The sequence below is a fragment of the Streptomyces sp. NPDC050211 genome (genome assembly GCF_040656035.1).
Taxonomy (GTDB): domain Bacteria; phylum Actinomycetota; class Actinomycetes; order Streptomycetales; family Streptomycetaceae; genus Streptomyces.
On record NZ_JBFALC010000014.1, the window covers coordinates 114,340 to 155,313 of the forward strand.

Sequence of the window (40,974 nt, forward strand, 5' to 3'; positions counted from 1 at the left end):
TGGCCCCGCAGGTCGCCGCCGCGACCAAGGACGCCGACTGCGTCAGCGTCATCCTGGGCACCCACTCGGACCTGTTCGTGACGTCGTACGTGCAGTCCGGCGCCGACACCCAGCTGGGCAGCGTCGTCGGCAATCTCACCCCGGAGCTGGCCGAGAGCACCGGCGGCGCGAGCAGCCCGCTGGAGGGCTCCGCCATCACCGGCTACTACCCGCCCGTCTCGGACGCCTCCTGGAAGGACTTCGTCGAAGCGGCCGAAGGCAGCAAGGACATCGACACCACCAACGGCGCCAACGAGACCGCCTGGGTGGCGTTCAAGGTCTTCACCGAGGCCGCGAAGACGCTCCCCAGCATCACGTCCAAGGCCCTGGTCGACGAGCTGAACACGACCGACGGCATTGACACCGGCGGCCTCACCCCGAAGCTGACCTGGCAGGAGTCGACGGCTCTGCCCATGGAAGGCATGGGGAGGATCCACAACACCACCGCCACCGAACTGACCATCCGCGACGGCAAGATCGAGTGGGCCGAGTCCGGCTCCACGTTCGTCGACGTCCGCAAGCTCCTGACCGCGAAGGCGTCGGGGTGATGCACGCACCGAAGGCACCACTGATCGAGGCCCGTGCCGTCTGTGCCGGATACGGCACGCGGCCCGTCGTACGCGACCTCGACCTGGAGGTCCGCCCCGGAGAGGTCGTCGCCCTGCTCGGGCCCAACGGCGCGGGCAAGTCCACGACTCTCCGGGCGCTGGCAGGCGACCTCGCCGTGATGAGCGGCGAGGTGCGGTGGCTGGGCGACGCACGCCGGGCGCCGCTGCACCGCCGGGCCCGCGAGGGCCTGGCGTACGTGGGGGAGCGGGCGGTCTTCACCGGCCTCGACACCGCCGAGAACCTGCGCGTCGGCCGGGTCACCACCGACCGGGCCGTCGCGCTCTTCCCCGAGCTCGGCACCCGCCTGACCACCGGAGCGGGCATGCTCTCCGGCGGCGAGCAGCAGATGCTGTCCCTGGCGCGGGCGCTGTGCCGCTCGCCCCGGCTGCTGCTCGCCGACGAACTCTCCCTGGGCCTCGCCCCACTCGTGGTCGACCGCCTCCTGCGCGCCGTGCGCGAGGCGGCCGACCAGGGCCTCGGCGCAGTCCTCGTCGAACAGCACGTACGCAAGGTGCTGGACATCGCCGACCGCGTGTACGTCCTGCGCCGCGGCCGGATCGTCATGACCGGCACCCCGCAGGAACTGCGCGAGAACCTCAACGCGATCGAGTCGTCGTACCTGGCCGAGGAGCGTTCCCCGCAGAAGACGGATCACTGAACCTCACTACCTGACAAGGGTGAGTTGCTGTGGCAAGCGCACGCGAACACATCCGGAACCTCGTCGCCTCCGGCGACACCTTCGACCAGCCCGCAAAGGAGCTGCGGGAGCTGCAACTCGACGCCGCTCGGGAGGCCTTCGCCGCCCATCGCGAACGCATCCCGCTGCTGCGTACCCGGGCCGAGGAGACCGGCGTCCACGAGATCACCGCTCCCGCGGACCTCGTCCCGCTCCTCTTCTCGCACACCAGCTACAAGTCGTACCCCGTCTCCCTGATCACCGCCGGCCGCTGGGACCGGCTGCTGCGCTGGTACACCACCGTGTCCGTGGTCGAACCCGGCGACGTCGACTTGGCCGGCGTAGCGGACATCGACGACTGGACCGACCGCATCACGGCCGCCGGACACCGCCCGTACATCACCAGCGGTACGTCGGGAAAGGTCTCCTTCCTCAACTGCGACGGCACCGACCTGCGGTTCCTGCACGACATCCTGGAGAACCTCACCTGCTGGCCCGACCCGCTGCCACCGAAACCCACCCGCCGCGGCTATCTGCTCGCACCCGCGAGCGGCCCGATGCGCTCCATCGACGGCTTCCGTTGGCACGCCGACGTCTTCGCCCGTCCCGAGGAGACCCACCTGCTGACCGACGAACCGCTGCGGGTGTCGGAGCTGATGAGCAGCGCCCTGCTGCGTCGGCGGATGGCGGAAGGCACGGCGACCCCGCAGGAGATCGGCTCCTTCGAGGCCGCGTCCGAGACCCGCGAGCGACAGCTGGGCGCCGCGATGACCCGGATCGTCGACGACATCGCCGCCCACCGCGACGAGCCGCTGCTCATCGCCGGGATGAACAACCAGCAGTTCGCCCTGATCCAGGCCCTGCGCGAGCGCGGCGTACCCGACGGCAGCCTGCACCCGGACACGCTGGTGCTCAGCGGCGGCGGCAACAAGGGCCGGGCGCTGCCCGACGACTACCAGCAGCAGCTCGCCGCCTTCTACCACGGCGTACGACGGGTGCGCAGCTACGGCATGACCGAGCTCCAGGGCTCCTGCCTCGCCTGCGAGTCGGGCCGCTACCACGTGCCGCCCTGGGTGATCCCGCTGATCCTCGACGAGCCGGGCGAGAGGCTGCTGAACCCCGAACACGGCGTCGTGGAGGGCCGGTTCGCCTTCCTGGACGTCTCCCTGTCGGGCCGCTGGGGCGGACTGATCAGCGGAGACCGGGTGTCCGTCGACTTCTCGCCGTGCGACTGCGGCCGACCGGGACCGGCGGTGCTGCCGGACATCCGGCGCTACGGCGACCTCGGCGGCGACGACAAGATCACCTGCGCCGCGACACTCGACTCCTATGTGCGGGGGATGATCCACGGATGACCACGACGACAAGGGCGAGCGGCACGACCGTGATCCATGTCATCCGCGGCGAAGCAGCCGAAGGCGGCCCGTACATCGACCACGGACGCGGTGATACGGCCTTCAGCGCGCCGGCCCTCGACCTGAACCGCCTGGTATGGCCCCGCACCGAACCCGGCCCGGCCTTCGGCGTGCCCAGCGCCGAGATCGTCGACCTGCTCGTGGAGACCGGCGAGGCCCTGAAGACGGACCGGCAGGGCCTGCTCGCCGAAGCCCTGGAGGCGATGGTCCGGGTCAGCCCGCTCCCCGCGGAGGTGCTGGAGCGCGCCTACGCCGTCCTGTGGCGCAGCTTCCAACGGCCTTCCCTGCGCGCCCAGATCGACCACGAACTCGGCGGCCCGGACGTGCTCGACGGCTGGCGGGAGGTGCGCCTGCCCGAGGGACGGCTCGCGTCCGTCCGAGCCTTCCCGCCGCGCCTGGTGCACGTCATCGCGGGCAACGCACCCGGAGTGGCCGCCATGTCCGTCGTACGCGGCGCCCTCACCAAGGGCGTCAACCTGCTGAAGCTGCCCTCGAACGACTTGTTCACCGCGACCGCGATCCTGCGCACGATGGCGAAGGTGGCACCCGGCCACCCGGTCGTGCGCTCGTTCTCCGCCGTGTACTGGCGGGGCGGCGACGCGACCGTGGAGAGCGTCCTGTTCCGCCCGCAGTTCTTCGACAAACTCGTCGCCTGGGGCGGAGAGGCCACGATCCGGGGAGCCCTGCAGTACGTCGGCCCGGGCTTCGAGCTGGTCTCCTTCGATCCCAAGACGTCCATCTCGGTGATCGGCCGCGAGGCCTTCGCGACCGAGGAAGCACTCACGGAGGCCGCGGACGCCGCCGCGGCGGACGCCACGTTCTTCAACCAGCAAGCCTGCGTGGCCAGCCGCTTCCAGTTCGTGGAGGGCTCCGACGAGGACGCCGACCGCTATGCCGCCCTCCTGCGTGAACGGCTCGGCGTCGCCCGGGAGTTCAGCTCGGCCGACGGACCACGCGTCCCGGCCGAACTCCGCGAGGAGATCGACGTACTGCGGTCGATGGAGCCCGACTACCGCGTGTGGGGCGGCTACGACGGCCGGGGCCTGGTGATCCGCTCGCCCGAGCCGGTCGACTTCCACCCTGACGGCAAGATCGTGAACGTGATCCCGGTCGCCGCACTGTCGGATGCCGTCACGCACGCCGGGGTCGCCACACAGACAGTCGGCGTATATCCGGACGCGCGGAAGGCGGAACTGCGTGACGCCCTCGCGTGCGCCGGAGTGCAGCGCGTGGTGTCACTGGGCCGGGCGGGCGGTATGCCGCCGGGGCTGTCGCATGACGGGTTCTATCCGTTGCAGCGGCTGATGCGGTGGGTGAACGACGAGTAGATCAGGCCGGTTTGAGGGCTGCTCATGGGGCGTCGATCTCATGGCGCAGGCGTCGCGTCCACGGATGTTCTTCGCCGAACACGCGGAGGAAGACTGGCAGCAGGCGGGTGAGCTCTTCGCCACCAACGGAGGGTCGCTCCAGCCGTGCGACGTGGTAGCGGTTCAGCAGGGTGTGCGGATGATCCGGCCCCAGGGCGGCCGTGCGGTCGTGCAGGAGTTCCGTGAAGAGCCGGAGCGCTTCGCCGGGGTGGCCGGTGGCCTCGGTCCAGTGCGCGATGTTGTGGCGCGCGGCGAGCGTGTGTACGTGATCGGGGCCGTGGACCCGGAGCTGATCGGCGAGCAGCGCGCGGAACTGTTCGAGGGCGCGGTGCCGGGCGCCCTCGACGCCCGTCCAGTACGCGGCGTTGTGCCGCGCGAGCAGGGTCTCCCAGTGGTCCGGGCCGAACTCGCGCTCGTGGTCGGCGCGCAGATCCGCGTACTGCCGGACGGCTTCCCCGGGATGACCGGACTCGCCGGTCCAGCGGGCGAGGTCGTCGCGCAGTCGGCGCGTGGCGGACTTGGTGTCGACGCCGGGGAGTAAGTCCCGGTAGGTGGGCATCAGCTGCAGAGAGAGCTGCCTCGCATGCGGAGCCCGGCCGCAGACTCCGGTCCAGTAGGCGGCGTTGTGCCGGGCGGCGAGCGTGACCGGATGCACGGCCCCGAGCCGCTGACGGCATTCCTGTTCCAGGCTCTCGAACAAGTGCCGTGCGGCGGAGGCGTTGCCCGCGTCGCCGATGCCGGACGCGATCCGATTCCGCTCCCTGAGGACAGCCACCGCGTCGTCGGGAGCCAGGTCCAGAGCGGCGGCCTGGGGTGAGAGGAGCGGTTCGCCGGGACGCCAGGGATCGGTGACCGTCGGTCTGACCAGAGTCAGCGTTGTGCCCCCGCCGCCATCCGGCTCGGTCCCGGTGGTGCCGGCGGCGCGGAGGTGACGACCGGCGCGTGCCGTGCCCGCGGCCAGGACCGCGACGGGGTGGTCCGGGCCCAGGGCCGCCCGCGAGCGCCCGGCTGCCTGATCGAGGTGGCGTACCGCCTCCGTGAGCTGCCGCGCGGAACGCCGGGCGCGCGCGGTCTCCAGCAGGGCGTTGGCGTGGTTCGTGAGCGCCGAGACAGCCAGCGGATGGCCCGCGCCCAGTGCCAGTGCCGCCCGGGTGGCCACGGTTTCCAGGCGCTCCGCGCAGATCGCCATCCGCCGGAGGTCGCCCGTGTGCCGCGCCCACTCGAACTCCGCGCACGCCAGGTCGATCCGCGCGATCACGGTCTGCGGATGGCGGCCACCGAGTACGGCCGCCGCCCGGTAGGCGATGACATGGAGGGCGTCGGTGACCTCGCGCAGCCGCGCGCCGTCCGCGGACTCTCTGGCCTCCTCGAAGGCCAGCACCGCCCGGGCGGTGAGGGCGGCGATCGAGCTCGCGGAGTCGTCGTCGGCCAACTCCACCGTGCGGACGGTCGCCATGGCGGCGGGCGCCGAAGCCACCCCGCCTCCCGCCCGCGCCAGCGCGAGGTCGACCCAGCTCAGCAGCGTGACGATGTCGCGCGCGCTGTCGGTGTGCTGCCCGGCGAGGAACGAACGCGCCAGACCGGCCGCTTCCCAGGCCGGGGTGAGGCGGGCGGCCCGTACCTCGACGGCTGCCAAGTTCGCATACGTGCGCGCACACAGGAGGGGTTCCGACGCGCGGCATTCGGCTGCGGCACGGGTCAGCAGGTTCCTCGCCCAGGTCCAGTCACCGAGAGAAGTGACGGCCACGGCAAGGCGGTTGAGGGCGGTGGCCTTGATATGCGGGGCGAGGTCGGGGGAGTCCTCGTACGAGGCCGCGGTGATCCGCAGCACGCTCAGCGCGTCGTCGCGCCGGTTCAGCCGGGTGAGCAGCGCCGCGAGATAGCACAGCCGCACCACGGTGCCGGGGTCGTCGGCCGCCGTACGGGCCACCAAGGTGAGATGCGTCCCGGACAGCGACGGCAGAGGGGTGTCATCGGACGCTTCGGCCAGGACGTGCTGCTCGGCCAGGGCGACGGCCTCGTCAACGATCTTTGTCATGTCACGTCTCCCCGCAGGGCCAGCTCGATCACGCTCTTCGCCACATGGACCTGGAGATCGCAGACCTGCGAGGGGTCGATCAGATCCTGGGCGGACCACTCCTTGATCGCGGCGAGTAGGGTCTGGCCGGTGGCGAGGGCGGTGTCTACGGGGTTCTGCGCCCGGTCGGTGAGCGTGGCCGACGGGGCGGGAGCGGACCCTGGGGACGGGACAGGGGCGGCCGACGCCGACATGACCGCGATCGAGTGGCCGGCCTTCGTAACGACCGGGTCCTGGCCGTCGACGGTGTCCTCCCGCGCCTCCAGCACGCGCAGCAGATGGGCCGTACGGAAGTGGGCGAAGCGCGTGAGCGCCTCCCGGATCGTGGCCGCGAACAGGACGTTGGCGTTCCGGCCCGGGTGCGCCCGGTCGGGGTACTGCTCGACGAGGATGCCGAGGACCGCGAGTTCCTCCTCCGGCGTGGCGCGTTCGACGGGGCCGCCGGAGTATCCCGCGTAGTTTCCCAGCACCTGTTCCGCGAGCAACTGGATCGCCTCGATCCGGCCGCCGCCCTCGCAGTCGTACGGCACCGACGCTTGATCCACCCGGCCGTTGAGGTACGGGTCGGTGTGTGACGGCCGGTGCGGCCCGTGCCACTGGTCACCGGGCCTGGGCAGATCGGGGAACGGCACCGTCGGCGGGACCCGGTCGGGTTCGAGGACCTCGACGAGGGCCAGGTCGGCCTCGGCGACCCGCTGACACACCCGCCCGTCGACCGTCCGGCCGTCACCGAAGCTGACGGACAGGCGGTCGTCGCCCGGTGCCATGTCGGTCAGGCAGTGGTGTGCTGTGAGCACGTAGCAGGGCGCGAGCAGGAATCCGGCGCCGAGGGGTGTCGCACCCTGGCTGAGGTCGACGGCGTAGTCCGTGCCGGGCATGCCCGCTCCTCAGGCCCGGTCCACGGTGAGCGTCACCTCGAAGGAGGCTTCCGCGGACGCCTTGGAGAGAATGACGCCGGCTTCCGCGGCGAGCGTCACGCCGAAGGTGACCTCCAGACTGCTCACGCGCCAGCCGTCGCGGGGCTCGACCTGTGCCAGTGAGTCCTGGGCCATCGCCGACGCGGAGACGATCGCCTCGCACAACTCCGCGCGCCGCTCCTCCAGGGGCACGGTCCTGCGGGACCTGCTGCCGATCTGGCGTGACCCCTTCGCATCCAGCTCGACCGCTTCGACCCGCACCACCGCGTCCGTCATGGAGCCCACCCCCGGTTCAGCCCATCGCGCGAACGAGCCAGCACCTTCCCAGGGTAGCCAGCGCCCCTCACACCGCGAAGCTGAACGACCGCAACGGCACTGGTCAGTTGATCCTTCGCCGGCTTACTCCGCCCAGTCGAGCTGATGCTCCGGAGTCCCCACCGACCGCCCGTACGCGATCACTTCGGCACGGCCCGCCTCGTCACCGCGTCGGTACCGGAAGACCTTGCCCGCGAAGACGACGACACGCTCGTCACCCGCGGTGAAGTCCGCGTACCAGCCGGTCGACGGTTCGAGCGTGGAAGCGAGGGCGTCGGCGACCTCCGCGACGTTCTCGGCGTCCGCCTCCCACTCGACGAACGTCCACAGGCTCGGCTGTGTGTCGGTCGCACTCGCCGAGACATCCATCCGGCGGATCCCGCGAAGGCGCAGACCTCGCGGCTGGAACACCGCGTCCGAACGGAGGCTTTCGCCGATGACGTATCCGGTGATCACGTGTGAACTCATGGACCGAAGCTATCCGTTGCCACTGACAGTGGCGTGGTGGCGGGACGTCACCCTCCCCCGAAGGTGGCGTCCCGCCACCGCTCCCCCGGTGCCGGACAGTGGTCCGACCGTCCGTGAGGGGCGGTCATGTGCTGTCACCAGCACATGACCGCCGTATCCCCCGATCCCCACGTCGAGTGGAGGCGCACACGGACGAAGTAGCGGCGGCCCTTGACGAGCCGGACCTTGATGGCGGCGTTGTGCGGTGTGCCGCCGTCGTCCTGGCCGGAGAGGAAGCGGGGTTCGCCGTCCCGCTCCTCGAAGACCACGACGACGGTGTCGCTGTCGCCGAAGGTGCCCACGCTGTACTCGCGGGTCTCCGGCGGCTCGATGGTGAAGTCGGCCTGCTCGCCCGGGGCGAGGCGGAGCGGCGCCGAGCGGAAGGGCTGCAGCTCGGGTGGCTGGAGAGCTTCCGTCGGCGGGTACCAGCGCAGGACGAACTCCTTGTCGGCGGGGGAGAGGGTGCCGGGCGGGTTCAGACCCGCGCGGTACTGCTCCGGCTCCAGGATCAGCCCGTCCGAGAAGGGGTACTCCATGATCGACTGCGGGTCCCAGACGGAGCCGTTGACCTCGTCCGGGTCGAGCTTGCGCAGGATGTTGAAGAACGTCCTGTCGCGGCTCCAGAAGTTCGGCGGGCCCGCCAGATCGGCGTACACGGCCTCGTCGTCCCAGTGGATGCCGGCGAACGGGTTCTGGTGCTCGTGCAGCATGCCGAGCGCGTGCCCGATCTCGTGCAGGGCCGTCCCGCGCTCCCCGGGCGCGGTCAGGTCCCAGCCGAAGTTCATGGTCCGCTCACCACGGCCGACCCGCAGCGCGTCCTTGCCGACGGTCGACCAGGACCCGTCACCGAGCTGGAACCCGATCCGCAGCTCGGCCTCCGAGCGGTCCCCGACCTCCACGAAGTGGAGACCGATGCCCAGGTCCCGCCACTCCTGGAAGCACTCCCGCACGACGTCCTGCTGCTCCTTGGGGCCGACCCACGACACCCGGCGGCTCTCCCCGGTCCCCGGTACGGCAATGACGGAGTCGTCACCGTCTCCGTCGAAGAAGTAGTAGTGCAGCACTGTGCCGTTGACCCACATCTGGCGACCGCTGATGAGCGCACTGAGCCGCTCGGCGGTCAGCCCCGGTGCGAAGACGGGAGCCGACTGCTGCGCGAGGGAGCAGTAGCGTGCGGTCATGCGATCAGGTTGCCGTCGACCGCCCCCGGGCGCCTGAGTCGAGGGCTACTCAAGTCCCCCTGTATCAGGCGTGAGTAACCGTGCTCCTGTTCACGTGACGACTTACGAACGGGACGCGAAGACCCTTGAGCTGCCCTGGCCGTTCACCGGCCGGGAGAACGAACTGGAACTGATCCGCCGGTCCTTGGGCGCGAGCCGGCACGGCATCGTGGTGACGGGACGTGCGGGCTGTGGCAAGACCCGGCTCGTCACGGAGGCGGTCCGCGGCACCGACTGCGCCAAGGCGGCCGGCACGCCCGAGGCCCGGCACATCCCCTTCGCCGCGTTCGCGCACCTGCTGCCCGAGACGGTCACCCTGCACAAGGCGGTCCAACTGCTCTCCGCCGTACGGACCTTGCTGGTCGACGACGCACACCTCCTCGACGACGCCTCGGCCGCCCTGGTCCACCAGCTGGCGGTGCAGGGCCGCACCCGGCTGCTGGTCGTGGCCACGGACGACGTACCCGTGCCCGGCGCGGTGTCCCGGCTGTGGACCGGTGAGCTGCTGCCCCGCCTCACCCTGGAGCCGCTGCCGCGCGAGGAGACGGACCGGCTGGTCGCCGCGGGCGCCGGCGGCCGACTGGAGCCGCTCACCGTGAACCGGCTGCACCGACTGTGCGACGGCGACCTCCGGCTGCTGCGCGACCTGTCCGGCGCGCTGCGCGAACAAGGCTTGCTCACCGGGATCCCGGGCTCGGACGAACGGGCGTGGCGCGGCCCGGTCCCCCTGACCACGACCGTGCGCGAACGCACCGCTCACGTCATCCACCGCGTCGACCCCGACGAGCGCGAGACCCTCGAACTCCTCGCCTTCGCCGACCCCCTGCCGCCGACCGCCGACGACTTCGACCTGCGCGCCCTCGAACGCCTGGAGACCGACGGCCTGATCGACATCGACGACCACGGCACCGTACGACTCGCCCACCCCCTGCACGGCCCGGTCCTGCGAGCCACGGCCGGCCGGCTGCGGGCCCGGCGACTGGCCCGCACCCCGGACCAGTGCGGCCCGGCCCTCAAGGACGAGGGGGTCGAGCTGGCACGGCAGATCGACGAGGCCGACGTACGGACGCTGTGGGCACCCGTGGGGGAGTGGCTCATCGAGGAGGGCGAGCCGGTCCCCGCCGAGTACGCGGCCGTACGCGCGCGTGCCGTGCGGCTGCGCGGCGAACTGCGCCAGGCCGCGGCCTGGGCCCGCGAGGGCCTGCGAGAGTCCCCCGACGACCCCTCCTGCCTCCTCGAACTCGCCCTCGCCGCCGCCCAGTCGGGCGAGATCACGTCGGCGCACGAGGCTCTTACCGCACCTCCGACATCGGGTGAGGCGGCGACCTGGCTGGCGGCGGCACGCGGCGACATCGACTCCGCGGTCCGGTCGATCACCGGGGACGACGCGCTGGCCCTGTATGACGCCGTACGCCTCGGCGCTCCCGAAAAGGCCACCTCCCGGCTCCCCATGGACAGCGCCTTCGCCGCCCACGCGGACGCCCTCACCCGCGGCGACGGACCCGCCCTGGACCATGCCGCCGAACGCCTCCAGAAGCGCGGCCTCCTGCTCTTCGCGGCCGAGGCGCACGCCCAGGCCGCACGCTCCCATCGCGACCCACGCGCCGCCCGCACCTCCCGCACCCGCGCCGTCGCCCTGGCCCGCCGCTGCCAGGGCGCCCGCACCCCGGCCCTGTCCGGCCTCGTCCTCGGCGAACTCACCGCCCGCCAACGCCAGATCGTCACCCTCGCCGCAGCAGGCCTCACCAACCGCCAGATCGCCGACCACCTCACCCTCTCCATCCGCACGGTCGGCAACCACCTCTACAGCGCCTACGCAAGACTGGGCGCAAGCGACAGGGAGTCGTTGCCAAGCCTGGTGGACGCTCAACCAGCGTGAGTGCAGCGCGCCCCAAAGGGGCGCGGGGAACTGCGCGACAAGCCCCCACAGACCCGCAGCCAACGAACAACCCACCCAGCGGAGCTAAGCCGCCCCAAACGCCGAAAACGCCCACCCCGTAGCCTGATGCACCGCATCCCCCGGCAGCCCCCCGCGAGCATCCCGCAACGCCTCGGCCAACGACAGACCCACGCTCAGCCCCTTATGCAGCGCAACCATCAATGGCACAACCGCCGCATCATTGACAGGCGCACTGCTCGCCACCACACCCGCCGTCCCCAGCGGCAACAGCGCCGTGACAAGACCCAGAAGCTCGTCCGCACCCACGGCGGCCAGCCGCGCGGTGTCGCAGCTGGACAGGATGATCCGATACGGACTGCGGTCCAGCCGCTCGAAGTCGTGCACGATCAGCGGCCCGTCGGCCATCCGCAGCGAAGAGAACAGCGGACTGTCCGCACGGAACGTGCCGTGTGCGGCGATATGGGCCAGCGCCGCCCCGTCCAGTTCCTCCAGCACCCGCGGCACGCGCGCGTCGTCGTGCTCCAGGACCGTCGACTTGCCGTACCGGTCGGCCAGTTCCGGCACTTCCGCACCGCCGGTCGCGAGCCCCGGCCCACGCACCAGGACATGACGGCCACCCGCCGGCGGCTCGGTCTCCCTCGCCCGCAGCCAGCTGCTCGCCGACGGCGACACGCTGAGCACCCGCTCCCGCAGCGACGGCAGCAGCGCCCACGGCACCCGGTGCAGCCAGCCCGGCGGCACCACCACGACCGGTCCGGAGCCCAGATGCGCGGCTGCCGGGCCGAGCAGCAGCTCCTCCAGCCGCCGCCCCGCCGCCTCCACCACCGGCAGCCGGCCCTCCGCCCCCGGATGCGCCAGCCGCCGCAGCCCTGCCTGTACGTGCTCGGCCTCGACGACCGCGTCCGCGAGCCGCCCGGCCTCGTACCGCCTGACCCGCCCCTGTCCGCACAGCAGCACATGTACGCGCCCGTCGAGCACCACGAGTTCGACCAGCCGCACCTCACCGAGCCGTTCCAGCAGCCGGGCCGGGTCGAAGAAGGACCCCTCGCCGGGCGCGTCGCCGCGGATGTGCAGGGTGCGGGAGCGGATCTCCCGTTCCAGCCGCCGCTGTTCACGCTCCAGAGCCGGGACCGGCCGGGCCTCCATACGGGTGGCCTCCGCGCGTGCGGCGATCTCCCGGTAGGCGGTGAGCGCGCGTTGCAGCGTCGGGTCGGCGGGCGGCCGGGTGGGTGGCGCCGACAGCACGGTGGACCGCCAGCGTTCGCTCCACACCAGCAGCTGCCGCGGCCCGCCGGAGAGCAGACTCGCCTGCTGGGCGAGCGCGGCCAGCTCGGCGCCCTGCGCGGTGGCGCGGGCCCGCAACTCCGAGGCGCCCAGCGTCATCCGGTGGTCGTCGAGTACGTCGAGACCGCGCCGGCACGCCTCCAGCACCCGTCGGCCGGAACCGGCGGCCTGCGCGCGCAGCGCCTGCGCCGCCCAGCCCGTGAGCCGCGCCAGCGGCGGCCCGCTGTGCCGGCTGCGGGCGGCGACGGTCAAGTGCCGTTCCGCGTCGGTCCGCCAGCCCAGCTCGAGAGCGATCCGGCCCGCGAGCAGGGATGCCTCGGGCGCGGCCGGCGCTCCGAACGCGGCCAGGCGGTCCGCCACCGCGGCGGCGTCCGCGACGAGACGGCCCGAGCCCCGCCCGGCGGCCACCCGGGCCTCGATCAGCACCAGCCGGGCGTGCGTCTCCCACCAGGTGCGGCGCTGCGCCGCGAACAGCCGTACGGCCAGATCCGCGCGGGCGATCGCGGTCTGCGGATCGCCCGCGAGCCGTGCCGCGCGGGCGGCCGCCAGCAGCAGCTCCGCCTTGCGCGTGGACTGCCCGCCGATCCCGTCGAGCACCCCTATGGCCGTATCGGCCTCGGCGAGCGCCTCGGGGGCGAGACCGGCCGCCATCAGAACCTCGCAGCGGCGGATGTTGAGCATGAACGTCGGCGTGCCGAGCTTGGCGTACCGCTCCTCGGCCTCGTCCAGGAGCCGCAGCGCGGCCGGCACGTCCCCCGACCGGAACGCGGCCAGCCCCCGGCTCTCCACCGCGTCCGCCTTGTCGTGCTCCTGGCCGGTGGTGTCCCACAGCGCCTCGGCGGCGGTGAAGTCGGCCTCGGCCCGCTCCACCGCGCCCAGCGCCAGATGCACGGTCGCCCGCAGCGTCAGCGCCCGCGCCGTCCAGATGACGTCGTCGGCCTGCCGCAGCACGGGAATGGCCCGGCGTACGTCCTCCAGCGCCTCCCGGTGATGGCCCAGCACCCACCAGACATACGCCCGGCGGAACAGCACCCGCGCCCGGGTGAGTCCCGCACCGCGCGCGACACCCCGCTCGAACGCCTCCAGGCCCTGCCGGGTGCTGCCCGCGTGGACCAGCGCCACGCCGAGGGTGCCCAGGACGTCGGCCTCCCGGTCGGCCGATCCCGCGCGTGCCGCCAGATCGCGGGCGCGCCGCAGATGCCGCAGGGCGATCCGCAGGTCGCCGAAGTCCCGCTGCCACATGCCGATCACCTGGTGGGCGACGCTGGCGTGCAGCGGTGAGGGATCGTCGGCGAGGACCTGTTCCGCCCGCGCCAGAGCCTCTTTCGGTGAGGCGAACACCATCGGCAGCAGTTCGAGAACCGAGTCGCTTCCCGCGGTCACCCAAAGGATGGTAGTGGCCGCGGACATACGCCACACGGGTTTGGCGCTGTATCAAGCGACGGCTCAGTGACTCTGACTGACGACCGACGCCTCTGTGGGAGGGGACACGCGATGGCACCTCAGCGATTCCATGAGCAGTTCGACCAGATCCAGCGCTCCATGCCCGACGTGCCGCTGGCGATGGGGCCGGACGACTCCGCCGAGTTCTTCTACGAGAAGGGCGTGGTCCTCGCCCGCGACGGGGAGGAGGCCCGGGTCGTCGAGGAGACGGTGCGCACGCACTTCACCGAGGCCACCGGCCTCACCTCGGAGCGGGTACGCCGGGCGGGCCCGGAGACCAACCGGTCCGGCATCACCCGCATCCAGGTCGGGGACCCCGGCCACGGTGACCGCCGCGGTGACCGTGCCGTCGCGGGCGCCCTGCGTGCCCTGCGGGGGGCGGAAGAGCGCACCGGGCGCAAGCTGGTCAGCCGTAACCACGTGGTGTCCACGACGGTCAACGCCTGCAACCCGGCGGAACCCGTGCCCGCCCTGCTCAGCCAGACGCCCAACCCGTCCGCCGCCGAGGCGTCGTACGACCCGGACACGGCCGTCGGCGTGCTGGTCATCGACACCGGCCTGGTGCATGACTACCGCTCGTACCCGCTCATGGCGCATGTGCAGGGGGACGCCCAGATCAAGGAGTGCGACGAGAACGGAATCCTCCAGCAGTACGTCGGCCACGGCACGTTCATCGCCGGACTCGTCGCGGCCCTGTCGCCCAACACGGACATCGACGTCAGCAACACGCTCAACGACGCGGGCGCCATCCTGGAGTCCGAGTTCGGCGAGAAGCTCTTCGACGCCGTCGACCGGCACGGCTGGCCGGACATCATCAGCCTCTCCGCGGGCACACCGAACGGCACCGCGACCGGGCTGCTCGGCGTGGAGAACTTCATGCAGGCGCTGCGGGACCAGCCCCGCACCCTCCTCGTCGCCGCCGCCGGCAACAACGCCAGCGCCACACCCTTCTGGCCCGCCGCCTACGCCGACCTGCCCGCGTACCAGGACGTCGTGCTGTCGGTCGGCGCGCTGCGCAGCGACGGCGAGTTCGGCGCCTGCTTCACCAATCACGGCTCCTGGGTCAAGATCTACGCCCCGGGCGAGCAGCTGACGAGCCCCCTCATCGGCTTCGACGCCCCTGTGCCGTACGTGTACCAGCACACCACGTACGACGCCTGCCGGTTCGGCTTCTCCTACCTGTGCACCTGCGTGCACCCCCGCCACAGCGGCGAACTGACCTCCGGTTCGGCCAAGCCCGACCAGGTGATGTTCGAGGGGTTCGCGCACTGGAGCGGGACCTCGTTCGCCACTCCCGTGGCCGCCGGCCTGGTCGCCGCCCATATGACCGCGCACAAGGAGGCCGACGCCCGCGCCGCCCGACGGCAGTTGCTCGCCGCGAACACCGAGTTCGCCGAAGTGCGCGGGGCGCACGTACCGGCGCTGCGGCCGTCGACCTGGCGGCCGGTTCCGGTCGTCCAGCACCCGGCAGGCGCATGACTGCCGGAACCGCCCCTTCCACGGCGTACGATGACGTGCCGTACACGAGGGGTGGAGCCGTGGACCGTGCAGATGTCGGCGCGCTCGTCCAGTCAGCCGTCGACGGCGACGCGGCGGCCTGGAAGGCGCTGGTGGAAGGGCTGAGCCCACTGGTGTGGTCCGTCGTGCGCGCGCACCGGCTCTCCGACGCCGACGCGCACGAGGTGTACCAGACCGTGTGGTTCCGCTTAGCCCAGCATCTCGGACGCATCCGAGAGCCCCAGAAGGCAGGGGCGTGGCTGGCCAGCACCGCAAGGCACGAGTCGCTGAAGGTGCTCAAGAGCTTGAGACGGCTGACTCCCACGGACGACGCCCAGCTGCTGGACCGGGCCAGCGAGGACCGTACGCCCGAGCAGTCGGTCATCGACTCGGAGGACGCCGCGGCCCAGACCGAGCGCATCCGGCGGCTGTGGCAGGAGTTCGAGGAACTGGGCGAGCGCTGCAGGCAGTTGCTGCGGATGCTGATGGCCACACCGCCGCCCAGCTACCAGGAGGTGTCCGCCGCACTGGGTATCGCCGTGGGCAGCATCGGGCCGTTGCGCCAGCGCTGTCTGCGACGCCTGAGGGCCCGACTCGAGGGAGCGTTGTGAACGAGAGTGACGACGAGCGCTTCGGCGACGAAGAAGGGCTCGAAGAAGGGCTGGAAGAAGGGCTGGACAAGGACTTGGCCGACGGCCTGCTGGACGAACTCCGCCAGGCCGCCGCCATCCTCGACCCCGTCCCGGCGGAACTGCGGCGCAGCGCCGTCGAGGCGTACGCGCTGCGCGACCTCGACGCCCGGCTGGCCGAGCTGACCTTCGACTCGCTGATCGACGCGATCCCGGTCAGAGGGGTCACGGACGCGCCGCGGATGCTGACCTTCCGCTCGGGGGACGTGACCGTCGACGTGGAGGTGACCGGGCAGGGGCTGCTGGGTCAGGTGCTGCCGCCGCAGCCGGCGAGCATCGAGGTGCTCAGCGGCCCGCCGGCGGCCCCGCCCACCACACTCACCTCCGACGACATGGGCCGCTTCACCAGCGACGCACCCCCGGCCGGCCCGTTCGCCCTGAGGCTGCGAACCGGCGGGGAGGTCGTCGTCACGGAGTGGCTGCGGGCCTGAGGGGGAGGTCGTCGTCCCGGAGTGGCTGCGGGCCGGAGGGGGTGGGCGGGCGCGCCTCGGGAGGTTCCGGAAGCCGCCCGGCTGACCAGGCGCGGGCAGGGTTGGTCGGGGCACGATGCCCCGGCTCGCTCGGAGACGCCCACCTCACCACGCGCACGGCAGGGTCTGCGGTCCGCGGATCATCGTCTTGCGGCGCCAGACGACCTGGTCGGCGGGGACGGCGAGCCGCAGGCCCGGCAGCCGGTCCAGCAGGGTGTCGATGAGCAGTTCGGTCTGTAGGCGGGCGAGCACGGCGCCGGTGCAGTAGTGCGAGCCGTTGCCGAAGGCCAGGTGCGGGTTGGGGGCGCGGTCGAGGTCGATCCGGTCCGGCTCGGGGAAGACCTCCGGGTCGCGGTTGGCGGCCAGATAGGAGACGTAGACGGCGTCGCCCGCGGCAATGCGCTGCCCGCGCAACTCGACGTCCTCCAGGGCGATACGGGCCAAGCCGACGGAGCTGCGGTGCGGGATGTACCGCAGCAACTCGTCCAGGGCGGCGTCCCGCACCTCGGGCCTGTTGCGCACCCCCTCCATGAGCTCGGGCCGGGTGAGCAGCAGGTACAGCATCTGGCCGCAGTTGTGGGTGACGGCCTCGCCGCCGATCTGCAGCGGACCGGCGAGACCCACCGCCTCCGTCTCGCTGATCTCGCCGCGCCCGACAGCCGCGCCCAGCATCGAGTACACGTCGTCGCCCCCGCTGCCCCCACTGCGGATCGTCTCCGTGATCCAGGCGTACATGCCGTTCTTCGCACGGTCGGCGGCCTCCGCGCCACCGGACGTGGAGATGATCTGCCGCGTCCAGGCGTGCACCCGCTCCCGGTCGGCGGCGGGCACGCCCATGACCTCGCTCACCAGATTGATCGGGAAGGGTTCCAGCACCCGTTCGATGAGATCCGCGGGAGGCCCGTCCTGCACGACGCCGTCCACCAGGCCGTCGAGCATCTCCTGCGCCCGGGGCCGCAGCCGCTTCATCGCGCCCACGGTGAACGCACCGGCGACCGCCTTGCGCAGCCGGTTGTGGTCGGGCTGGTCGGCGAAGGCGAGCGAACCCGGCCGCGGCTTGAAGTGCGGGGCCATCCGCGTCACCTGACGCTTCGTCACCTCCGCACGGCCGAACCGCGGATCGTTGGTGATCATCTTCACGTCGTCGTAGCGCGTGGCCAGCCACGCCCACCCCTCGCCGTGCGGCAGCCGGATCCGGGTCAGCGGGCCCTCGCGCATGAGATCCGCGAGGAACGGGTCGAAATCCGTCCCCTCCAGGTCGAGCGCGGGCCAGTCCCGTACCGGCGGCGGGGCCTGATCGGTGAGCGTGGTGGTCATCTCGTCGGTCATGCCCCCACCCTCACCGCCCCCGCCCTGTCTGTCGCGCGGGAGTGCTCCAGGCGGAGGGCTGGAGGGTCAGCGCGGCACGGCGTCGACCAGCCGCGCCAGCGCCGAGGCGAGCCGGGACAGCCCGCTCCCGGCAGGCCCGCCCGGCTCCGTCATATACGTGTCCCGCCGGATCTCCACCATCAGCGCACTCACCCGCGGCTCGGCCCGGTAGAACTCCAGCGGCACATACGTACCGCTGAACGGGCTGTCCAGCCCCACCTCCCCGAAGGCCTCCCGCGCGGCGGCCACTAGTTCAGGCGGCGTGTGGAAGGAGTCGGTACCGAGACAGACGGGCGGCCGAGGCCCCGATCCGTGCAGCTCGTACGGCAGCGGGGCGCTGGGATAGGAGTGCACGTCGATGATCACGGCCCGCCCTGTGGCCGCCAGCCGATCCGCCACGGAGTCCGTCATGGCTTGTGCGTACGGCCGGAAGTACGCGTCGATCAAGGGCTCGGGGTCGCTGCCGTCCGCCCGCAGCACCCCCCGCTGAGTGGTCCGCGTATACACGGCACCCATCCCCACGGCCAGCATCTCCTCCCGCTCATCCGGAAACCGCTCGGGGTCGACGACCAGCCGAGAGAGCCGATTGACGAACCGCCAGGGGGTGAGGACGGCCAACTCGGCGGCCATCTGAGCGAGTTCGGCCGTGTGAGCGTCGGTGATGCGGTCCAGCTCCCGCTCCAGGGCATCGTCGTCCAGCACGATGCCGGAGCGGACATCGGCCGGGATGCCCCGCGCTCCGTGCGGCACATGGAGGATCACCGGGGAGTCGGCGGCACCGGGCAAGAGGTCGAAGGACGGCGCGGCAGGGGACACGGCTGCTCCGAGAGGCGTTGTCAGTGGTGTGCGGCAGCATTCAAGGTGTCACATCGTCGAGCGAAGGCCGGGGGCAAGGTGTCGATCAGCAATGAGCAGGTGGCTGGGCACGCGTTTCTGCAGGGGTTGTACGAGGACGACTACTACCCCGACCATGTGCTGGACCGGGGGAAGGCTGTCCTGCTGCGGCTCTGTGAGCGGATCGAGGCGGACCGGCCGGCCGGCCTGGCGGGGCTGTACGTGCTGACCCAGGCCGCCACACAGGAGTTCAACGACCTGGAGGCCGAGTTCGATGCGGCGGGCAGCGAGATCGAGACCGTGGCCCGCGAGGAAATAGGCGGGGACTTCTGGTTTGTCGCCCACGCGTACGGCTTCGAGGACGCGGACGCGGAGGAGCTGATCGCCACCCGGGAGTGGTGATCGTGGGACGACTCCGCCCCGGCCGGGCAACGCCGGCCGGGGCGGAATAGAACACAAGCGGGCCGTAAACCCCGCCCCCGCGTCAGCTCAGCGACGCGAGCGTCTCGTTCCACGTCGTGGACGGCCGCATGACAGCCGCGGCCTTCGCCGGGTCGGGCTGGTAGTAGCCGCCGATGTCGGTCGGGCTGCCCTGGACGGCGTTCAGCTCTCCGACGATCTTCTGCTCGTTCGCGGCGAGCGTCTCGGCGAGCGGCGCGAAGGCCTTCGCCAGGGCCGCGTCGTCGGTCTGCTGGGCCAGCTCCTGCGCCCAGTACAGGGACAGATAGAAGTGGCTGCCGCGGTTGTCGATGCCGCCGACGCGACGGGTCGGGGACTTGTCCTCGTTGAGGAAGGTCGCCGTGGCGCGGTCGAGGGTGTCGGCGAGGACCTTCGCACGGGAGTTGCCGGTGAAGTCGGCGTACTGCTCCAGGGACGGCACCAGCGCGAAGAACTCGCCGAGCGAGTCCCAGCGCAGGTAGTTCTCCTTGACCAGCTGCTGGACGTGCTTCGGCGCGGAGCCACCGGCGCCCGTCTCGAACAGACCGCCGCCCGCCATCAGCGGCACGACCGACAGCATCTTGGCGCTGGTACCCAGCTCCAGGATCGGGAACAGGTCGGTGAGGTAGTCACGCAGGACGTTGCCCGTCACCGAGATCGTGTTCTCGCCGCGGCGGATGCGCTCCACCGACAGCTTCGTGGCCTCGACCGGGTTCAGGATCCGGATGTCCAGGCCCTCGGTGTCGTGCTCCGGCAGGTACGCCTTGACCTTGGCGATCAGGTTGGCGTCGTGCGCGCGGGTCTCGTCCAGCCAGAACACCGCCGGGGCGCCCGTGGCACGGGCGCGGGTGACGGCCAGCTTCACCCAGTCCTTGATCGGGGCGTCCTTGGTCTGGCAGGCGCGGAAGATGTCACCGGCGGAGACGGTCTGCTCGATGACGGCGTCGCCGTTCTGGTCGACCAGGCGGACCGTGCCGGTGACCGGGATCTCGAAGGTCTTGTCGTGGGAGCCGTACTCCTCGGCCTTCTGCGCCATGAGACCGACGTTCGGGACCGAGCCCATGGTCGACGGGTCGTAGGCGCCGTGGGCGCGGCAGTCGTCGAGCACGGCCTGGTAGACACCGGCGTACGAGGAGTCCGGCAGCACCGCGAGGGTGTCCGCCTCCTGGCCGTCCGGGCCCCACATGTGGCCGGAGGTGCGGATCATGGCCGGCATGGAGGCGTCGACGATGACGTCGGACGGCACGTGCAGGTTGGTGATGCCCTTGTCGGAGTCGACCATCGCCAGCTCCGGGCCCTCGGCGAGCTCGGCGTCGAAGGAGGCCTTGATCTCGGCACCCTCGGGCAGGGACTCCAGGCCCTTGTAGATACCGCCCAGACCGTCGTTCGGGGTCAGACCGGCGGCGGCGAGCTTGTCGCCGTACTGCGCGAATGTCTTTGGGAAGAAGGCGCGGACCACATGGCCGAAGACGATCGGGTCGGAGACCTTCATCATCGTGGCCTTGAGGTGGACGGAGAACAGCACGCCTTCCGCCTTGGCCCGGGCGACCTGCGCGGTCAGGAACTCGCGCAGCGCGGCGACGCGCATCACGGAGGCGTCGACGACCTCGCCCGCGAGGACGGGTACGGACTCACGCAGCACGGTGGTGGAGCCGTCGTCGCCCTTGAGCTCGATACGCAGCGAACCGGCCTCGGAGATCACGACGGACTTCTCGGTGGACCGGAAGTCGTCGACGCCCATCGTCGCCACGTTCGTCTTGGAGTCGGAGTTCCAGGCGCCCATGCGGTGCGGGTGGTTCTTGGCGTAGTTCTTGACCGAGGCGGGGGCGCGGCGGTCGGAGTTGCCCTCACGCAGGACCGGGTTGACCGCGGAGCCCTTGATCTTGTCGTAGCGGGCCTGGATGTCCCGCTCCTCGTCGGTCTTCGGGTCGTCCGGGTAGGCCGGCAGCGCGTAGCCGTGCGCCTGCAGCTCGGCGATCGCGGCCTTGAGCTGCGGGATGGACGCCGAGACGTTCGGCAGCTTGATGATGTTGGCCTCGGGCGTCTTGGCCAGCTCGCCCAGCTCGTGCAGGGCGTCCGGGATGCGCTGGTCCTCGGTGAGGTACTCCGGGAACACCGCGAGGATGCGGCCGGCCAGCGAGATGTCCCGCGTCTGGACGGCGACACCCGCCTGCGAGGCGTACGCCTGGACCACCGGCAGGAAGGAATACGTTGCCAGGGCCGGGGCCTCGTCAGTGTGCGTATAGATGATGGTCGAGTCAGTCACCGGGTGCTCCGCTCCACGTCTGCAACATTGCTCGACATCAAGATATCTCGTGATCGACCTCGGCTCGACAGGGGTCCTCGCACGGTTTCGCGGATTCTGTGCATCTTCTGAGCGATCCCAAGCGTCTGATCTTGTGATCGTGCATCTTGATCGCACTTCGATCGCACTTCATCCGACGGCCGGACCTGACCACCCGGCCGCCCGAGCGAAAGCGGACCATGAGATATCGCAGCAGAGTGACCGCCCCGGCCGCCCTGATCGGCACCGCCACGGCCCTGTCCGTCGGCGCCCAGGCGCACGCGGCTCCGGCAGCCACGGGCACGCCCGGCCCGGAGACGTTGGGGGACCCCGTCTACCCGAGCCTCGGCAACGACGGCTACCGCGTGTCGGCCTACCACCTCGACCTCGCCTACGACGCCACGACGCAGCTCGTCGACGCCACGGCCACGCTGAAGATCACCACCACCCAGGAGCTGACCCTCCCCCAGCCTTCGGCCGGGGGGACCCCCACTCCCTGGACGCCCTCGGCCTGGACATACGCACCGTCACCGTGGCCGGCCGCACGGCCGCCTTCGAGCAGGCCGACGAGAAGCTGCGGATCACGCCCGCCCGGTGCCTGCCCGCGGGCAAGAAGGTCGCCGTCGCCGTGACGTACACGGCGGACCCGCGCCGCACCCTCGCGCACACGGCGTGGGTCCCGACCCCGGACGGCTTCGCCCTCTGCCCCCAGCCGGACTCGGCGCACACCGTCTTCCCGTGCAACGACCACCCCTCCGACAAGGCCGACTTCACCTTCCGCATCACCGTCCCCGACGGGCTGCGCGGCGTCGCCAGCGGGCGGCTCGTCCGCACCGAGCAACTCGCCGGCGGCCGGACCGCGTACACGTACCGCTCCCGCTCGCCCATCGCCACCGAGGTCGTGCAGATCACCGTCGGTGACTATGTGATCAAGGAACGCCAGGGGCCGCACGGGCTGCCGCTGCGGGACGTCGTCCCCGTCTCGCGGGCCGCCGCGCTGGAACCGGCGCTCGCGCTCACGCCCAACCTGGTCGGCTGGCTCGAGGCCCGGCTCGGCGCCTACCCCTTCGAGACGTACGGTCTGCTGCCGGTCAACGCCGACATCTCCGAACTCCCCGGTGGGTTCACCGGCCTGGAGACGCAGACCCTCACGGTTTACCGGCCGGGTTACCTCCTCCAGGAGGAGCCCCGGATCGGCTCGCACATGATGCACGAGCTGGTCCACTCCTACTTCGGCAACCTGGTCTCCCCGGCCACCTGGGCCGACCTGTGGATCAACGAGGGCCACGCCGACTTCTACGGGCTGCTCCACCGCTACGAGCGCGGCTGGCCGGACTCCATCGGCGTGACCACGATGGAGGCCCGGATGAAGCACACCTACGCACAGGGCGACCAGTGGCGCCGCGACTCGGGCCCGGTCGCCGCCCCGAACGCGGCCAACCTCTTCGACAGCCAGCGCTACCTCGGCGGCGTCCTCGTGCTGTACGCCCTGCGCAACGAGATCGGCGAGACGGCGTTCAACGCCGTGGAGCGCGCCTTCCTGGACCGCTTCCGCAACTCCTCGGCGTCCACGGACGACTACATCGCCCTCGCCTCGGAGGTCTCCGGCCGCGACCTGTCCGGCTTCCTGCGGGACTGGCTCTACGGCACGAAGACCCCGCGGATGCCCGGCCACCCCGACTGGACGGTGACCCCGCCGAGCACGTCACTGCGGCGGCCGGAGAACCGGACGGACGGGCACCACGACAACTCGGCCACCCTGTAAGGGATCAGTCGGGGTAAGGGCTCGGTCGGGATAAGGGCTCAGTCGAGCCGGGCGGAGGGGATCTCGCCCGGCTCGACCACGATCTCCGCGCCGCGCTGCTGCGGAATCGACACCGCGCCCTGCTGCAGGGCCACCGTGCGGGTCGGGGAGGGGATGCGGATGCCCTCCTCGTGGTAGCGCTTGTGCAGGCGCTTGATGAACTCGTGCTTGATCCGGAACTGGTCGCTGAACTCGCCGACGCCCAGGATGATCGTGAACCCGATGCGCGAGTCGCCGAAGGTGTGGAAGCGCACCGCCGGCTCATGGTCTGGCATGGCGCCGGTGATCTCGGTCATCACCTCGGCGATCACCTCCATGGTGACCCGCTCCACGTGCTCCAGGTCGCTGTCGTAGGCGACCCCCGCCTGGAGCAGGATGGTCAGGTCCTGCTCGGGGCGGTTGTAGTTGGTCATGTTCGTCCCCGCCAACTGGCCGTTGGGGATGATGACCAGGTTGTTGGAGAGGTTGCGGACGGTGGTCTGCCGCCAGTTGATGTCGGTGACATAGCCTTCCTCGCCGCTGCTCAGCCGGATGTAGTCACCGGGCTGGACGGTCTTCGAGGCGAGGATGTGGATGCCCGCGAAGAGGTTGGCGAGCGTGTCCTGAAGCGCCAGGGCGACCGCGAGACCACCGACACCGAGGGCGGTGAGCAGCGGGGCTATGGAGATGCCCAGTGTCTGCAGCACCACCAGGCAGCCGATCGCCAGGACCACGACCCGGGTGATGTTGACGAAGATCGTGGCCGACCCGGCGACCCCGGAGCGGGCCTGGGTGACCGTGCGGATCAGTCCGGCGATCATCCGGGCCGCCGAGATCGTCACGACGAGGATCAGGAGGACGGTCAGGCCCTGGTTGACGTTGCGATGAACCGTCCTGGTGAGCGGCAGCGCCGCCGCCGCGGCCGCCGCGCCGGCCACCACCGCGGCCCACGGGATCACGGTCCGCAGCGCGGCGACGATGACCTCGTCGCCGGTCCAGCGGGTGCGGTCCGCGTGCTTGCCCAGCCAGCGCAGCAGCATCCGCAGCAGGAACGCCGCCAGCAGGCCCGCGGCCACCGCGATACCGGCGATGACCAGGTCGTGCATGGTGAGTTCGCGGTTCACCGGTCACCTCCGGTGAGAAGATCCGCGGGGACATTCCTCGCCGACAGCCGGATGTGAAGTCTCGTCACCTGGTCACCTGCTCGCTTCCGTGATGTGCGCCTCGCGCCGGACAGGTCCTTCGATGTCCGGCGCGAGGGCTCATCCTGCCGTATCGGGCACAGGAGTTCGTACCTGGACCGATGCCCGGATCGCGCAGCTCAGACGATTCCCTCGGCCAGTTCGGCCTGTTCCCGGTCGTCGCCGTACGCCGCTGTGGTGGGCGTTCCGTACGAACGCCGGGCGACGAACCACCACACCGTGGCGAGGACGAGTACGACAACGAGGGCGACAGAGGCGTAGTTCATTGTGTCGACCGTCACCGGAGACGACTGGGGCAGGCAGAACAGCACCGTCACACAGGCCACCCACGCCACCGCGGTCCAGCCGATCGGCCTGCTCCACCGGCCCAGGTTCCAGGGCCCCGGCTGGAAGCGGTCGCCCGCCCGCAGCCGCAGGAACACGGGGATGACGTATGCGGGCGTGATGCCGATGACGTTGATGGCGGTGACCGCGCCGTACGCCGTCGCCGAGTACAGGGACGGCAGGGCGAGGACGCAGGCGACCGCCACCGACAGCCAGACGGCGGCGACCGGGGTCTGGGTGCGGCTGCTGACCTTGCGCCACAGCTGGGAGCCCGGCAGCGCACGGTCCCGGCTGAACGCGAACACCATGCGGCTGGCCGCGGCCACTTCGGCGTTGCCGCAGAACAGCTGGGCGACGATCACCACGAGCAGCAGGGCGCATGCGCCGTCCGTACCGAGGCCGTCGAGCAGGATCTGCGCGGGCGGCACCCCGGTCTCGCTGGCGCGTGTGGCGTCGTAGTCCTGGATGGCGAAGGTGAGGCCGGCGAGCAGCACGAAGCCCGCGATCCAGGAGACCCAGATGGCGCGCACGATGCCGCGGGCCGCCGACACCGAGGCGTTGGAGGTCTCCTCGGAGAGGTGGGCGGAGGCGTCGTAGCCGGAGAAGGTGTACTGCGCCAGCAGCAGGCCGATCGCGGCGACGTAGACAGGGTTGGACCAGCCGGTGTCGTTGACGAACTCGGTGAAGACGAAGGACGGCGACTGGTGGTGGTCGGGAACGATGGCCAGAGCCCCGACGATGACCGCGACACCGGCGAGGTGCCACCACACGCTGATGGAGTTGAGGACGCTGACCAGCCGGACGCCGAACAGGTTCAGCGTGGCGTGCAGCAGCAGGATCACCATGAAGATCAGGAACGTCTTCTCCGGCGTCGGCTCGAAGCCCCACTGGAGGTTCATGAAGGCGCCGGTGAACAGCGCGGCCCCGTAGTCGATACCGGCGATCGCGCCCAGCAGACCGAGCAGATTCAGCCAGCCCGTGTACCAGCCCCAGCGTCGGCCGCCGAGCCGGTCGGCCATGTAGTACAGGGCGCCCGAGGTCGGATACGCGCTGGTGACTTCCGCCAGCGCGAGTCCGACGCACAGCACGAACAGACCGACACCGGCCCAGCCCCACAGCATCACGGCGGGCCCGCCGGCGCCCATGCCGAAGCCGTACAGGGTCATGCAGCCGGACAGGATCGAGATCACGGAGAAGCTGATGGCGAAGTTGCCGAAGCCGCCCATGCGGCGGGCGAGCACCGGGCGGTAGCCGAGTTCACGCAGGCGCTGTTCCTCGTCGTGGGGCGGGACGCCGGACGGAGCGGGGGCGCGGGACATGCAGAACCTACCTCCGGGAGAGGACGGGGTCAGGGGTGTGGGCGTAAGTCGTCCGCGGCCGACCGGGTGCGGGCGCGCGCCTGGAGGAAGACGTCCACCGCCTGGCCGCGGTCGCCCGCATCGGAGGTGCGGTAGGCCCAGGGGACGGGCGTCCAGTACGGGCCCAGCGCGTCGAACACCCGGGCGGCCTCCGGGAACCGGAGCGCGCCCCACAGGGCGTGGGCGACGTGGTTGAGGTCCAGCGGCGAGCGCTCGGCGGGACGGCTGAGTTCGAACCAGGACCGGAACGCCTGTCGTGCCTCACGGGTGGCGTCCTCCGCCACCCAGTGCAGATCGAGCGCGGCGTCCCGCCCGCCCGAGCGGCGGTAGCGCTCCACCCGCACATACAGCGGCAGGACATGCAGCGCGGAGCCCGGGGGCGCCGAGTCCGCGGCCCAGTGCGCATACCCGGACGCCTCCGCCAGCCGCCCGCTGGAGCCGCGCCCGTAGAGGAACTGCAGCATCCGATGGTGGGCCTCACGGTTGTACGGGTCACGCTTGTCGGCCTCCGCGAGCAGCCCCCACGGCCCCGGCGGCAGCATCGGCTCGGGCGGTCCGCAGCGGTGCTCGGACCAGCGCCGGTCCCGGTCCAGCTGGGCCAGTGCCAGCAGGCACACCCAGGGGACCGGGTCGTGCGATGCGGTGCGCGTCGCCGTGTCACACGCCTGCCAGGCCTCCTGCCACAGCTCGTGCGTACGGCGGTGCTCCTCCCGGTGTGCCCGCAGGGCGCGTTCCACGGTGACCCGGGCGTGCATCACCACGGCCGGGACGCTGTGCGGCTCCTCGGACAGCCAGGCCCGCACCACGTCGGTGCCGGCCGCGGCGGTCGCGAGGATCTGGGTGCGTTGTGTCCACTGCCACCACTGCCTGGTCTCCAGCAGAAGACCGCGCATCGCCATCCAGCGGCCGGTGCGCAGCTCCTGGAGAGTGGCGCGCAGCGCGGAGTCATGGCCGGCGGGATCGTAGGCGGGGCGTGCTCCTTCTCTGGCCATCAGTCGCCCGTCCCCGGAAGAGGGCAGGTCGGGACGGCAGACGGGAGTAACAACAGCCTTCCTCCGGGCGGCAGTTGAGGAGTCGCGCGGTCGGCGGTCACTATAGAGGCGGAGCTTCCGCATCGCTGTGGGTTTGCTGATCCTCTCGAACTCCTTTGCGGGGCCTGCCGGTTGACCGTGCGTCTCCCTTGCTTGCTTGACGGGCTTGCTTGATGGGCTTGCTTGACGGGCTTGCGGAGCGGCGGCAGGCTGGCGCACGGTGATCGCCCAGGGGCTTCGACGGGACTCGACTGGCCTTCGATGGGCTTCGACGGGAGAGGTGCGATGACAGGTCCGGTGCTCGCCGTCGACCAGGGCACCTCCGGCACCAAGGCCCTGGTGATCTGCCCCGAACGCGGCGTCATCGGCACCGGCTTCGCCGCCGTACGGCCCCGCCATCTGCCCGGCGGGCTGGTCGAGGTCGACCCCGGCGAGCTGTACGCCTCCGTCGTCGAGGCCGCGGACCGCGCCCTGGCCGAGGCACGGGAGCCGGTCACCGCGGTAGGCCTCGCCAACCAGGGCGAGACCGTCCTGGCCTGGGACCCGGACACCGGCCGCGCGCTGACCGACGCGCTGGTCTGGCAGGACCGCCGCGCCGAGAGCGTATGCGCCGAACTCGCCGACCACGACGAGGAGTTACGGGAGCTGACCGGGCTGCCGCTCGACCCGTATTTCGCCGCGCCCAAGATGGCGTGGATACGACGGCACCTGACCGCCGAGGGAGTCGTCACCACCTCCGACGCCTGGCTGGTGCACCGGCTCACCGGCGCGTACGTCACGGACGCGGCCACCGCGGGCCGCACCCAACTGCTCGACCTCGACCGCACATCCTGGTCACCGCGCGCCCTCGACCTCTACTGGTTGTCGGACGAACGGCTCCCCGAAGTCGTCGACGTCGCCGGACCGGTGGGCACGACCACCGCCTTCGGCCACGCCATCCCGCTCACCGGCCTCGTCGTCGACCAGCAGGCCGCCCTGCTCGCCCAGCGCATCACCGAACCCGGCGGCGCCAAGTGCACCTACGGAACAGGGGCGTTCCTGCTCGCCCACACCGGCGACACACCGCGCCGGGGCACCTCCGGGCTGGTCAGCTGTGTCGCCTGGCGCCTCGGCGGACACACCAGCTACTGCCTCGACGGCCAGGTGTACACGGCCGCGTCCGCCGTACGCTGGCTCGCCGACCTGGGCGTCATCAAGGGCGCCGCGGACCTTGATCCTGTGGGCGGTTCGGCGCCCGACAGCGGCGGCGTCACCTTCGTCCCGGCGCTGGCCGGACTCGCCGCCCCCTGGTGGCGCGGCGACCTGCGCGGCTCGCTCACCGGACTCGGCCTCGACACCACCGCCGGGCACCTGGTGCGCGCCCTGTGCGAGGGCATCGCCGCGCAGGTCACGGAACTCGCCGAAGCCGCCGCGCTCGATCTGGGCGAGGCCCTCTCGGTACTCCGCGTCGACGGCGGCCTGACCCGCTCCACCCTCCTCATGCAGACCCAGGCCGACCTGCTGCAACGCCCCGTCGAGGTGTCCGCGCTGCCGGACGCGACCGCGCTCGGTGTGGGCGCGCTGGCCCGGCTGGGCGCCGAGCCGGGCCTGACAGTCGCCGAGGCACTGCCCGACTGGAAACCGTCGGCGGTGTACGAGCCACGCATCAGCGCGGACGAGGCCGCCGCCCGCCTCTCCGAGTTCCGCCGGGAAGTGGCGGCACTGCTCGACAGGGCGCCGACGTGAGCGAGCGAAGCGCTCCGCGGGGGGTGGGGCGATTGGCCGTCGAGCGTCTGCGGGCGCGTTGTGGCCGGTCGCGCCCACGCGGCGGAGCCGCATATGTCACAGCCCCGCGCCCCTTCGGGCGCTGCCTGACGCCGGCGTCAGGCAGCAGAGCGCCCACATGAACGGGCCGCTGCCCTCGCTGACCTACGACGTCGCGATCATCGGCGCCGGTGTCGTCGGCTGCGCCATCGCCCGCGCACTCGCCCGCCACCCTCGCCTCCGCGTCGCCCTCGTAGAAGCCCGGGACGACGTCGGCGACGCCACCTCGAAGGCCAACACCGCGATCCTGCACACCGGGTTCGACGCGGTGCCCGGCTCGCTCGAGGCCCGGCTCGTACGCGAGGGCTCCCGTCAACTCGCCGCGTACGCGGCCGAGTCCGGCATCCCCGTCGAAACGACCGGCGCCCTCCTCGTCGCCTGGGACCAGGAACAGCTCGCCGCGCTGCCCCGACTCGTCGAGAAGGCCGAGCGCAACGACTACCACGACACCCGTATCCTCGGCCCGACGGACCTCTACGACCGCGAACCGCACCTCGGCCCCGGAGCACTCGGCGCGCTGCACGTACCCGGCGAGACCATCATCTGCCCCTGGACGACGACACTCGCCTACGCCACCCAGGCCGTCCGGCACGGAGTCGACCTGCACCTCAACTGCCGTGTGGAGGAGGTGAATCGGCAGGACGACTTGCACGTCCTCGGCACCGACCGGGGCACACTGCGCGCCCGTTGGCTGGTCAACGCGGCCGGACTGCACGCCGACACACTCGACCGGCGGCTCGGCCACGACGACTTCACCGTCACCCCGCGCCGCGGCCAGCTCATCGTCTTCGACAAGTTCGCCCGCGGCCTGGTCGACCACATCCTGCTGCCCGTGCCCACAGCGCTCGGCAAGGGCGTGCTGGTTGCCCCCACCGTCTACGGCAACGTGCTCCTCGGCCCCACCGCCGAGAACCTGGACGACAAGCGGGCCACGCACTCCACCGCGGACGGGCTTCAGCTGCTGCGCGACAAGGGCCGCCGCATCCTGCCCGAACTGCTCGACGAAGAGGTCACCGCCGTCTACGCCGGGCTGCGCGCCGCCACCGAGCACGACGACTACCGCATCCGCGCCCACCCGGGGCAGTCCTACGTCACGGTCGGCGGCATCCGCTCCACCGGCCTCACCGCCTCGCTCGCCATCGCCGCCCACGTCACCGAGTTGCTCACCGAGATTGGCCTCGACCCGGGCCCGGCACGGGAGTTGGAGCCGGTGCGCATGCCGAACCTCGGTGAGGCCTTCCCCCGCCCGCACCAGCGCCCCGAACTCATCGCCGCCGACCCCGAGTACGGCACCCTCGTCTGCCACTGCGAGCGCGTCTCCCGCGGCGAGATCCGCGACGCCCTCGCCAGTACGATCCCGCCCCGCAGCCTGGACGGACTGCGCCGCCGGACCCGGGCCAGGGCGGGCCGCTGCCAGGGCTTCTACTGCGGTGCGGCCGTACGGGCGCTGTTCGAGGGAGCCGGCGCATGACGTCCGAGCGCCGGATCGATGTCCTGGTCGTCGGCGCGGGCCCCGCCGGACTCACGGCGGCCGCCCGTCTCGCCACCGCCGGCGCGGGCCATGTCGAGGTGCTGGAGCGCGAGCAGCAGGCGGGAGGCGTACCCCGGCACTGCGCGCACGGCGGCTTCGGCACGATGCTGCGTCCGCGGACCGGACCGGCGTACGCCCATCTGCTCACCGACGCGGTGACCAGAGCCGGAGCCGTCGTACGGACCGGCGTGACCGTCCTCGACTGGACCGGCCCGCTCACGCTCACCGCGGTCGGCCCGAACGGACCGGAGACGATCACCGCACGGGCGGTCGTGCTCGCCACCGGCGCCCGCGAACGCCCACGCAGCGCACGTCTGGTGCCCGGCACCCGGCCCGCCGGCGTGTACACCACCGGCGAACTCCAGCAGGCCGTCCACCTGTACCGGCAGCGGATCGGCACCCGAGCGGTCGTGGTCGGCGCGGAGGACGTCTCGTACGCCGCCGCCGACACCGTACGGGCCGCGGGAGCCGACGTCGTAGCCATGGTCACGGAACTCCCGCGCGCCCGGACGACACCCGCCCGCGCCCAGAACGCCCGCCTCCGCCACGGCATCCCGCTCCTCACCGGCACCACGGTCACCGAACTCCTCGGCCATGGACGCCTGTCCGGCGTCCGGATCCGCCACCGCGACGGCCGTACGACAGTGCTGCCCTGCGACACGATCATCTTCACCGGCGACTTCGTACCCGACCACGAACTCGCCCGGCGCGGAGGAGTACCACTCGACCCCGGCACGCGCGGACCCGCCGTCGACGGGGCGCTGCGCACGCTACGCCCGGGCGTCTTCGCAGTCGGCAGTGTGCTGCACCCCGTGGAGAGTGCGGATAGGGCGGCCCGAGAGGGTGCGCATGCGGCGAGCGCCGTCCAGGTGTGGCTCGCGGGGGCGGAATGGTCCGAAGGCGTCCCCCTGGTGGTCGACCCGCCCCTGTACTGGATCGCCCCGAACCGCGTCACCCCGACCGACCGCCTCCCCTACGTCCTGCGTACGACCGTCCCGCTCACCCGCCCGACCCTGCACATCACACAGGACGACCGAACCCTTCACCGAGCGCCCCTCGTGAACCACCGCCCGACCCTCACCGCACGCTGGACCCACCGAATCGACCCGAAGGGCGGCCCGGTACGGGTGAAAGTGCGGTGCGGCAGCGCCCCGTAGGGGCGCGGGGAACTGCGCGACCAGCCACGACGAGCCCGCAGACGATCGACGACCGGTCGCAGCGCGATGTCAGATGACCTTCATCCGCACCAACGCGCCCAACGTCAACGCCCCCGGCAGGATCGGCACCCAGACGGTGATGATCCGGTAGGCCAGCACCACCGCCGTGGCCACGGCGACCGGCCCGCCCGCCGCGACTAGGGCGACGATCAGCGCCGCCTCGACGGAACCGATGCCGCCGGGCGTCGGTATCAGCGCGACAGCGACAGTCGCCGCCAGATACGCGACCACCATGTACGCGGGCGGCACCGGCAGCCCCAACGCCAGCCCCACCGCGACCAGTCCGGCCGCCTGAAGAGCGGGGAAGGCCAACGAGCCGCCCCACAGGGCCACCGCGCGCCAGGGCCGGGTGTGCACGGCCCTCGCCTCGCCCAGCGCGGTCCGCAGGAAGGTGAAGACGATGGTGCGCAGCTTCCGTACGAGCAGCAGGACCAGCAGCGCGACGGCGGCCACCACGCCGATGCCGGTCAGCAACGGGCCCGCCACGCCGTCCGGCAGGAGCGAGCCGAGCTGCAGCGCGTGCGGGAAGGCGATCAGCAGGGCCGCCAGCATGCCCACGCGGGCGATCGACTCCGCCAGCAGATAGAGCGCGACGGCGGCCGACGAGCGGGCCAGCGGAACGCCGCACACCGCCATGAACCGCAGATTGACCGCGCTGGCCCCGAGACCGGTCGGCAGCAGGTGATTGGCGGCGCCCGCCGCGAACTGCGTGGCCAGCAGCCGCCGTACAGGAAGCCGCTCGACGAGCGCGCCCTGCCGGGCGGCGGACGCGGCGACCCAGGTGCCGCAGGTGGCCGCGCCGGCGGCCAGCAGCCACGGCCACTCGGCGTGGCGCAGGTGTCCGAAGCCCTCCACGAGCACGGACCAGTGGCGCACGGCGACCCACAGCACGAGCGCGAGCGGGACCAGCATCAGTATCTGCCGGTACGGGAGGCGCTTGAGGCCTCGGGGAAGACGCACGACCATCACATCGTGAGAGGTTTTCCGCGCCAGGACAACGCCAGGTTGCGGGAGCGGGGACGGAGGCTGACACCCCGGGCACGGCCTCGCATCCATCGTGTGCCCGGACGGTGCCGATTCGGCGTTGACCTCAAGGATGGTTGAGGTCCTACGGTCCCTCTCATGAGTATGGAGATCACAGCCTGGACACAGCTGCAGAGTGTCATGAGCGCCCAGCAGGAGCGCCGTCCCCTCGCCCGCGCGACACTGCGCCGCATCGGCGCGTTCGCCCGCCCGCACCGCACGCGCATCGTCCGCTTCGTGGGGCTCGGGGTGGTCACGGCCCTGCTCGCCGTCGCCACCCCCGTCCTGGCCGGCTACGTCGTGGACGCGATCGTGACGGGCGACGACGAGGGAACCGTCGTACGCCTCGCGCTCCTCATCGCGCTCATCGCGGTCGTCGAGGCGGTACTCGGCATCCTCGGCAGACGGCTGTCGGCCACCCTCGGGGAGGGGCTCATCCTCGATCTGCGGACGGCTGTGTTCGATCATGTGCAGCGCATGCCGGTCGCGTTCTTCACACGCACTCGTACGGGGGCGCTCGTCAGCCGTCTCAACAACGATGTGATCGGCGCGCAGCGGGCGTTCAGCAACACCCTGTCCGGCGTGGTCAGCAACCTGGTCACCCTGGTGCTCACGCTCGCCGTCATGCTCACCCTGTCCTGGCAGATCACGCTGCTCTCGCTCGTCCTGCTCCCGGTGTTCGTCGTCCCCGCGCGGCGGATGGGCAGCCGCATGGCCCGCATGCAGCGGGAGGCGGCGACGCTCAACGCGGCGATGGGCACCCGGATGACCGAGCGGTTCTCGGCGCCGGGCGCCACCCTGGTCAAGCTCTTCGGCCGCCCGGAGGAGGAGTCCGAGGAGTTCGCGGCCCGCGCTCGCCGGGTCCGGGACATCGGCGTACGGACGGCCACGGCCCAGTCGGCGTTCATCACCGCGCTCACGCTGGTGTCGGCCCTCGCGCTCGCCCTCGTCTACGGTCTCGGCGGCTGGTTCGCCCTGCGCGGCACGCTGGAGCCGGGCGCCGTCGTCGCGCTGGCGCTGCTGCTGACCCGCCTCTACGCACCGCTGACCGCCCTCGCCGGCGCCCGCGTCGAGGTGATGAGCGCCCTGGTGAGCTTCGAGCGGGTCTTCGAAGTCCTCGACCTGAAGCCGCTGATCGAGGAAAAGCCGGACGCACGGCAGGTGCCCGACGGCCCGGTCGCCGTCACGTTCGAGAACGTCCGCTTCGCCTACCCGTCCGCAGACAAGGTCTCCCTGGCCTCCCTGGAAGAGGTGGCCTCCCTCGACACCCGCGGCGGCGACGAGGTCCTGCACGGCATCTCCTTCCGCGCCGAACCCGGCCAGACCGTCGCCCTCGTCGGCTCCTCCGGCGCCGGAAAGTCCACGATCGCCCAACTACTGCCGCGCCTGTACGACGTCGACGAGGGCGCCGTACGCATCGGCGGCGTCGACGTCCGTGACCTGACGGCCGACTCCCTGCGCTCGACTCTCGGCATGGTCACGCAGGACGGCCACCTCTTCCACGACACCGTCCGCGCCAACCTCCTCCTCGCCGCCCCCGCCGCAACCGAGGACGAGCTGTGGGACGCCCTGCGCCGCGCCCGCCTGGCCGATCTCGTACGATCCCTGCCCGACGGCCTCGACACGGTCGTAGGCGAGCGCGGTTACCGCCTCTCCGGCGGCGAACGCCAGCGCATGACCATCGCCCGGCTCCTGCTGGCCCGCCAGCGCGTCGTCATCCTCGACGAGGCCACCGCCCACCTGGACAACACCTCCGAGGCCGCCGTCCAGGAGGCGTTGACGGAGGCCCTGGAGGGCCGGACCGCCGTCGTCATCGCCCACCGGCTGTCCACCGTGCGGGCGGCGGACCTGATCCTGGTCGTCGAGGCGGGGCACATCGTGGAACGCGGCACGCACGAGCAACTCCTGGCGAAGGGGGGACGCTACGCGGAGCTGTACCGGACCCAGTTCGAGTCCGGTGAGGTGACGCCCGTGGACGCAACCGGTGATGTTGTAATGAGCGTCCGGCTGTAGTGGCACGCTGAGCAGGGGGACGAAACGATCATGGAGAACTTGCGACCGGGCGATCCCGGGCAGGTCGGGGAATACCGGTTGCTCCGACGGCTCGGGGCCGGGGGCATGGGGCAGGTGTTCCTCGGCCGGTCGCAGCGCGGGCGCACGGTCGCCGTGAAGCTGGTCCATGCGCAGTTGGCGTACGACGCGGAGTTCCGCAGCCGGTTCCGCGCGGAGGTGGCCGCGGCGCGGCGGGTGGGCGGGGAGTGGACGGCTCCGGTCCTGGACGCCGACACCGAGGCGGACACGCCCTGGGTCGCCACCGGGTATGTCGCCGGCCCCACATTGCACCAGGCGGTGACCGAGATCAGCGGGCCGCTGCCGGAGCGGTCGGTGTGGCACCTGGCCGCCGGTCTGGCGCGTGCGCTGCAGAGCATCCACGGCTGCGGACTGGTGCACCGGGACCTCAAGCCGTCGAACGTCATGCTGACGGTCATCGGTCCCCGGGTGATCGACTTCGGAGTCGCGCGCGCGGCGGACGCGAGCGTGCTGACCCGTACCGGTGCGATGGTCGGCTCTCCCGGGTACATGTCGCCCGAGCAGATCCTGGGCAACGAGATCACCGGGCTGAGCGACGTGTTCAGCCTCGGCCTGGTGCTGGTGTTCGCCGCCACGGGCCGACAGGCGTTCGGTGGCCCGGACAGCGGCGCCCACGCGCTCATGCTGCGGGCGACCGAGGACGACCCGGACCTGGCGGGGATGCCGGAGCCGCTGGCCGAGTTGGTGGGACGGTGTCTCGCCAAGCGGCCCGAGGACCGGATTCCGCTGCCCGAGATCCTGGCGACGGCAGAGGCGGCCACGGCGGATGCCCGCTCGGACGCATGGCTTCCGGGCGACCTGATGGCGGAGCTCGGCCGGCACGCCGCCGGCCTCCTCGACCTCGAGGAGCCGCCGCCGACCCAGGTCGACAACCCCGCCGCGGGCCGGGGCGGGGACGACGTGCACGCCCTGCCGACCATGCAGGGCGGGCGCGTCCCGCCTCCGCCGCCGGGCACTCCGACGCCGGTACCGATGCCTCCGGCACCCACGCCGACCTCAACACCCATGCCGCCGATGCCGACACCCCGGATGACGGTGACCACACCACCGATGCCGCCGGTGCCGGGCGGCTTGCAGCCGGGCGGCCGTCGCAAGAGCCGGGTCGGCCCCGTGCTCACCGTGGCCGCCGTCGCCGTACTCGCCATCGTCCTGGCCGTGCGGCTTCCCGGCGGAGGGAACGAGAACTCGGGCAACTCGGGGGCGTCCGGGGCAGGTTCCTCCACGAAGTCCCCGAAGGCGTCCCCAGCCGACTACAAGGGCAAGTGGACCGGGAACGTGCGCGAGGGGGACGGCGGCCTCTACTCGATCAAGGTGAACTACACGGGCGGGAAGCTCAGCGATCAGGTGGCCACCGTCGAATACCCGTCACTGGACTGCAGCGGCCGATGGATCCTCACCATGGACACCGGGACTTCGGTACAGGTCCGAGAGGAAATCACCGAGGAGAGCAGCCCGTTGAACTGCGTCGACGAAGTCGACATCATCCTGACCCCCTCGGACGACGGCAGCCTGCGCTACAAGGTGACAAGTGTGGAGGACACCGGAACGCTGCGGCGCAGCAACTGACGTCAGTCCGGCAGCGGCAGTGGAGGAAGCTGCTGGTACTCGGACCGGCCCCGGTTGAGCACGGAGATCGTCGCTGCGGTCAGCCATGGCACGGTCGGCCCGGCCAACCGCATCGGCTCCCACTGCTGGTAGTCGGTGAACAGCGCCCACTGTTCCAGCACGGGAAGAAAGCTGACGATCTCGTGGTGCCGCACCGTCACCCAACGGTTCTCGGCCGCGACATGCAGCAGCATGCGACGGTCGGTGAGGATCGCGCGGCAGGGGGAGAAGTCACGCCACTGCGCCTGAGCCATCGCCTGCGCCCGGTTGCGGGCACTGTTGTTGGCGAGCGCGTCTCCGACCAGCCCGGCGGCGACGAACATCGGTGACCCGAAGTAGAAGCCCGAGCGCTGGTTGTAGGTCACATTCGTGCCGTAAAAGCGCGAGTAGTCCGCCGCTACGTCGCCGTACGCGATCTCCCCCACTTCGAGCAGCACGCCCGGAGTGGGAATCGGAGCCAACTCTCCTCCGCTGCTCAGGTGCCGGTGCAGCGAACACGCGGCCTCCCAGCCCTGCTGGTGAAGGGCCTGCAGCTGATCGTCACCTGAATTCGGACGTGCCAATGCCCCTCGCCCCCATTGCGACCCAGAACGGGTGGATCTCCGCTCGCCCACATAATGCCAGGTGACGACGGACCGGGAGGGGGTCATGTCCCACTGGGCGGGGTTGGCTTGGTGGTGAAGAGTTCGGCCATGGAGGCTTATGCCTTGTGCTAGTGTCACGCGTTTGCGTGGTCGTCGCGGTGGGCGATTCTGCTTGTTCGGTTCCGCTGGTGCGTGGGCTGTTCAATCCTGCCGGGCCTTCCTCGGTACGTCCCCCTGCGGAAGGCTGTTCATGAAGGATCCCGACGACGCCGGCATCGCTCACGGCGGTCCCGCCCAGTCAGAGGCCATGACTCCGGCGCTGCCCCCGGCCGTCTCCTTCGCCGGCTTGGAACTGCCGGTGGAGGTGCTGCGGACACTGAGCGAACTCGGGGTGCGCGAACCCTTCCCGATCCAGGCCGCCACACTGCCCGACGCCCTGGCGGGGCGCGACGTCCTGGGACGCGGGCGCACCGGATCGGGCAAGACGCTCGCCTTCGGCCTGCCGTTGCTGACACGTACGGCCGGGCGGCGCGCCGAACCGAAGCAGCCCCGCGCTCTGATCCTTGTGCCCACCCGGGAGCTGGCCCAGCAGGTCACCCAGGCGCTGGCGCCGTACGCCGAGGCATTGCGGCTGCGGATGGCCACGGTCGTCGGCGGCATGTCGATCGGCCGGCAGATCGCCGCGCTGCGCCAGGGAGCCGAGGTGGTCGTCGCCACCCCCGGACGCCTGCACGACCTGATCGAGCGCAAGGCCTGCCGCTTGGGACAGGTAAGGATCACCGTGCTGGACGAGGCCGACCAGATGTGCGACTTGGGATTTCTGCCGCAGGTCGCCGACGTGCTCGATCAGGTGCACCCCGACGGTCAGCGGATGCTCTTCTCGGCCACTCTGGATCGCGACGTCGACCAGCTGGTCCGCCGCTACCTCCACGACCCCGTCGTCCACTCGGTCGACCCGTCCGCGGCGACGGTCTCGACCATGGAACACCACGTTCTGGTCGTCCACGGCCCTGACCGCTACGCCGTCACCACGGAGATCGCCGCCCGCGACGGCCGCGTACTGCTGTTCCTCGACACCAAGCACGCCGTCGACCAGCTCACCCGGCATCTGCGGGCCAGCGGGGTGCACGCCGGGGCCCTGCACAGCGGCAAGTCCCAGCCACAGCGCACACGGACCCTGGCGCAGTTCAAGAACGGCCAGATCACCGTTCTGGTGGCGACCAATGTCGCGGCCCGTGGCCTGCACGTCGACGACCTCGATCTCGTGGTCAACGTCGACCCGCCCACCGACCCCAAGGACTACGTGCACCGGGCCGGCCGCACCGCCCGCGCCAATGAGTCCGGCAGCGTGGTCACGCTCGTACTGGCGGGCCAGCGCCGCGAGACGAGCCGCATGATGGCCGGGGCCGGCATCGAGCCGACCGTCACCAAGGTGCGCTCGGGCGAGGCGGAACTGAGCCGGATCACCGGCGCCAAGGCTCCCTCCGGCACCCCGCTCGACCGCGGGCCCGCCCTCCCGCGACCCAAGAACAGCAACGCTCCCTTCCGCGGCCTCGGCACCAGCAAGGACACCTCCCGCGGCGCCGGCGGCAAATCCCGAAAGTCCGGCGAGGCCCGCAAGCTCGCCGAGGCCCGCAAGGCCGCCCTGGTGCGACGCAACGGCTGAGAGCCGTTGCCCTGCCAGCGAATCTCCTGGCCACGGGATACCCGCCGCAACAGAGCAGCATGAGGTTGCCGGCGCCCCGCACTGCGCCCGGCATGACAAGCTGTGCTGGCCCACCCCCGAACCCAGGAGGTCACCATGACCGAAGAGCCCGTAACCCCGGAAGGTTCGGAGTCGGCTGCCCCCGAGACGTCCCCTCTGGCGCCGGACAGCGACGGCAACGACGACCTCAAGCGCAAGTTCCGTGAAGCCCTGGCGCGCAAGCGTGGTGCCCAGGCGGACGCGGCCGATGTTGCCGCCAACCCGAATGCGTCGAAGGTGCGTGCGGCGCACGGCCCGGCTGCCAGCCAGCGGTCGTTCAGGCGTAAGAGCGGCGGCTGAGTCGATCAGTCCCGCAACGTGCGCATGTCCGTGTGCGCGTTGCGGGCGAGGCGTAGCCGACGGTGTGAGCGCGGCAGGGGAGAAGAACGCGTGGCAAGGACACACTCTTCGAGTTGAATGCATGCCGCTGTACAGTGAGGAACGCCTTTGACCTGCAGTAAGCAGGCAGGGAGCCGTCTTCCAGGAGTCCAAAGTGCTGCGTACTCTGTTCAAGTCCAAGATCCACCGAGCCACCGTCACCCAGGCCGACCTGCACTACGTGGGATCGGTGACCATCGACGCCGATCTGCTCGACGCCGCCGACCTGTTGCCCGGCGAGCTCGTCCATATCGTCGATATCACCAACGGCGCCCGGCTGGAGACGTACGTCATCGAGGGGGAGCGCGGCTCCGGAGTCGTCGGTATCAATGGGGCCGCCGCTCATCTCGTGCACCCCGGCGACCTGGTGATCATCATCAGTTACGCTCAGGTCTCCGACGCCGAGGCGCGGGCGTTTCAGCCGCGGGTCGTGCATGTGGACCGCGACAACAGGATCGTGGCCCTCGGCGCCGATCCGTCCGCACCGGTGCCGGGCTCCGACCAGGAGCGCAGCCCGCAGGCCGTACAGGCCTGACCGCGTCGGCCGCATATTTTCGGACCAGGAGCGTGCCCATGAGCGAGATAGAGATCCGCGACGACCGGGCGGCGGGCCGCCTGGACGCCATCGGCGGCGACGGCGAAGTCGTCGGCCACATCGAGTACTTCGTCCTCGAAGCGCCGGGGCACGCCCTGGTCCCCGTGCACACCATCGTCGAACCGGCCCACGAGGGACAGGGCATCGCGGGCTCCCTGGCGCGCGAGCTGTACGCCATGGCCAAGCGCGAGGGCATCGCCGTAGCCCCGCTCTGCCCGTACGTCGTGAAGTGGGCGGAACGCCACCCCGAGGAGGCCCCGGCGGCCGACCCGGAGTTGCTGCGTGCGGCGAAGGACTGGCTGGCGGCCCACCCCGACCGATTCTGAGGCCCGGCACCTTGCTCGCGCTCCTGCACACCTCACCCGTCCACATCCCCGTCTTCGACGCCCTGCGCGACGAAGACCACCCAGGCCTGGAGCTACGGCACTTCGTCGACGCATCGCTCCTCGACCGCGCCCGTGCCGAAGGCCCCGAGGCGGTGGCGGACGACGTGCGTGCCGTCCTGCAGCGGGCCGCCGCCGACGGCGCCCGGGCCGTGCTGTGCACCTGCTCGACCCTCGGCGGCGTCGCCGAATCGGCCGGCGCCGGGATCGGGGTACCGGTGCTGCGCGGCGACCGTCCGATGGCGGCCGCCGCGGTGGCCACGGGGTCCCGGGTCGTCGTCCTCGGCACGGTGGAGAGCACTTTCGGGCCGACCGTGTCGCTGATCGAGGAGGAGGCCCGCCGCGCAGGGCACCCCGTGGACGTACGGACCCGTCTGGTGGCGGACGCCTGGCGGTGCTTCGAAACGGGCGACCTGGACGGATACGCCCGACTGATCGCCACCACGGCCGACGAGGTCATCGACGCCGACGCGATCGTCCTCGCCCAGCCGTCCATGGCCCCGGCCCGGCAGCTGACGACGACCTCGGTCCCGGTCCTGTCCAGCCCGCGCCCGGCCCTCGCGGCCGGCGCGGAGGCGGCGGGCCACCTGGACCCCTCGGTTGCCTCCGGCGAGTGACTGGCCGTACCGCGCCCGGGTACGCGGGGGAGTAGTCCAGAGCCGACGTTTCACCACTGGCCGGAGGACACCATGACCAACCCGAATCCAGACCCCGTCCCCCCGGGCCCCACACCCGGCCCGGACCCCGCACACCCCGAGCCCCCACCGTCCCCGGTCCCAACACCGGAGCCCCCACCGGTACCTGGCCCCCCTGCACCACCCCCGGGCCCCCCACCAGGCCCCAGCCCGGTCCCCGGCCCGGACCCGTCCCCGGTCCCACCGGGCCCAGAACCAGTACCAAACCCGGAACCGGGCCCACCACTGACGTGAGCCGAGGATGAAACGGCGGTGGGCGGCGCCCCAAGACGCCGCCC

The 40,974-nt window shown here is 71.4% G+C and carries 33 protein-coding genes and 1 pseudogene (1 of these 34 only partly in view); 20 read left to right on the forward strand and 14 right to left on the reverse strand.

Going from position 1 to position 40,974, the window contains the following annotated elements:
• The 4 genes in view from AB0I98_RS17635 to AB0I98_RS17650 are tightly spaced (at most 29 nt apart) and all read left to right on the forward strand, a layout consistent with a single transcriptional unit that may run on beyond the window.
• Positions 1-587, forward strand: the 3' portion of a protein-coding gene (locus tag AB0I98_RS17635) for an ABC transporter substrate-binding protein (protein ID WP_362942084.1). Its footprint begins 655 nt before the window's first position; only the last 587 of its 1,242 coding nucleotides appear in the window; the start codon falls outside the window, past its left edge; the stop codon is at positions 585-587.
• Complete coding sequence (locus AB0I98_RS17640) at positions 587-1,306, forward strand: ABC transporter ATP-binding protein (RefSeq protein ID WP_362942087.1); 720 nt, start codon at positions 587-589, stop codon at positions 1,304-1,306. The genes AB0I98_RS17635 and AB0I98_RS17640 overlap by 1 nt, the downstream gene beginning before the upstream one ends.
• A 29-nt stretch (positions 1,307-1,335) precedes the next feature.
• Positions 1,336-2,679: a hypothetical protein gene (locus tag AB0I98_RS17645; RefSeq protein ID WP_362942090.1), complete on the forward strand. Its 1,344-nt coding sequence runs from the start codon at positions 1,336-1,338 to the stop codon at positions 2,677-2,679.
• On the forward strand, positions 2,676-4,067 hold the full coding sequence (locus AB0I98_RS17650; protein WP_362942093.1) for an acyl-CoA reductase: 1,392 nt from the start codon (positions 2,676-2,678) through the stop codon (positions 4,065-4,067). Before AB0I98_RS17645 ends, AB0I98_RS17650 begins: the two co-directional genes overlap by 4 nt.
• Before the next feature lie 22 nt (positions 4,068-4,089).
• Here the strand turns inward: AB0I98_RS17650 and AB0I98_RS17655 are convergent, their stop codons facing one another.
• From AB0I98_RS17655 to AB0I98_RS17675, 5 genes are all read right to left on the reverse strand, one after another.
• Positions 4,090-6,144, reverse strand: coding sequence for a tetratricopeptide repeat protein (locus tag AB0I98_RS17655; protein WP_362942096.1), 2,055 nt, complete (start codon positions 6,142-6,144; stop codon positions 4,090-4,092).
• Complete coding sequence (locus AB0I98_RS17660) at positions 6,141-7,061, reverse strand: serine protease (protein ID WP_362942099.1); 921 nt, start codon at positions 7,059-7,061, stop codon at positions 6,141-6,143. The genes AB0I98_RS17655 and AB0I98_RS17660 overlap by 4 nt, the downstream gene beginning before the upstream one ends.
• A gap of 9 nt (positions 7,062-7,070) precedes the next feature.
• Positions 7,071-7,376 carry a CU044_2847 family protein gene (locus AB0I98_RS17665; protein WP_362942102.1) on the reverse strand — a complete coding sequence of 102 codons (306 nt, stop codon included), beginning with the start codon at positions 7,374-7,376 and terminating at the stop codon, positions 7,071-7,073.
• Positions 7,377-7,499: 123 nt separating this feature from the next.
• The gene (locus AB0I98_RS17670) at positions 7,500-7,883 is read right to left on the reverse strand and encodes a hypothetical protein (RefSeq protein ID WP_362942105.1); all 384 of its coding nucleotides are present in this window, start codon (positions 7,881-7,883) and stop codon (positions 7,500-7,502) included.
• 134 nt (positions 7,884-8,017) lie between these two features.
• Complete coding sequence (locus tag AB0I98_RS17675) at positions 8,018-9,103, reverse strand: M12 family metallopeptidase (protein ID WP_362942108.1); 1,086 nt, start codon at positions 9,101-9,103, stop codon at positions 8,018-8,020.
• 94 nt (positions 9,104-9,197) lie between these two features.
• On the opposite strand from AB0I98_RS17675, the gene AB0I98_RS17680 reads away from it, so the two are divergent.
• Entirely contained in the window at positions 9,198-11,021 is a 1,824-nt protein-coding gene (locus AB0I98_RS17680; RefSeq protein ID WP_362942111.1) for a LuxR family transcriptional regulator, read from the forward strand.
• Between the two features lie 84 nt (positions 11,022-11,105).
• Here AB0I98_RS17680 and AB0I98_RS17685 read toward each other — a convergent pair whose 3' ends face one another.
• Positions 11,106-13,709 carry a CHAT domain-containing tetratricopeptide repeat protein gene (locus tag AB0I98_RS17685; RefSeq protein WP_362942114.1) on the reverse strand — a complete coding sequence of 868 codons (2,604 nt, stop codon included), beginning with the start codon at positions 13,707-13,709 and terminating at the stop codon, positions 11,106-11,108.
• A 111-nt stretch (positions 13,710-13,820) separates the two neighbouring features.
• Here AB0I98_RS17685 and AB0I98_RS17690 point away from each other — a divergent pair, with 111 nt between their 5' ends.
• From AB0I98_RS17690 to AB0I98_RS17700, 3 genes are read left to right on the forward strand one after another with little or no spacing between them, the layout of a single operon-like run.
• Positions 13,821-15,248, forward strand: coding sequence for a S8/S53 family peptidase (locus tag AB0I98_RS17690; RefSeq protein ID WP_362942117.1), 1,428 nt, complete (start codon positions 13,821-13,823; stop codon positions 15,246-15,248).
• A gap of 59 nt (positions 15,249-15,307) precedes the next feature.
• Complete coding sequence (locus tag AB0I98_RS17695) at positions 15,308-15,877, forward strand: sigma-70 family RNA polymerase sigma factor (protein WP_362942120.1); 570 nt, start codon at positions 15,308-15,310, stop codon at positions 15,875-15,877.
• A complete protein-coding gene (locus AB0I98_RS17700) occupies positions 15,874-16,386 on the forward strand; it encodes a hypothetical protein (RefSeq protein WP_362942123.1) in 513 nt (170 codons plus the stop codon). Before AB0I98_RS17695 ends, AB0I98_RS17700 begins: the two co-directional genes overlap by 4 nt.
• Positions 16,387-16,530: 144 nt before the next feature.
• Here AB0I98_RS17700 and AB0I98_RS17705 read toward each other — a convergent pair whose 3' ends face one another.
• Positions 16,531-17,754, reverse strand: coding sequence for a cytochrome P450 (locus AB0I98_RS17705; RefSeq protein WP_362942126.1), 1,224 nt, complete (start codon positions 17,752-17,754; stop codon positions 16,531-16,533).
• 66 nt (positions 17,755-17,820) lie between these two features.
• Positions 17,821-18,609: an N-formylglutamate amidohydrolase gene (locus AB0I98_RS17710; protein ID WP_362942129.1), complete on the reverse strand. Its 789-nt coding sequence runs from the start codon at positions 18,607-18,609 to the stop codon at positions 17,821-17,823.
• 78 nt (positions 18,610-18,687) lie between these two features.
• Between AB0I98_RS17710 and AB0I98_RS17715 the strand changes: the two genes are divergently transcribed.
• Positions 18,688-19,029, forward strand: coding sequence for a DUF5713 family protein (locus AB0I98_RS17715; protein ID WP_362942197.1), 342 nt, complete (start codon positions 18,688-18,690; stop codon positions 19,027-19,029).
• A gap of 82 nt (positions 19,030-19,111) precedes the next feature.
• On the opposite strand, the gene AB0I98_RS17720 is transcribed toward AB0I98_RS17715, so the two are convergent.
• Positions 19,112-21,331 carry an NADP-dependent isocitrate dehydrogenase gene (locus tag AB0I98_RS17720; RefSeq protein ID WP_362942132.1) on the reverse strand — a complete coding sequence of 740 codons (2,220 nt, stop codon included), beginning with the start codon at positions 21,329-21,331 and terminating at the stop codon, positions 19,112-19,114.
• Between the two features lie 218 nt (positions 21,332-21,549).
• On the opposite strand from AB0I98_RS17720, the pseudogene AB0I98_RS17725 reads away from it, so the two are divergent.
• Positions 21,550-23,114: pseudogene (locus tag AB0I98_RS17725) on the forward strand (M1 family metallopeptidase).
• Between the two features lie 38 nt (positions 23,115-23,152).
• On the opposite strand, the gene AB0I98_RS17730 reads toward AB0I98_RS17725, so the two are convergent.
• The 3 genes from AB0I98_RS17730 to AB0I98_RS17740 form a co-directional block, all read right to left on the reverse strand.
• Positions 23,153-24,256 (reverse strand): mechanosensitive ion channel family protein, encoded by a 1,104-nt coding sequence (locus AB0I98_RS17730; protein WP_362942135.1) that lies wholly within the window; start codon positions 24,254-24,256, stop codon positions 23,153-23,155.
• A gap of 197 nt (positions 24,257-24,453) precedes the next feature.
• Positions 24,454-25,977 carry an amino acid permease gene (locus AB0I98_RS17735; RefSeq protein WP_362942138.1) on the reverse strand — a complete coding sequence of 508 codons (1,524 nt, stop codon included), beginning with the start codon at positions 25,975-25,977 and terminating at the stop codon, positions 24,454-24,456.
• 29 nt (positions 25,978-26,006) lie between these two features.
• The gene (locus tag AB0I98_RS17740; RefSeq protein WP_362942141.1) at positions 26,007-27,008 is read right to left on the reverse strand and encodes a hypothetical protein; all 1,002 of its coding nucleotides are present in this window, start codon (positions 27,006-27,008) and stop codon (positions 26,007-26,009) included.
• A 324-nt stretch (positions 27,009-27,332) separates the two neighbouring features.
• Between AB0I98_RS17740 and AB0I98_RS17745 the strand changes: the two genes are divergently transcribed.
• From AB0I98_RS17745 to AB0I98_RS17755, 3 genes are all read left to right on the forward strand, one after another.
• Complete coding sequence (locus tag AB0I98_RS17745) at positions 27,333-28,772, forward strand: FGGY family carbohydrate kinase (RefSeq protein WP_362942144.1); 1,440 nt, start codon at positions 27,333-27,335, stop codon at positions 28,770-28,772.
• 157 nt (positions 28,773-28,929) lie between these two features.
• Positions 28,930-30,321: an FAD-dependent oxidoreductase gene (locus AB0I98_RS17750; protein WP_362942147.1), complete on the forward strand. Its 1,392-nt coding sequence runs from the start codon at positions 28,930-28,932 to the stop codon at positions 30,319-30,321.
• Positions 30,318-31,538 carry an FAD-dependent oxidoreductase gene (locus AB0I98_RS17755; protein ID WP_362942150.1) on the forward strand — a complete coding sequence of 407 codons (1,221 nt, stop codon included), beginning with the start codon at positions 30,318-30,320 and terminating at the stop codon, positions 31,536-31,538. The genes AB0I98_RS17750 and AB0I98_RS17755 overlap by 4 nt, the downstream gene beginning before the upstream one ends.
• A gap of 69 nt (positions 31,539-31,607) precedes the next feature.
• Here AB0I98_RS17755 and AB0I98_RS17760 read toward each other — a convergent pair whose 3' ends face one another.
• Positions 31,608-32,564, reverse strand: a complete 957-nt coding sequence (locus AB0I98_RS17760) for a lysylphosphatidylglycerol synthase transmembrane domain-containing protein (protein WP_362942153.1) — start codon at positions 32,562-32,564, stop codon at positions 31,608-31,610.
• A gap of 162 nt (positions 32,565-32,726) precedes the next feature.
• Here AB0I98_RS17760 and AB0I98_RS17765 point away from each other — a divergent pair, with 162 nt between their 5' ends.
• Positions 32,727-34,634, forward strand: a complete 1,908-nt coding sequence (locus AB0I98_RS17765; protein WP_362942199.1) for an ABC transporter ATP-binding protein — start codon at positions 32,727-32,729, stop codon at positions 34,632-34,634.
• A 30-nt stretch (positions 34,635-34,664) separates the two neighbouring features.
• Positions 34,665-36,278, forward strand: coding sequence for a serine/threonine-protein kinase (locus AB0I98_RS17770; RefSeq protein WP_362942156.1), 1,614 nt, complete (start codon positions 34,665-34,667; stop codon positions 36,276-36,278).
• 2 nt (positions 36,279-36,280) lie between these two features.
• Here AB0I98_RS17770 and AB0I98_RS17775 read toward each other — a convergent pair whose 3' ends face one another.
• The gene (locus AB0I98_RS17775; protein ID WP_362942159.1) at positions 36,281-36,778 is read right to left on the reverse strand and encodes a hypothetical protein; all 498 of its coding nucleotides are present in this window, start codon (positions 36,776-36,778) and stop codon (positions 36,281-36,283) included.
• Between the two features lie 373 nt (positions 36,779-37,151).
• Between AB0I98_RS17775 and AB0I98_RS17780 the strand changes: the two genes are divergently transcribed.
• The 5 genes from AB0I98_RS17780 (at position 37,152) to AB0I98_RS17800 (ending at position 40,618) form a co-directional block, all read left to right on the forward strand.
• Entirely contained in the window at positions 37,152-38,567 is a 1,416-nt protein-coding gene (locus AB0I98_RS17780) for a DEAD/DEAH box helicase (protein WP_362942162.1), read from the forward strand.
• Between the two features lie 135 nt (positions 38,568-38,702).
• On the forward strand, positions 38,703-38,945 hold the full coding sequence (locus AB0I98_RS17785; protein ID WP_362942165.1) for a DUF5302 domain-containing protein: 243 nt from the start codon (positions 38,703-38,705) through the stop codon (positions 38,943-38,945).
• A 193-nt stretch (positions 38,946-39,138) separates the two neighbouring features.
• Positions 39,139-39,558 (forward strand): aspartate 1-decarboxylase, encoded by a 420-nt coding sequence (gene panD, locus AB0I98_RS17790; RefSeq protein WP_362942168.1) that lies wholly within the window; start codon positions 39,139-39,141, stop codon positions 39,556-39,558.
• A gap of 38 nt (positions 39,559-39,596) precedes the next feature.
• Positions 39,597-39,944, forward strand: a complete 348-nt coding sequence (locus tag AB0I98_RS17795) for a GNAT family N-acetyltransferase (protein ID WP_362942171.1) — start codon at positions 39,597-39,599, stop codon at positions 39,942-39,944.
• Between the two features lie 11 nt (positions 39,945-39,955).
• Complete coding sequence (locus AB0I98_RS17800) at positions 39,956-40,618, forward strand: aspartate/glutamate racemase family protein (RefSeq protein ID WP_362942174.1); 663 nt, start codon at positions 39,956-39,958, stop codon at positions 40,616-40,618.
• Positions 40,619-40,974 lie beyond the last annotated feature (356 nt).

Excerpts from the sequence above, each read along its gene's own strand:
- AB0I98_RS17675 (WP_362942108.1), bottom strand. The coding sequence starts at position 9,103 with ATGACCGCACGCTACTGCTCCCTCGCGCAGCAGTCGGCTCCCGTCTTC.
- AB0I98_RS17770 (WP_362942156.1), top strand. The coding sequence starts at position 34,665 with ATGGAGAACTTGCGACCGGGCGATCCCGGGCAGGTCGGGGAATACCGG.
- AB0I98_RS17765 (WP_362942199.1), top strand. The coding sequence starts at position 32,727 with ATGGAGATCACAGCCTGGACACAGCTGCAGAGTGTCATGAGCGCCCAG.
- AB0I98_RS17655 (WP_362942096.1), bottom strand. The coding sequence starts at position 6,144 with ATGACAAAGATCGTTGACGAGGCCGTCGCCCTGGCCGAGCAGCACGTC.
- AB0I98_RS17640 (WP_362942087.1), top strand. The coding sequence starts at position 587 with ATGCACGCACCGAAGGCACCACTGATCGAGGCCCGTGCCGTCTGTGCC.
- AB0I98_RS17665 (WP_362942102.1), bottom strand. The coding sequence starts at position 7,376 with ATGACGGACGCGGTGGTGCGGGTCGAAGCGGTCGAGCTGGATGCGAAG.
- AB0I98_RS17750 (WP_362942147.1), top strand. The coding sequence starts at position 28,930 with ATGAACGGGCCGCTGCCCTCGCTGACCTACGACGTCGCGATCATCGGC.
- AB0I98_RS17795 (WP_362942171.1), top strand. The coding sequence starts at position 39,597 with ATGAGCGAGATAGAGATCCGCGACGACCGGGCGGCGGGCCGCCTGGAC.
- AB0I98_RS17650 (WP_362942093.1), top strand. The coding sequence starts at position 2,676 with ATGACCACGACGACAAGGGCGAGCGGCACGACCGTGATCCATGTCATC.
- AB0I98_RS17660 (WP_362942099.1), bottom strand. The coding sequence starts at position 7,061 with ATGCCCGGCACGGACTACGCCGTCGACCTCAGCCAGGGTGCGACACCC.
- AB0I98_RS17690 (WP_362942117.1), top strand. The coding sequence starts at position 13,821 with ATGGCACCTCAGCGATTCCATGAGCAGTTCGACCAGATCCAGCGCTCC.
- AB0I98_RS17705 (WP_362942126.1), bottom strand. The coding sequence starts at position 17,754 with ATGACCGACGAGATGACCACCACGCTCACCGATCAGGCCCCGCCGCCG.
- AB0I98_RS17735 (WP_362942138.1), bottom strand. The coding sequence starts at position 25,977 with ATGTCCCGCGCCCCCGCTCCGTCCGGCGTCCCGCCCCACGACGAGGAA.
- AB0I98_RS17745 (WP_362942144.1), top strand. The coding sequence starts at position 27,333 with ATGACAGGTCCGGTGCTCGCCGTCGACCAGGGCACCTCCGGCACCAAG.
- AB0I98_RS17785 (WP_362942165.1), top strand. The coding sequence starts at position 38,703 with ATGACCGAAGAGCCCGTAACCCCGGAAGGTTCGGAGTCGGCTGCCCCC.
- AB0I98_RS17755 (WP_362942150.1), top strand. The coding sequence starts at position 30,318 with ATGACGTCCGAGCGCCGGATCGATGTCCTGGTCGTCGGCGCGGGCCCC.
- AB0I98_RS17760 (WP_362942153.1), bottom strand. The coding sequence starts at position 32,564 with ATGGTCGTGCGTCTTCCCCGAGGCCTCAAGCGCCTCCCGTACCGGCAG.
- AB0I98_RS17740 (WP_362942141.1), bottom strand. The coding sequence starts at position 27,008 with ATGGCCAGAGAAGGAGCACGCCCCGCCTACGATCCCGCCGGCCATGAC.
- AB0I98_RS17670 (WP_362942105.1), bottom strand. The coding sequence starts at position 7,883 with ATGAGTTCACACGTGATCACCGGATACGTCATCGGCGAAAGCCTCCGT.
- AB0I98_RS17780 (WP_362942162.1), top strand. The coding sequence starts at position 37,152 with ATGAAGGATCCCGACGACGCCGGCATCGCTCACGGCGGTCCCGCCCAG.